Origin of the sequence: Peptoniphilus rachelemmaiella, assembly GCF_943169845.1 — a bacterium.
GTDB lineage: Bacteria > Bacillota > Clostridia > Tissierellales > Peptoniphilaceae > Aedoeadaptatus > Aedoeadaptatus rachelemmaiella.
Genome location: NZ_CALPBW010000011.1, coordinates 1 through 53,396 on the forward strand (window position 1 = coordinate 1; position 53,396 = coordinate 53,396).

Below are 53,396 nucleotides of genomic sequence, written 5' to 3' on the forward strand. Positions count from 1 at the left end.
TTTCGGAGCAAACACTACGTGATACTTACAATTCCATTTTGTGTGTGATAAACTATGGGTGTGATTTAGTGATGTCATTATTTCCTCCTGATTGTGATTGGTTGGCAGACCTCTCTCATCATATCACTCTGGAAATAACGGGCAATTATCGCTAAAGCTAAACGGAACCCCCGGTCTAACCGGGGGATGGTTATTGCATATCCTGTTATAGGCGCGGACTCGAAGCCCCATCGCGTCATTTTACGGCAGCCGCATACCTCAAGCGCACCGCGTTTTCCCATAAGGGTAAAACCCGTACGCTTCATGTATTTTATATTTTTTAAAATATCCCTTGACTCCTCATCTCGCTTTGCCTATAATTCCATTCATAACGTTGAAGAGGAGAGTACAAAAGGGAAGTGCTTACAGAGAGATTTCATTTGGTGAGAGAAATCGGCATGGAAGTTTTGGAACATGGCCTTGGAGTGTTCGCACCGAGACTTCGGTTTAGGCTGCGACAGGTACGCCTGTTATAGCGTCACGGGTATGATAGTACTCTGTAAGGTTATTTTAGCGATAAAATAATGAAAAAAGGTGGTAACACGAGCATTTTGCTTTCGTCCTTTTGGGGCGGAAGCTTTTTTTATTTTCTCGCAAATAACAGAAGAAAAAAGGAGAAAGACATGAAACAGAAAAAACGAGACACACTTTACATCGGCTTAGCGCTCTTTGCCTCTTATTTCGGGGCGGGCAATTTAATTTTCCCCGGCGCCCTGGGCCTCGTATCGGGAGATCAATGGAGCTTAGGCGCCGTAGGGCTTATGATTTCGGCCGTCTTAATGCCCATCGTCGCCCTGTACGTTATTTCGCGGGCCGGTTCGGTGGAGGCCCTTACGAAAAACATCCACCCGGAATTTTCTAAATACTTATTGCTCTTGATTATGCTCTTCGCCGGCCACATTTCCGTGCCGAGAACCGGCGCCGTGGCCTACGAGCTCGGCGTTCATGCGTTGTTCCCGAAGGTGCCCATGGCGGTATTCGCCCTCTTTTATTTCGGCATCGCCCTTTACTTCGCCCTGGACTTAAGCGCCATGATCGACAAAGTCGCCCGGTATCTCACGCCGGCCCTCGTGGCAATCTTATTTATTATCGTGATTAAAGGCGTGCTCTTTCCCATCGATGCCGTCCCGGCCGCGCCTCAAGCGGACAATGTCCTTTTAAATTCTTTCTTGGGCGGCTACCAAACGGGCGATTTACTGGTAAGCTTTTTAATCGGCACGGTCTTTATAGGCGACATTGTGCGAAGAGGCTACGCAAGGGATGCGGAGCGAAACACCATCGTCGCCAAGGCCGGCATCATTACCTTCGGCCTGTTCTTCGTCATTTACGTCGGTCTCCTCTATTTCGGCGCAAAATTAAGCGGACAGTATCCGGCGGACATCGATCACGCCGCCCTACTGCTCGCTATCGTCCGCGCCATTTTAGGCGAAAAAGGACTGGCCTTATTGAGCATCGCCGTCGTTCTCGCCTGCTTGACCACGGCCATCGGGCAAATTACATCCATCGCCAATTTCTTTCACGAATTTACGAAGGGGAAACTCTCCCATAAACAGGCGGCGATATTATTTTCCTGCATCGGCGCGGGCATTACCTTACTGGGCGTGGAAAAAATCGTCTTCTTGGCGACGCCCATTTACCTCATGGTTTACCCCAGCGTGATCATGCTCATGATCCTCGGCGTTTTCTACAAGCCCCTGGAAAATCACGCCCTCGCCTTCCGCGTCGCCATGGTCTTCACCCTGGTGGTCAGTTTACTGGAAGCAATCACCGCCTTTACGGGCCTTCCCCTATTAAAGGCCGCCGTCGATGCCATTCCCCTTTCGGGAGCGGGCTTCGCGTGGCTCTTACCGGCCGTTACGGGCTTCGTACTCGGCTTAATCTATGAACTTGCGAAAGGTACGACAAATGCCGCCGTCCCTTCCGCTGTGAAAAATGAAATTTAAGGAGGATATTATGACAAAACAAGGACTCGGAACTTTATGTGTACAAGCGGGATACGATCCCCAAAACGGCGAACCTCGCGTGGTGCCCATCGTACAATCGACAACATTTAAATATGATTCATCGAAACAAATGGGCGATCTCTTCGACTTGAAGGAATCGGGCTATTTCTATTCCCGACTGGCCAATCCCACCAACGACGCCGTGGCGGCGAAGATCACGGCCTTGGAAGGCGGCGCATGTGGCATCCTCACCTCTTCCGGTCAGGCGGCAAATTTCTATGCACTGATTAATATTTTAAAAGCCGGGGATCACGTGGTGGCATCCTCCGCCATTTACGGCGGCAGCTACAACCTCATCGCCCACACCATGAAGGACATGGGCATCGAATCCACCTTCGTGGATCCGGCAGCGACGCGAGAAGAATTAGACCGCGCCTTCCGCCCCAATACGAAGGCGGTCTACGGAGAGAGCCTGGCCAACCCCGCCCTGAAGATTTTGGATATCGAAACCTTCGCCGAAGCGGCTCACGCCCACGGCGTGCCCCTCATCGTAGACAACACCTTCCCCACGCCCATCTTCCTCCGCCCCTTCGAATACGGCGCCGATATCGTCACCCATTCCACGACGAAATACATGAACGGATTCGCCAACTCCGTCGGCGGCGCCGTCATCGACTCCGGAAACTTCGATTGGACAGCCCACAAAGAAAAATATCCCCAACTTACCGAACCGGACGAAACCTATCACGGCATTACCTTTGCGGAAACCTTCGGCAAGGCGGCCTATATTACAAAAATGACCACGACGATTATGCGCGATCTCGGAAGCATTCCCTCGCCGCAAAATTCTTTCTACTTGGGACTGGGCTTGGAAACCCTGCATTTGAGAATGCCACGCCATTTCGAAAACGCCCACGCCGTGGCCAAGTATTTAAAAGGCCACGACAAAATCGCCTGGGTTAATTTCTCCGCATTGGAAGACGACAGCCAACACGAGCTGGCGAAGAAATACCTTCCCGACGGTTCCTGCGGCGTCATCTCCTTCGGCATCAAAGGCGGGCGCGAAGCCGCTACGAAGTTTATGGATAGCTTAAAACTCGCCGCCGTCGTCACCCACGTGGCCGATTCCCGCACCTGTGTCCTCCACCCGGCGAGCACCACCCATCGCCAAATGAACGACGAGGAACTCCTCGCCGCCGGCGTCAGCGCCGACCTCATTCGCATGAGCGTAGGCATCGAAGACAAGGAAGACATTATCGCCGATATCGAGCAAGCTCTGGAAAATCTATAAAAAAAGATCGCCTACGTGGCGGAAAAGTGGATTCAAAAAGAACTGGTTAAAATGAATTAAACAACACGCAAAAAGGCGCCGACTCTCGGCGCCTTCTTTATTGCTTGTATTTCCTTTTATCCATTTACTTTCGCGATGCATTAAAAAGATCGACACCGTTTATAAGAATGGAAGCCGCAGTCAAAACCCACAAGGCGCGACTCAAGGTGGGGTGTCCATGAGCCCGACCCAATCACCGCCCGCCACTCGGGCGGCGCCGTCAGCGTAAAAGGCGCAGAGGGCAAGGGCCGTGAGGGACAAACTCGCCCAGCGAAAGACTTCCCGTTTTTCTCCGGGCTTCCGTAAATTTAAAAAGGCGAACGCTGCGGCACCCATGCCGAACACGAACCACATGGCCTCAGTCCTTCCCTTCCGTCATTTGTTTCTGCGACAATTCTTCCAGGGCCTTTACGTCTCCTTCCCGCACCATCGTTTGCGGTATCTCCATTGCGAAAAATTCATCCTTCGGCTTTTGTACCTCGCCCTTTTCGTTCACTCTCTTTTCCGAAGTGAGGTCGATGGCATAGGCGGTCACATTCAGGCCCTCGGCATCCATGATTCCCTGCGCCCGTTGCAACACGGCCATGGCCTCTTTCGCCGTGACCTCGTCGCCCACGCCCTCGATATCCACTTGCAGTTTAAAGGGCAGATGCTTCATGTCCACGGGCTGATCCACCGTCAAATACTCCGTGGGATCCACCTTGTCCCAATAAGACAATGTTATTACATAGGGAAAGTCGTAGACCTTCTCCAGATCGTGGCCGTGCTCGCGAAGGGCAGCGTCAAAGCGCATCATCGTGTTGTTGATGCGCCACTTGTAAGTATCCTCCCGAAGGCGACCGAGGGCATCGAAACACAATTCAAAGGCCGAATCCTCGCTGTTCTTGTCTTGCAAATGCACCACGTACTCGGGGATCTTAAAATTATAAACCGCCTTTTCGCGGGATAAATCCAAATCGCCGTACTTTTCAGCGATCACCTTGTCCGCTCCCCGCTCCGCCAGCGCCTTCGAAACAGGATTGCCGAAGATCGCGTTCACCACCGCAAGAACAAGGAAAACAAAAATGGTGAGGACAATCTTTTTAACGCTTAATTTCATCGCAAGCCTCCCAAAAAACTTCCCAAAAGGGCCAAGGCGCCGTAAATCGCCACGTAAATCAGGGCCGATTCATTGTAAAAAATCCAAACGGACGGCAAGAAACACAAACTCACCGCCACAGGATAAAGCAGGTGAAAGCCACGCATCCTGCCGTAAACAATCGAAATGGCGAGGCACAGGACGGGCATGGCGAAAAGCAAGACCATCATCGCCCCCACCGTGTTCCGCATGACAAGGGGCAAAAGATAAAATACCGCAACGATTCCCGCGAGATATGGAATCATGTTTTTAAAAACCTTCATAGCGCCTCCAAATACTTGCACAACCATACTCTCTTTCCTTCATTATACCCGCCGGAGAAAATAACGCAGCTCTCCCTCGCCATTCTTAGACGAAGCACCCACATTGTAAAGGTATTGTTCCCAAGGAAAAAGGCACCGCTATGCACTGACCCCCAAAGGTTGGATTTCTTGGTCCAACTTTTGGGGGGCAGTGCAATTTCTAGATGCTTTTAAACAAATTTGTATTATTCTTTTACTATAGGGATCCATAATTCCATTTGATAATCTTCTGAATTAGGGTCTCCATCTCCATATACTTCAAAATCGGGACTTTCATCATGTCTATATCCTTCTTTAGGGAAGAAATATGAAATAATATACTTCCAACCTTCGTGAATGCACTTTGGTATAGGTCCTTGTAAGCTTACAATAGCATACTCTTTTTCAGGAATACTGAGTATATCCAAACCTAACTTCTCAGCTTTTACCTCATCCGTCAAATCAAAACCAGCTAAGTATATAAATGAATCTTCTTCATCCATTATATAGTCATATCCTACGCCAAAGATTTGACCATTACCAAACTCTTCAAAATTTTCTCTTGGCACTTTTTCAACTAGTCTATCCCAAACTTTTGGGAAATTTGAACTCTTAGTTACATCTGATTTAATACCAGCTACTTTAAACGCTTTCTTTTTCTCAATTTTAATATCCATTTGATTTCCTCCTTGAACTGAAATAGAAAAGTAGATTCTTGGAAAATATTGATATTTTGCTCCTTTTTTTACTTGACCTGGAGTCAGCTTATGAAAACTTTTAAAAGCTAAAGCAAAAGAATCCTGAGAATTATAACCATATTTTATTGCGATATCTATAATTCTTTTATCTGATTTTTTTAAATCAATTGCAGCATTTGTCATCTTTCTTAACCTTATATACTCAGATAATGAATATCCTGATACGATTGAAAATATTCTTGAAAACATTGGAAATGAATATCCTGTTATCCGTGTTATTTCTTTTTCATCGAGTTCATCAGTTAAGTTATCTTCAATGTAGTCTATTGCTAAGTTAAAAGATCTCATTATATCCATATTCTCACCACCTTTCATTTAAATTGTACAAGGATTTATTAAATTATACCCGATAATGCTAATACAAATATTATAGCATCTAAAATTTATCAAAGTCTTCTTGCGTAGCTACTTCTTTGTATTTGTATTCATCGTTATTCTTTTCTGTGAACATATCATTTACAAGTCCAATTGTTAGTAGGGATAAATCAGAGACAAAAAGACCAAGTTCCACTGTCCTTAATAAAAACAAAGGTGTAGTAATTGGTCTTACTTTTTAAGGACTTTTCCGACTTTATGTTAAGCCCCCATAATTCAATTAGTTGCGGCGAAATTGGGTAAATAGCAAGTGTCTTAAGAAGGTTTTAGTAGTTGTTATTACCGCTCCTACATCTAACCGCTAATTAAAACTTTGTAGCAAATAATATGTTAAAAATATATGTCTGAACAGTGAGCATGATTACTAATGTGCCTATCCAAAAAAATAACAGTTCATAATAGCATTGAACACCATCAACTTGAGTCTGATTAATCCAAGATTTTGGAACAGCTTTGTTAAATGATTTATAAATGCCAAATCCCAAACACGTGCCAAGAGTATTTGCTATCAAGTCATTTATATCTGTTGTTCCCATATCAAACATCTGAACAAACTCAATAGATAAGGATATAAGAAATCCAGCTAAAACTATATTTGCTAATCTATTATATTTTTTATATAGAAATGGCATAAAAAAGCCCAATGGTATAAATAAAATTACATTTAAAAACGTTTCTATTGGCCCTGTAATCATTTCCACAAAAGGAATATAAACAATTCTTGGGAAAAATGAGCCTTTGATAGCAATACCCGTCGCCGCCAATATTCCTGTGAGATAAAAGCAGAAAACAAAGGATAAAATTATATGTCCTTTTGTTTGTTTTTTCCCACTAAATAATAAAATAGCAAAATAGATAGCTACTGCTAAAAATACAGGAATACATCCACTTAAAAAATGATACATAATAAATTCAAAGTCCATGAATTACCTCCACCAGAAAAACCATAATTTTTCTCTTTTACCTTTATTTACTTCTTCTTCGTGTTCTCCCAAACTAATCCATGTTTTTCTCAGTTAGGGATGTTTCAATCTTGCCATGTGCAATCCTACTTTCATCATCTGTATGAATTTCTTTTAGATGATTTAGGTATTCAAGCATTTCATCTCTTCTGATTTGTGATAGATTTCCCAATTTTATTCCACCTCATTTCTTCTCCTTTAGTTTTTTAATACCACTATCACCAATTTTTTCAAGTGATCTCAATTGTGTTATGGCAAGTTTTCTAAGTTCAACCATTCTTTCTTTTTGATTCATGCCTTTACCAATAAGGACTGCATTATAACTTTCCATATTTGCAAGCACTAATAACTCCTTCAGACTTGCATAATCTCTCATATTACCTTTTAAACCTGGATTTTCTTCACGCCACTGTTTGGCTCTTTTATTAAATAAAGCCACATTGAGCATATCTGCTTCGCTTGCGTATTTATAAGATAACTGTTCATTGGTAAGATCCTTTAAAATATACTCTTTAATTGCATCCGTATGAATTTTATAGTTTATTTTTGAAATTTCCCGATTAAGATTCCACCCCAGTGACAATCTTGAATTTTCATCTGATTTAAGTCTTTTATAATCTTGAATAATGTAAAGCTTAAATTCCGGTGAAATCCAGGAAGCAAATTCCATTGCTATATCGCTATGGGCAAACGTGCCTCCATATCGTCCTGACTTGGAAACTATACCTATTGCACTTGTCTTCTCAATCCATTTTTTTGGTGATAGTGTAAATGCATTACTACCGGCTTCATTTTTTAACCTATCGAATTCGATAGGTTTAAAATCAGGATTATGCATTGATTCCCATAAACCTAAAAATTGAATGTTATCCTTGCCCCTTAACCAGTTATTAATAACTATAAATGGTTCATCACTTTTATATCTTGCAATATCCGTTAGACTTATATAGTCGTTCTTAAAATCTTCAGTATAAATCTGAATAGCAAAGCCCTTTGCTTCAATCGTGTCTTTTTTCACCTTAGACATGTGAGTTCCTCCTTTATACTGATATATTATTTACAGCATTTATTTTCGTAATAACTCCTCTAAGCAGCACACCAACGATTCATTTTTTGATTTTATACTTTAAATGAGAAAGCGGGCATCTTTCATGTAACGGGAAAAGGCTGTGTCTCCTTCGTCGCCATGGAGTTTCTGAATAAAGGGGAAGATTTCTTCGCTGACGAGGCGAAACATTTCTTGTGCCGGCAAATTTTTGAACTTACTCCAACGGTAATGCTGTTTGTCGGCGGGAAAGATGCTCTCCACTTTCATGCCGAGGAGCTCCCCATCTTCTTCTTTTGCCAATTCGATTTCGTCCAGATTTTTCATAAAGAGCAAATAGGTGATTTGTTCGATATTGGTTAAGGGATTGGTGGAGCCTTCCGTCCAAAGGGTGGTCCAAATCCCATCGATTCTGTTGCGCGTTTCGCCTGTGAGCATGGTATTTCTCCTCTTTCCTTGATCTTTTATCATATCACAGGATGAATACGTTTTTCCACGATCGTACCCCACAAAAAAATCCACCGGGTTTTCCCGATGGATGTTTACTTCTCCCTTACCCGATAGATGAAATCGCCGCGGTAAAATAGATCCATGTAGATTTCCAAGTCTTCGTCGCCGCGGCTCAAGAAGCCGGTGATGAAGCAGTTTTTGTAGCCGTGGTAGGTGCTCATGATGTCCATGGCCTTGAATTTTGAATGGAAGGCGTCGAGGAAGGTCGCCAGGGTCATTTTTTCGCCGACGAAGCCGCCCACATTGCCCGTGAGGACGTTTTTGTATTCCATGATATAAATATAGGAATCTTCCGGGGACACGCCGGTGACGATGACCTCGCCATCCACCATGGCATCGGCCGCGGTGTCCACGAAGCCGTATTGGGGCACGAGGCGCAGCTTGCCGCTTTCGTAATCAAATGCCACGTCGACGATGTGGGCGTCGTGGAGGCTGAAGCGATCCCCTGCTTCTTTTTCTCTCTTGTAGTCGGTCATCTGTTTTCCTTTCTCGTCCTACGATCCATTATACATGGCCTTTTTCGACGACGAAGCTCTATTTGCGCCTGCAGACGCCGCCGGCCATGGTGTAACTCTTTTATTTTTCTTCCCCACGCAAAACAGCCACAGAGGCATTCTCCGTGGCTGTATTCCTTACAGATCTCGGATGCCCACCAGTTCCGATTTCACCAAGAGGCGTTTGTTGTTTTTCGGATAGGGATGGCAGCTCATGAGGTAGAGTTTGGTTTTGTCTTCTTCGCGAATGAAGCGGCTCCAGTCGTTGGGCTCCACCACTTCGTCGCCGGTCACTTGGTAGTAGAGGACCTGTTTTCTGGTGGTGATTTTTATTTCGTCGCCGGGCGCCAGTTTGCCGATGTGCAAAAAGTAATCCAGCCCTTTGCCCGAGCCGCGGTGGCCGGCCAAGACAGTGATGGTGTTTTTCGACCTGCTCGGGGGATCCGTGGTGTCCACGACGCCGGCGCCGAGGAGGAGATTTTTCTTGCTCGTGTTGTCGAAGATGGGCAGCACCACGCCGATTTTATCGATGCGGATGACGCCCAGGGCGTTTTCGTAGGTGATGGCATCTTCCTGAGGGGCCTTGGCAGGCTCTTGCCCGCCTTGCGCGCTTTTTGCCGCCTGCGCGGCTTTTGCGGCTTTTTCTTTTTCCGCCGCCTTTTGCATCGCTTCTTCCAGGGCCATGGCGGCCTTTTTTTGGCGCACATTTTTGAAATGGACCTTCACGGGAATTGCCGCCCCAATAAGGAGAAGGGAAATCCCCAGGATTATTAGGAATTTCCCTTGCCTGTTTTTGTTTTTACTTGGCTTCATCGACGGATTCTCTCTGTTTTTTCACGCCGATGGCGAGAACCACTGCACCGAGAACGGCCAGGCCTGCACCGTAAACCACGGGGCTGATGCCGTCGCCGGTCTTGGGTAATTTGCCTTTGTTTGCTTGGGTGCCTTGGGTCGTGCGCGCGGCGGTGACGGGAACGCCGTAAACGGTGATCTTGCCGTCTTTTGCGGCGACGGTATCGCCGGATTGGATCTTGCCCAGGGCGATGCTGCCGTCTCGATTCACTGTGAAGTTAAAGTCGCGGGCCAGTTGATAGCTTTGGGGCGCCGTCTTCGTGTGGAAGCGGTAGCTGCCCGGATGCAACATAATCTTGTAGCTTGCGGTGGAAGTCGTCCAGCTTGCGACGGATTTTCCGCTTTGGAGAATTTCCACGGTGGCGCCGGAGAGTTCGCTGCCGCTTTTATTGGCAACGCTGAATTCCACCCAGACGTTTTGTACCTGTGTGCTCGGTTTAGCCTTTCCTTGTCCCGGTTTTTCCGCCGGTTTCTTGTTTGGATTTGCCGCAGGTGCATTTGACGGTTCGCCGACGACGATGAGGTCGCCTTCTTTCAGCTTCACGTTTTCACCGGCTTGAACCTTGCTGAGTGCGACGGTGCCGTCTGCCTTTACTTCAAAGTCAAAGTCTTTGACGACTTTGTGGCCGATGGCGGCAGAGGCTTCGTGGTATTTATAGACGCCCGGTTCCAGTTCCTGCTTGTTGCTGTCGGATCCGCTCTTCCAGGAAGCGATTTTGATGCCGTCTTTGTAGATTTCGATTTCGGTTCCCAAAAGGGCCTTGCCCGAGGTATCCACTCGGCTGAATGTAACGACCTGCTTGGCGTTTTTGCTGAGAAGGGTCAGTTTTTGATGGCTATCTACGTCGGTAAGCCCGTAGGTGGCCTCGACAACTTTATCGCTTTCAACTTTAAAGCGAATGGGCTCCGCCTTTTCGTGACCGTAGGGCACGGTGGTTTGCGAAAATTCGTACACGCCATCTTTAAATTCCTTTATGGCGATCCCTTTCAGGGCGTCTTCGCTAAACCATTTCTTCACGACAGTGCCTTCGCTGTCTTTAATTTGCAGCTCCGACCCGGTTAAATTTTTGTCACTACTGTCTTTCAGGCTGAAGTAAATTTGCTTTTCAGTGGGCTTCGCTTTTAAGAACAGGGTTTCGTTGCCGTCTTTTTTATCTTTATCCAGATATTCTTTGTCGACTTCCAGTTTACCCTCATCTTTGATTTCAAACTTGATGGATTTATTCTCAAGAGTATAGCCCTCCGGCAAATCGGTTACGGTCAATTCATATATGCCCTTATCACGCGTCAATTCATAAGGCGTTTTCTTTGTTTCAAGCGTTTCTTTCAACTTCTCGCCGTCTTTTTTGATTTCGAATTTTGCACCGGCCAATTTCTCGTCGCCGACGCTACGAAGACTGAAGAAGAGTTTGCCTGTTTCTTTTTTCGTCTTTTCTGATGATGCGGTAGCAGGTTTAGCCGATCCATCCGACGGCTTGGCCGCCAAGGTCGGGGAGACTGTGGCTAAAACAAAAGTCATGGCTAACAGTAGGGCTGTTAATTGTCTCTTCATGTCGTCACTCCTTCTTCAATTAGGTACATCCTTCTATATTCATCAAAGTCTTTGCCGAATTGATTATTTCACATGTATATTATATCACGATTCATTCATCTTATGGAAAAAATTCCCGCAGTCCGTCGGTCCCATGGAGCACCCCTTTTTCTGTCTAAAGTTTTCGGGCATAAAAAAACGCACCCTTTCAGGTGCGTCATTTGGTGGACAGTACTGGACTTGAACCAGTGGAGATGACGCTTATAAACGGCTAGAAATAGCCATCTCTGGCGTTATCAGCTAAAAAAGCGGGGAGAAAAAGCGGGGACTGTGATATAATAAGTGCGAATTGAAAAACTCATTTGTTTTTGTGGCGGGTGCACTTGTGCGCCCGTGATTTTTTTTGCACTTAGAAAGGCGGGAAGGATAACCCGCCTTTTATTATTTATCTTTATCGTCGTCTTTGATCTCTACTTTATGGACTGCCTGTTTATTAAATTCTTCGATTACCGGATTAAAATACTTTTTTTCCGCTTCTTTCCTCGCTTGAGCGGCTTCTTCTAGCGTATCAAAAACGCCTAAATATTTCCTTTTTTTGCGCAATGATATTTCCGCAGTATACTTGTTGCGATGAAAATATACACCTTTCACGCCGGTTTTACCCCATGACTTTTTCTGAAGTCCGGTAACGCGCGTTCCATCAAAAAGATAAGAATTTACTGTTTCAACGCTCTTTTCTTTCTTATTGCACCCGCACGAAACCGTCGTTGCATGCGGGCCTACTACATCAGTTATAACTGGTCTTATCTCGTTACCGCAGTCGCATTTACATAAAAGTCTATAGTTATATACATTCTTTTTTGGGTCATCCTCATCTTTATAGACATCAAGTATCGTTAGCCTTCCAAACTTTTTGCCGACTAATTCTTTTTTAAGTTTTTCAATCTCTTTTTTTCTACGCTCATCTTTTCTATCTTTTTTGATCTTTTTGTATTTAGACTCTGCCTCGTCTCGCGCTTTTATTGCTTCTTCCAGTGTGTCATACGTTCCCACGTGCACAGCTCTGGATTTTTCATTGGTCGCCCTCACTCTATACCTGCCGTTAGGCTTGAGGTCAATCCCTCTATCAACAACAATCACTTTACGCTTGTCTGCCATAATCAATCATTCTCTTTAAAGTACTTTTCCAAGGCCATGATGATGACGTCGTTTTTAGCCACGCCTTGCTTCGATCGCTCAATCTCGATCTTGTCATTGAGCGCTGCGGGGATATAGGCGTATACTCTGACCACACTCTCATCTTCCACAACCGCGCCAAACTCATTTTCGTAGGTTTCGGCGGGGAGATATTCCTCCGCCCACTCTTTGGCCTCGTCGTAGGTCAAGGGCTTGATGATCGCCAAGCCTTCGCGGCTTGAGTCGCCATATTCCCGGCTGTATATGCTACCGGGGCCGCCGTCGCAGAATAAAAAGTATTCGCCGGTGCGCTTCCGGTACAAATCCTCATCGTAGCCGTATAACCGATCTTCGGGTTTGTAGCAGTACGAGCTTATATAAGTTGCGGTGTTGGTGTCGTAAACTTTATTTTTAATGATCTTTCTCATAATGTCCTCCTGTGGATTTTTTTTAGAAGGGGCCCGAAGGCCCCGCCAAGTTTATTTTGTGAATCTTGCGAATGCATCGTCTTTTTCTATTTTTGCAATTCCATTTTTTACAAGGTAATCGTATATTAATTCTGTGAAATCTTCCCAATATGTGGTATCCCAATCACTGACCCATGATTCTTTTATGATATCAACGTATCCTACTGTTACATGGTCATATCTACATTTAAATGATGTACTCAATGCTATAGTTTTTCCACCGTATAAATCTGTCGAGAGATAGACGCGTTCTTTTTCGCCTTTTTCTTCGTTTTCGTCCCAGTAGATTTTTCCGTAGTTGGTCAAGGTTCTTTTTGTCATATTGTGTCTCCTTTTTTTTAACTCTTGGGCGTTGCCCTTTCCTCATTTCTTGTCTTTATTATATACTAGAGTTGGCGGCAAGTCAAGTCTTTTTTAAAACTTTTTTTTGACTTTTTTGAAAAAATCGAGTATATTAAAAGCGTAGCGAGGCGGGTTTGTCATATTGTCTCGTCTCGTCAGGTCTAAGACCTGTGGATTTAAACACATTAGTTTAGGACAGTGATTCAGGGCGCGAGCCCTGCGGATTGAAACATATTTTTATACGATCGCGATCAGGGGCTATGCCCCTGTGGATTGAAAAGTGTCTGTATGCGATTGAGATCAGGGGCATGGCCCCTGCGGATTGAAATGAGTCAATATGCGACTGTTCTAACGCAAAAATGGGAGCTCCGGCTCCTCTTTTTGTTTGTAACAAAAAAAGAGGCTTACCGGGAATTACCCGATAAGCCCTTTTGAGAATTAAAGTACCTTTGCTTTTTGTGTAAACGCTTAAACTCTTCCTCCGAGAGCAACCGCTGCACAGCGATTTTATATTCCTTACAATAAGGATATTTCCCGGCATCCACGAGCCGGCGGACGTTTAGAGCGTCTTTTTTTGTGTGCATGTGGGCGTGTTGCTCGTAGCTCCCGCCCTCTCGCTTGATGAGCCACGGGCGATCACCGCAACCGGGCTTATACAAAATCGTCAGCTGCATAAGCTATTTATGCGCGTGATCTTTGTATGCCTCTTTTTCCTGCGGGCTTACGATGCCCTTATCGCCCACTCTCGACCCGCTCTCATAAAGTCCCACGGCGGAGAGCCCGATCACGATGCCTGTCACGACATGCTCGGGAGAGATGCCCGCAACGGCCACGTACATAATCGCGCCGACGAGGATCGCCACAATGGGAGAGTATTTAGCCGGGAGTCCAGCAATTTTACAGGCCTGTACGATACCCAACACTGCCGCCGTCATGACAATCGCATTTTGCATTTTTTGCCTCCTTCGCTTTATACGTTCTTACCAGCATCGCCGCAACTTCCGCCCGTGTCGCCATGGCACCGGGACGGGTTCCATCGGTGATGCCGAGTTCCTTCGCTTCTTCCCACTCTGCTTCCGCCCATTTAGGCAGATAATCCGGATCAACTTTTTGTGTCATTAAATACTCCTTCCGCGCTTTGTCCTGCGCCTTTAAATCCTCCACATCCGTGACCTCGGCCACCGGTGCCGCCGCTCTTGCCTGTGGCCCAAACTCCGAGGACTTGGAGAGGTCGATTTGCCACTCAATAGGGGCTTTAATCTCCTCTTTAAACTGCCACCACATGGCCCAATTATTGGCCCTAAAATTGTGGGGACAATCCTTGCGGCTCACGTCGTAGTGGCGACATACTCTTTCCGCCGGCACCTTAAACTTGGCCATGAGATTTTTGGTCAGCTCCAAGACGTTTTTATAGGTCTTTTTTTGGTCCGCATCGGCATTAACGCACATCTCGATACTGATCGAGTTGTTATTGGTGCATCCGTTGAGATACCTCCCATGGCCTTGGTTATCTCCCACGGCCCAAGCCACCCGACTGTCGCCGATAGTTTGTATGATCTGCCTGTCGTCTACAAAGTAGTGCGCGGACCCATACCGCGTCGCTCCCTGTAAATACTCGTAGTGCCCCTCCGCATCGGCTCCCGCGTTGTAATTGCCGGTGTAGTGGATCACGATAAATTTAATCTCACTGTGGGCCCGCTTGCGCCCGATCTGGCGGGCGTTGGTGATGGGCTTGTAAATGTATTGCACGGATCAATCCTCCCTTGTCTTTGCTGTGCAGTAGGTGTCGATCCTAATCACTTCGTCCTCAACCTTATTGATTCTATCGTCGTGGGTCTCCAGTAGTCTGTGGATCTCGTCCCGATCCTTTTGGCTGTCGAGGATGTCACGGCGTAGCTCCTGGATCGTATCTTCTAAACTTTTTAGCGTGGCTTTTGTCCCTGTCATCACTTTTGTAAATGGCGTGACGATTAGCCGCGCAAAGCTAAAAATCGCAATAAAGGCGGTTGCCCATTTTGCGATTAAGTCAATGTCAAGTTGCATAGATCACTCCTCTCTAATATCTAATGATGTTTACGTCCTCGTCAAAGGCGCCGTCTGCGACTGTGCAATTTTTAGGGACTTTTACTTCGGTTAATTTGTTGCTATCAAAAGCCCAGTCCCCAATGGTTGTAACGCTCGGCGGTATGGTTACCGCCGTGAGTTTGTTGCTAGAAAAAGCCGATTCCCCAATGGTTGTAACGCTCGGCGGTATGGTTACCGCCGTGAGTTGGTTTCTATCAAAAGCCGATTTCCCAATGGTTGTAACGCTCGGCGGTATGGTTACCGCCGTGAGTTGGTTTCTATCAAAAGCCGCTTCCCCAATGCTTGTAACGCTCGGCGGTATGGTTACCGCCGTGAGTTGGTTTCTATCAAAAGCCGATTTCCCAATGGTTGTAACGCTCGGCGGTATGGTTACCGCCGTGAGTTGGTTGCCTCTAAAAGCCCAGTCCCCAATGGTTGTAACGCTCGGCGGTATGGTTACCGCCGTGAGTTGGTTGTTAGAAAAAGCCCAGTCCTCAATGGTTGTGGGCTTGCCATGCACCTCGGGCCATTCGCCTGCTTTTTTTGTTACGAGGCTTTCCCCCATTAAGATGTCATATAAATATTGTTTATCTAAAAGGTTGGCTTTCTTGGCGTAGGCCGTGAGATCGACATGCACCATATCCGCCACTTCTTGCTTTTGCTCGGGTGTTAGGTCGTCATAGCGCATAGGCAACCCGCGCTTCCCTTCCACTCCGGGATCACCTTGTTCGCCCTTGGGCCCCATGGCGTGCTTCCCGGTATCCACACCTTCCACGACCCACGTACCCGCATCAGAGATGGTGAGCTTCGGCGGATCGCCTTTTTGTCCCGGCTCTCCACGATCCCCTTTCTCGCCTTTGATCCTTCCGACATTTGTCCACGTCGTCTCGCTCCACACGTACAGATCGCCGCCAACCATGTAAGCATCGCCCGCCATGCCTGTTACAGGGAGCTCCGAGGCGGTATTTTTAGTTCCTTTTACATTTAGGGCCGCACCGGTTTCGCCGCGGTCGCCCTTCTTTCCTCGCTTCCCTTCCGGGCCGCGGTTAAAGTACGGAAGTTCGGCATAAAGCCTTCTCCCGTCCCCTACCTTCATCAAGCCCGTGTCGCCCTCCACGGCTAGCTCCCCCGCGTATAAAATCAGTTGCGACGCCTCCCACTCCGCACGGGTGCGGTACTGGAAGGCAAATCGCCCAAGCGTTACCCGCTTCATGGTCTACGCCTCGGCTTTGTCGAGTTCAAGGCGTTTTTTCACGGCATCCCGCATTCCGAAGCAGGTCGGCACGTCCTCGATGGTTTTTTCTCCGCGTTTGATTGCATTGGCCCAAATTTTTACGATCATGCTATTTTCGTCGAGCTTAAACATTATTTAGCCTCCTTTAAACTTGCAACTTCCACCTGCAACATCCCGATCATCTCTGTCATTTCCATGGCCATGTTTTCCATGGCCTTTTTTTGATCCTCGATAATCTGCGCCTGCGTCCCGATCATCTCCGACATCTCCATGACGGTGGCCGTGGAAGCCTCGCCTTGCGCGTCCACTTTGTCGTCGATGGTCTTAATGGTCTTAATGACGTCGCCGTCCTTTACTTTCTCCTCGATGTAATCCTCGCGATCCCGCTCTTGATGGATCGCGATCAAGGATCTCTGATTGTGGATAATCATTCAAATGCACCTCCGATGCCGTATACATAGCTATCCATGGTCGCCGTCTTGCGCTCGACCACGATCTTTACCGATATCCCCCATTTATCCGCCGTGCGCTTGGCGTTTTTAAAGTTGTAGTTGAGATTGGACATCACCATGGACGTGATGTCCTCCCACGTGGGCGTCTCGTCAAAAAAGTTGTTGCAGGCGTAAATTCGCCCTTCCGCGCCTTTTGCCACGCGCCAGTTAGGGATGATGAGGATCTTCCGCGCCGCCGCGTCGGTTTCGATGGGGTCTTTTAATTGCATCACCAGCCGCGCCACTGTGCGGGTAAAAGAGATCGTCCGCCGGCTCGTATTACCTGTGCTATCCGTGGCTTCGATATGGATCGCGTGCCGTCCCGGTCTTACCTTTACAAAATCGCCAAGGCCGCTGTCCGAGCCGATGGTGTAAACGCCACCGCTCTCCGTGGGGGTTAGTGCCTTGATGCCGTCGTAGTCCACTTTGACTTCTACGGTGTCGCCCTCGATGTCCTCGACTTTAAACTTAATATCGCCCAGTGCGGATGTTTTCTCGCCGATATCCACGTCGGCGGCTACATAGGCCCCGCTACTATCTTGGATTAAAATCGTCGGCGCAAAGTTAGCCCGGCGGAATGTTTGTACCAGTGTCGCCCGGCCCTTCTTGTCGTCCTCCGCCTCGACCCTGATCTTGTAGGTCTTGCCTAATTCTAGGGATCGTAGCTTGGCATCGTCGATGGTGATCGTCAAATCCGTCCCGAGTTCCACGGTGCTGCGACTCCGGATAATTTCGTCGTCTAAATACTCGACGACGCTGACATTGTCGCCCTCGGCGTCCGCCACCTGGTACGTAAAGCTAAAAGGCGTGTTCTTGTCGCCCAAATCGCCGTTCGAGACATTAAACTTGGGCGGGGTGTTGATCTTGGTAAAGCGATAGATTCGCTTCGCCGTCGCCCCTTTGGCGTCTTTTGCCACGATCTCCACGCGATGGTCGCCGAGACTGTAATCCGCCAGCTTAATATCCAGCTGATTATTGACGTTGAGCGTGGTTTTGCGATCGTAAACCACCTTGCCCGATGCCGTGATGGTAACCGTCACCGCGTCATTGTCCGCGTCGCTTACTCTCCAAGTGATCGTAAAATCCTCTCTAACGGCACCATAATCATAATCGTTGCCGCTGATTACGGGGGCCTGGTTGTTGATGACACTTACGATGCTGCTCGTCGCATAGCCGCTGTAATCACTATTTTTCGAGCTCTGGACCTTGACGCGGTAGCGCAGGGTATTAGCACCTCGCGGGGCTGTGTCGTTATAACTCATTTCCCGCCCGCTATAAATCGATCGATAGTAGCCGTTGTCGATGCTGCGCTCCAGATAGTAAGTCACATTGTAGCCGCGGCCATCTACCCAACTCCACGACACTGCCACCGTCTCTCCCGCATTGACGCTGCTCGGCACATAAATATTGCTTGGCGTATAAGGCTCCCTATTACTGGAGCCTTCATGGCAGCTCTGATAACCTTCACACTCGCCGCGGTCCCCAAACTCCCAATTACTCTGACATCCGTATAAGCATGTCATATTACACCGTCCTTTCCCCTGCTAAATACGTCGCCTCGGTCCATCTACAATAGGCTTCGGGGATCGTATTTAAATCTTTGTTTGCAAAATAGTTATTTATCGTACATCCGCCGACGCAGATTCCCTTCGCCGCGCACTTCTCGCATCGGCCCTCCGCCGCGCTTTTGATCTGGTCCACGTGGAAGCGGGAGATAATCGCCATGCGCTTCTCGTCGTCCACGCCGGTGTAGATATTGCCGATTTTAAAATCGCCGCAATCGGGATTCTCCGTCATCTCCTGGCATGAGTAAATATCTCCGCTCGGGCCAACGGACCCCGAAGGCCCCGCACCGATGCCGCAAGTGCCGCACCCGAGGGCATCCCGCACGCAGTCGCGGGTCTTGTCCGTCCTGCGTTTCTCCACCTCGGTAAACTCCGCGTAGGGCTCGCCGCTCGCCTTGGCGCGGTCGATATGCTCCATAATCTGATCGAGCCCACGCTCCATGGCAGCATAATCCTCCGCGCTCCACGCCTCAAAAACGTTGGGGATCATGGTCACACTTGTATAGCCCTTTCCCACGGCAAAAATGTAATTGACGTACATGTCCCTCACATTTCGCGGATCCAAGGTGGCGCGGAAGGTCTCGTCGGGATAATACTTGCGGTACAGGTCGATGGGGATGTCGTCAAAAGAGCCGCTCCCGTCGTGCTTTACCCGCAACTTGTCCTGCGTCGCCTTGTCGCCGTCGATGGAGAGTAAGACGCTGACGCCGTTGTCGCTTAAAAACTTGAGCCGCTCCTCGTCTAAAAGCGTCCCGTTTGTGGTGATGGATAAATCATAATCGCCGTACCGCCCGCGGACATAATCCACCAAGGGCTTAATGATGTCGTCGTACCGCAGCATGGGCTCGCCGCCGAAGAAGGTCGCCGTCGGCGTAGTTAGGTTGTCCAGGGCATTTCGGGCATAAAAGTCCACGGCATCCTTCGCCGTTTTATAATCAATCTCCAGGGGTTGTTGTTTTACAAAGCAATACTTACACGCCAAGTTGCACCGCTGCGTGACGTTGATAAAGCCGCCGCTAATCTTCGGCAGCATCATACAACCCCGCGGCCGTTTTCTTCGTCATACCAGCCTTCGATGACGACGAGATCCCCGGCGATGGTCTCGGCCAAAAAGCTGTTATGCGGCATGTTGTTGCTGATCCCGCCGACCAGCGTGTTTAGTTGCAGATTGATTCTCCGCACCAGGTCCATCAAATACTTGATTTTTAGATGGTTGATCAAGTCGTTCCATTCCATGCGGCCCAAGTGCCACGAATCCACCGGCGTGCCCTCCTGAAAGATGTAGCCATCGAACCGTTCGTGTTGCACGATTTCATTCCCTTGGTCATCTTTCCCGCGGATAATTTCCGTCCGTACGTTCCCAAACTCGGAGATGTGATCGTCCCAATAGACCAGCTCGATATCGTCGTCCAGGAAGCTCTCGATCAGCTTATCCAGGTACTTGGGATCTTTCTTGACCTCCTCTTTTGTCCTGTAATATTCTCGCTGATTATACTTCATTCTCTACCCCCATTTTAAAAACACTGTTTGGATCGGTAATCTCGTGCTCGATCAGCTGGATATAAAAACTGCTCACCAATCCGTATCCTAAGATTTTTTCCGTTTCCTGCGGGCGGTTGATCACCAGGGCGCCCGTCTTATCGTAGACCCGCACATCTGTAATTTTTCCGTGGGGGCGGGGGGTGTTGATAAAAATCTTGAGCAGGTGGTTTTTTGTTATATCCACCCGCATAATCTCCCCGTCCGCCTCCTCGCCGTCTATGACGATGGTCGCCTTGGCGATATGGTCGCGGATGTACTCCACCACCCGGTGCATTAAGTAGTCGCTAATCATGATCGTCCTCCGTAAAAGTAAATGCCGCCTCACTCTTTAGATCTTGCATGTAGATAAATTCCTCCTCTTTATCCGCTCTCAGCTCGCCCGCTTTGTGGCCGCCGTTGGTGTAGCCGTAATAATCGCGATGCTGGCCGAGACCAATCTTGATGCCCAGTTCCGCCGTATGCCGCGTACCGAGAATCTTGTCCTCGCGAAGTGTTCCGCACTTTCGCTCGCCACAGACAGGGACCGGGAATTTTGTGTCGCCGTACTGTGTTTTCAGAGCGAGCGCTTTAGCCGCTATGATTGTGACGTCGTCTAGCCATGACCTGGTGTTTTTTATCGTCTGTAAAGCCTCATAAAAATTTTTATCGAGGACAATAGGGTTTTCCCCTTCCAAGATATGGATTTTAAAATAATAGGGCCGGCCATCATATTCGTACCATTCTGTAAGCCCGGCATTTCCAAACATCGTCGTCAGCATATTCTCCACCGCCCACGGGGTGCCTTTGTGCTTATGCCAAGCGATTGATTGCTTGACGACGGCTCTCTTCTTTTCCAAGCTAAAGTTTATATCGTAAAAATCCACGTGGAATTGATACGCTAAGTGATTAAGCGCCGTTTCGGGCAGCTCGTCAATCCGCTTATAAATTAAAAGTAAAAGGGCCATTTCCCAGTTTTCGTCGAGATAGGGCTGGAGGATCTCGCAAATAACTTCTAATGTTTTATCGTGTTGCAACGACGAGGGTAGCATCTTATGGAGCATGGGCTTGGCCTTTTCAAATTCGGTGGCTACCTTTTTGGGTGGGCTCCCGATAACAACGTCCCCGTCACGATTTCTATGCCGCGTCATTCTGCCTCAACCCCTTTATACGAGATAACTTTCGGGTTGACGTAGCAAACTTCGGTTTCTTTAAGGACTGTAAATTGTTGTTTTACGTCAACCCGCTTCGCACCTGCCGCCACCATAAGCGTGATCAATTGAGACGGGTTAAAGTCACGGCCAAGCCTGGACTTTTGCCAGGTCACAAAATCCCCCACAGACGCGTCGACGGCTTTTTTTATTTCCGCGACAAAGGGGATATTTGTCTCGCTGATCCAGTAGTCCACCTCAAGATCTACTTTGTGTACTGTCGGGGCGACCACCTCAACTTTGTCAGTCAAGGGCCGGATGGACCGGTCGTTCAGTCGCTCTTTTATATCGTCGAGCACCTCTTCGCCGGGGATGGACCCGTCAACGTAAAGCGGCACAACCTGTGCAACCCCCGGTTTTGGTGACCACACAGCCACATCGCCCACATTCGGATTGACGGTTCTGGCCCAGTAGCGATAAGCCCCGTCGGGCCCGGCGGTAGAAAATTTTTCTGGGGCCTCGTGGATCCGTATCCGATAGTGGTCGTCGTCTTCGCGATCCGTTCCTCCGCCAGTCGCCGTAACATTTTTTACAGATTGGTAGTGTGGGAAGGTGTCAATTACATTAATAATCTGCCCAGCGGGGATTGCGTTATATTTCGCGCCGGGCTCTGTGCTGGCGGCAGTTACTCTCCCGGTCACCTCACCGATTGCGATCATGAGCGGTTCCGTCGTCGAAAAAACGGCCCCATCCATCGACCGCACGCGCGTTCCCGAAGGGATCACGTGAACATAATCGAGGGGTTGGGAAATGGTAAATTCCAATGTCGTTTGCGCCGGGTAAGCGGGAAAGCGAACCTCTTCCATCAAAGCCCCCATGTGATCGAGGAACCCGTCCCGTGAGTAGGCTAAAAGATTCTGCTTGCCCGTGTCGTTTATAAGCTCCCTGTCCTGAATAATGTAGTCCAGAAGTGTCAAGAGCATGATTCGCTCCGGGGATGCGGGATAAATATCCTTGCCCAGCCGCTTCTCCAGCTCATCAACGGCATCCGATTTAATTTTTTCAACATCAATGTCTACAAATTCTACAGGTTGTAGATTAAAGTACTCGTTCATCTATATCTACCTCCACCGTCACATGGGCCTGTCCACTCAAGTGGTCTTGCTCCACTTTTACCTCCAGCACCTCTACGCGCGGCTCATACTCTTCGATCTGAAAGTAAATGGATTGATACAAGGAGCCCAAACTGTTAAGCGGCTCATCAATCACGTCCATTTCTACGCCTAAGCGGCGATCTAAAAAAACGGTTCCGCGAATGGTGGTGAGCAGAGTGTGGAGGCATTGAACGATGTCATCTACGCCCTTAACCCCGAGCCTAATTGGGGTGGGCTCTCTAGTTGATACCGTGGCCCTCATTTTTTGTTCGCCTCCTTAGTAACTTTCTTTTTTGCCACCATTTTTTTGTCGATTTTATCTTTCTTTTTCTCTTTTACTTTTGCCTTATTCGTTACATACTCTTTGGCCGTGACTTGATACTCCACAGCTAAAAGATTCCCCTTATTGTCAATCCGCTTGGCCGAATCATCTATTTGTGTGACAACATACTTCCCGCTTCCGACCGGTCGAGAGCCTAGAAAAAAAGCAAGAACTTTTCCTTCTTGCATGGCATCCTTCAATGGCTTGATTTCTTTTTCGGGGTATACATTGTCTTCGATTCGCCAAAACAACGTGAAAGAAATTTCATCGATCCCTTTGCCGACAAATTCCATAACCGGCTTGCGTTGGAGGGAACTATGTTCGCCCCAGCGCGTAGCGTTCTTGCGGCTTAAATCTTTAAAAGTTTTTACTTTGTTTGTAGAGGACTCAAAATGTATAGGCCCAAAATATCCAATCATTTCACACCTCCTAGCAATTTAAGCAGCTTGTAGCTACGCCGTTAAAAATGGGAGAGGTAACGGATTCGGCAACTGAAAGGCTTTTTGTAATCTGCACATCGCCGTCTAATGTAATCCGCGGCGCGATCAACGTTATCTCTTCTGCTTTCGCCGTCATATGGCCCTCTTCGTAAAGCACATAGTCCTTGTTGTTAAAGAGGATCAATTTCTTTTTTGGGTTTTTCTCCGGGGGCGGGTTGGCATCGTCATAATAGGACCCCATAATAAAACCCTCCTCCAATCCGTTAGCCAAAAAGCAGCAAATCACTTGCTCCCCAATGTCTGGCATGGCGTAAACTTTCATGTTTTCGTACGTATGCAGATACTGGATTGGGATTTCTTTCGTTTGCATATCGTCCCGATCCCGAAAAATAACGCGCGCACGTGCTTTCTCGGGATTAATAGAGAGTACCTCTCCGATCATAAGTAGCCGATTGTTTTCTACGTCCACAGGCACCTCCTTATTTACCTACATAGCGGAAACAGTTTTTAAACCGCGTCTTATTAAGCGTCGTGTAGGCGACACCGGAATAGCCCAAAGTACGTTTGCTATTCCCGCCGCACTCAAGCACGCGCCCGTTTCCGGCGTAAATTCCAACGTGTCCGGGGTTGCCGAAAAACTGGAGCACATCCCCGCGTTGCATGGATTCCCACGGCACCTTTTGGAAGCCGTGAGCTCGAGGGTTATTTCCGAGGCTTGACGATGTAATTCGTCCGCCAACATCCATCCCCGCCTGCTTGTAGCACCAAGTAACAAATCCGGAGCAGTCGGCGCCGCCATGAAGAGGGTCAGTCCCGCCCCAAGTATACTTTTTACCGAGGGCTTGTTCCCCGGCAGCGAAAACAGCTTCAATTGATCCGCTACCACGTACGGCATCCGCCCCACTTTCTTCTTTTTTGTCAAAATCGCCGAGTTTATCGCCTTTATTGATTCTGGTGCAATCCAAGTCCACCGTATAGCCGGATTCACTAATCTTATGAGATACACCCATGACAAGGTATTTGCCATCGAATTCCCCCCAACCGATAACTTCCATTACCTGTTTCGCTGCAATGGCTCGAAAGGGCGCAACCGTAAACTTCGCGGTCTGGATTTTTTTATTCTCTTTATCCAGCGCTTCCTGGCACTTCTTTTTGGCTTCGGCCTCTGACTTTGCTTTTTTGTTTAGCCGGAGGACTTTTCCGGATTTACTTTTTTCGCCCGCGTTCTCCACTTTTGTTTTAAAGACTTTCCCTGATTCGGGGTCTTTATACTGATTTTCCGCCGCGGCGTAGGCGTGGAGCCCGGATTGCGTAAACTCCCAACTCAAAAGCTCATATAAGTCGTCCTCGTAGGGTGTATCCGCTTTTCCGGGCGGGGTATACCGTATTTTGAACTTCGGTTTTTGCTTTATATAAAATTTTTCTTGGGTTATGACAACTTTCTTGTTTTCGAGTTTGACTTCGTACCCTTGTTCCTCAGATATTTTTTTAATAAACTCCATATCCGATAGCTGGTTTTGGTCTATTTTGTCGTATATCCGGGAGCCCTCTATTTCGAAAGTGACCGCCATTTTATTTCTGGCGGCCACTTCCTTAACTAAATCTTTGTATTCAATCCATTCCCACGACTTGTTCTTTTTTGTATCCTTGGAGTCCCCTTTGGCGGGGTGGGATATGGCCTTTAAACTCACAACATTTGGCGAACCTTTCGCCGTGATCTCATCTACTTCAAACTTTCCACAGGGGATGACAATTTTTTCTCCCGGAAAGTTGTAGTGCTCCATGACTATTTTCGCTTGGATTTCGTCACCCCGCTTGGGAAACCAGGAATTTAGCCATAAACGATCCCGATTTTCGAGGTTAAGCTGGATGTCTTCCGCTTCCTTGTCATTGTCGGTGTAACTAAAGTCAAGTAAAAAGGCCTGGATTTCTTTTGTGATGTCTTTCCCGTCATAAACTAAGTGGACGCTCGTTCTTCTTGCGTACTGGTCCATCATTCACCCCGTTTCCACGGCGGAAGTGACTTGTCTACAGGTAGTGGGATATCCGGGCATATGATCCGTACGCCGGAGCCGAAGAATATGGTCTTGATGTGATCGGGATTGCTGGTCATTAGTTCGTGCAAATAAATCTCATTTCCATAAACCTTAAAGGCGATCTTATCCCACGTATCACCCAAAACCGTCGTGTAAACATCGATAAATTCTGGAATCGTAGGGACCGACGACATTTGACTAAAGCGTGGATCCCGAGACTCCTCTCGTCTTTGCATGTCGCTCCTCCTTAACTAAAAGCCAATCGCGCGCGGTCGTGGTCGTATTTATTCAGCGCTTGCACGACCATACGTTCAAAACGCGGGCTTAAGTGATCCATAGCCGCTTGGATGGCCCCCGCAGTTCCGGGATCAGCGCCGCTCGCATCGATGTTAAATTGGATCACGACGGAACCGGACCGGGATTGCGCAGAAGTGGTGGCTGGCCCACCACCGGCAGATACCCGTTGCAGCGCCCCAAGGCGTTCTCCGGCGTACTGCCACAAGCGCATGGAGTTTAAGCGGTTGTTTAAAGGGATGACCGCTTCGTCGTCGCCACCCTCGCCGATATAGGCAAGCTCGGGCTTACGAACGATGCCGCCTGTCGCTCTCGGAGTCGCCCCGGTGGGGGCTCTTCCGCCGCCGCCAAAGTTGCTGATCCCACCTTTGATTTTGTCCCACGTGCCTTTAATTGCATCAATTTTGCCGGTTATCCAGCCCAAAGCATTATGCCAGGCGTTGGATATAGCGGATGCAGCCCGACTGCCGGCGCTTTTAATGGCGTTCCATTTACTTTGGAGTCCGGCGGCAATGCCACCAAAAAAGCTTGCGATAGCTTGCATGGCACTATTAAAGCCGGCTTTTATAGCTGTGTAGCTGGCGATCGCAAAGGCCTTGATTTTATCCCAATTTCGGATGATCAGGGCCGCAACAATTGCCACGACAACGCCGATAGCCAGAACGATCGGGTTTAATCCCATGATAAAAGAGGCCACGATTCTGACGATTTTATACACATCATGGAATTTTTCGATCATTTTTAACACTCCGGAGGCGGCTCCGAAAACGCCCGTCGTAATGCCGGAAATTACCAGTTTTATTGCGGTGGCGGCAAGACTTGCTGCGGCAATTGCTGCGGCAATTTTTACAATGGTAGAAACCAATTGCGGATTTTTGGCAGCCCAGTCGCTAAACTTGTTAGCCGCCGCACTGGCTTTTTGTGCCAGCTGCACAATGGTTGGCAGAAGGGCGGAGCCCAGTTGTGCGCCAACATTGCTCATGCTTTCTTTCAACAGCTTAAGCTGGTTTTCTGTCGTCTGTGACCGGATATCAAATTCTTCTTGCATGGATCCCTTGAATTTGCCTGCCTCTTCATTGACGTTGGCAAAGGATTGCTTTAAGGTGTCCAGGTTGTTGAGCATAGGTGCGATAGCCTGTACAGACTCTTCCCCAAAAAGGTTAGTTAGCACAGATGTCTGCGCCTCTTTCGGCAGGGCCCTAATTTTTTCCAGGATGCCGACAAAAGTACCCTCAGCATCTGTCATCATGCTGGAGGCTACGTTTTTGGCCGTCAATCCTAATTGGGCATACGCATCTTGTTGTCTTTTCGTTGCTCCCGCCCCTTTAGTTAGGACAGTGGCAACTTTTTTCATGCCGGTGGCGCCGACGTCGGCATCGACACCCATTGAAACCATAGCCGTACCAATAGCGGCAACTTGTCCCGCATTAAAACCGGACAACTCGCCCAACGCACCGACTTTAGATACGATATTTGCAATTTCCGGAGCCGTTGCCGCCGAATTGTTAGATAAGTAATTGATCTTATCTGCTAAACCGACAACATCTTCTTGGGACATTTGGAATGCCGAACGCCACTTGGCCATCATCTCGCCTGCAGCCCCGGCTTCAATATCCATGGCCACAGACATTTTGGCCGCGTCTTCGGAAAACGGCAAAAGCTCAGCTTTCTTTATGCCTGCGCCCGCCGCCGAAGAAATTAAATCGCCGTAATCTTTAAAGGCCATTGGAATTTCTGTGGATAGCTTTTTGCGCATGGCCGCTTCAAAATCAGCTTTTTCCACCGCATCTTTGAAGTCGATCATTTTTCCGATGTCCGCCATAGTGTTTTCTGCGTCGATGGCGAGTTTCACGGGGACACCAATGGTTCCGCCGACAAGTAGTGCTTTACGCGTGAGGGAGCCAGCCAACGCCGACGTTTGCGCTTTTGATTTCTCATACGCGGCGGATGCGGCTTGTTGCGCACCATATAAAGCCGCCATCCTGCCGGCTTTTTTCTGGATCGTTCCAAAAGCGGAAGTGGCCACGCCGGCGGCGGTAAGTTTCGACTTCAAACCCGCCAAAGTGGCTTGTTCCCTTTTTAATTCTGAGTTTAGACGAATGGTGCCTGATTTTGCTTTTTCGTAGCTGGCGCCAAGTGTTTTCGTTTTGTCAGCAGATGCCTTGAGCGCTTGCCCCGCCTGTTTTGCCTCCAGCTTGGCTACCGCCAAAGCGGACTTAAGTTCCCTCGTTGGCTTAACAGACTTGGCGACTTCCATTTCGAGGTTGCTTACTTTTGCTTTTGCTTTGGCGGCGGCCTCGCCTAATTTTCTTGTCTCTGCAGCCGATGCGTTGTAAGCGGCTTTTGCCGCTTTCGTCGTCGCGGCAGACTTAGATAACGCCTCTTTTAAGCCGGCAATGGAGCTTTTCGCCTTTTCCACACCCTGGATATTCAGGCGGGCTTTTTCAAGCTTTTTGAGTTCCTTCGCCGTCCGCGAAGTGTCCGAAGCGAGGTTCTTTAGCGCACTTGAGGCAGACCCGTCCAGTTTTCCGTTGATTTTAAAGATTAACTCATGGACCCTTCCCAAGTCCTCACCCCCTCTTCGCCATTTCATTCACATCGGCGACCATCTCAAACAACTCCTCTATCGGCAAGCCCTCAAAATAATAAATCGGCGTGTATGTGGCTTGACTTAGGCCAATGCAAACTTTGCGCAAGTCGCGCTTAAGCTGATGGAGCCTATATCCCCGGCCAAAATTTATAATAAAAAATCCATCACCTTTAGCGTGATGGCGCTATAGTCTTTGATACTGGCCGCTTCGATCAACTCGATCGGTACGTCCGCAGCATATGCGGCGAGAGCGGCCTGGAACGTCTTATTGAGCTCGATAACCGGCGCAGCTTGATCTTCCGGCGGCAAGGATTGGATGACCCGCTTTACATCGCGCCCGGTCAAGCTGTCGAGGTCCATGTAAATTGACTTTACGTCTCTCCCCTCAAAAACAAAGGGGCGGGAAAAGGTAAATTCTTCTCTCGCCACTGTTTTCGTTGCACGTTCATTTTCAGCGGGGCGGTCCATCCGCTCCATGGTTTCTTGCAGATACCCCGGTTCACTTACTGCATATTTTTGTTCTTCCATTTTGTCCTCCTTACATGCCTAAATGCGTACGGACTTCTTCCAAGTAGTCTTTTCCGTGGATATTACAGATAAAGTTTGCCTTATCAATTTCCACGAGTTCCTCATTGTCCACGACCAGGCGCATGTAAGCCACTTCGCCTTCGATGGAGGTGTCCGTGGTGGCGCCAACCTCAAACTTGCCCAATTCCGTCGTCTTAGGCAGTACCACGACGGTTAGTAAACAAGGATAGGCCGAGATTTTAGCCGTGGCCTTATCCAGTTGTTGGAGTGATCCGCGGACCTCCCACATCGTGCCCGTGGGAAGTAATCCAACGTAAGCATTCGTGGGAAGCGTACGAAGATTAAACTTAATGGACATGGAACTAAAGTGGCCGATCGTGGGCGTCTCCATTTCCCCGGCAAAACCGGATCCGGATAGCGTCTCGGTCATGTATTCAAGGGACGGCAATTCCACGTCTGCATTAAAAAGGGGTGCGTTGTCTTGATAAACACGGAAGTTAACTAATTTATCAGGAATGTTTTTCATTTTTATTCACCTGCCATTTCTTCAATAAATGCGGTTACATAGTTCACGTCGTATTCCATGACGAAATCAATCTCACGCGCGGGAGACGGCGGCGTCAAGTATACGTGGAAACGAACGATCCCGTCCATCATATCGACGGTGGAGTTTTCTTCTTTCAAAAAGACGACGCGCCCGCCTACAATCATTTCTCGGCTTTGCAAAGAGTTTAGCCAAATATTCGCCGACGCCATGACAGTTTCTAAGAGTCGTTTGTTTAACGGATCGTCAATTTTTTGCCAGTAGGTCAAAATTAGTGTATTCGCGATCCAGTCAAACATGCGGCGGATCGGAATAAAGGCGTCTTTAACATCAGTTACGCCCGGATAGCACGCGGTGCGGTTCCCCCACGATTTCCATCCGCCGATCCAGTTAAGCGCAGTAATAATGCCGTTGCCGTTTAAATAGTTGGCCTCGTCTAAACCAAGCATGACTTCCGTTCCGTCCTCTAACACCGGTGCGTTAGTCTTGAGCAACTCGTTGGAGGGGGATTTGTAAGGTACATCTTGATGGGCTTTATCTGTCTTGTTAATTAAGCCAAGCATTTGCGTGGAAAAGCGATAAACTTTGTCGCCTAATTTGAGCTTCGGCCAGCAAAGGAATTGGCCCGTTCCCATAATGTTGTTTTTGTTTTTCCATTCAGGAGCTTCTGTGGATTTTATTCCCGCAGGGATATCTACCAGGCTTTCCGCCTTGAAAATTCCGTTGATATTGCGGGCCTTGGTATCCATGATGGCAGCCACTTCCGGGTCGTGGCTAAAACCGGGAGCGGCGATAAGGCCGGGGACCAGTCGGAAACGGGGATAGATCTCATTGACGAGCTCTAAGCCCATTTTTTTCTTCGTGTTGACGTCGATCCCGCCGATAATGTCTTTTTTCGTGATGCTTGAAGTATCCACCCGATTGTAAGAAGCCTTTACTTTTCCGTCCGGAATGGAGGAGCCAACGGAAGCTACTTTCAGCCGTCCTTCTTGATCATAAGAAAGAACATAATCCTGTTCGATGGCATAGGTCTTGTCCCCCGCTTCGTTCGTCAGCTTCACGGATTCGGCGATAACATCCAATCCCAAATCCGCGCGGCCATCTTTTACAGAGACAGTTTCACTGGCAGGTTTTTTGTTGGTGTCAATGTCCAGCACATTGATTAAGACAATGGGGGCCATCTGATATAACGCAAATTGCGAATAAATGACCTCAGACAAAGTGTATTTTTCCCAATCGTCCGAAATACCGAAATGCTCAATCGCTTGCTCGTAGCTAAAGATCAGCTTAGGCTCGTTGGCCTTGGCGGGATCTAAGGCAGTATGGACAGGTGCGGTCCCGACGACGACCGGTAAGCCCACGTCAGCTAATGCCGGGGGCACCAACTTTGTCGGGATTTCGTACGTATAAATACCATGTTTGTATGCCATTATTTACGTCTCCCTTCTCGCAAATAGGTTTTGACTGCGTTATTAGCTACGTAAAGCAAAGAGCCTTCGGTAGCTAATTCCGCGCGCGCTTTCACAATGTCTTCCACCGGCACAAATAAATGTTCTAAAAGAGGCACAGCCTCCATATGTTTTTCCATGGTTTTCGGGATCCCGCCAATAAAAACGGTCCCTGTCGCACATTCGACGCCAAAATTGTCGCCGATGTAAACGACTTGATCGGTGCTTCTATATTTTTTCAATTTCTTCCTCCTCACCGTCATAGGTATAGGTAAATCCGGTAAAATCAGCTCTTACGTAGCCCCACCACTGCGGCCACGGCTGTTCATCGGGATAGTAAGTTTCAAACTTTTCCCGGTCAAAAACGAAAGACCCGTCGCCGACCGTGTAGTGGCTATATAGGTGACTGCGGATGGAATCGATGATAGACACCACATCTCGCCAGCCCTCATCATTCTGCGTATAGACACCAACGACAAAATATACAGACAAAGTCGTCTTCTCCCCTGCCACATTTTCTCCAACCGGAGAAATAAGCACACGGGGGAAGTCTTCTTTGGTTAGCTTCCTTGTCGTCCACCCGGCTGACACTTTGACCGGAATCTTAGCTTCTTGGTTTTTTGACTCATAGGGGTATAAGAGGATGCCCTCAAGCTCCTGCTTTAAAATATCGACTAGATTGCGTATATGCATACTCCGTCACCCCAACTTCCTTTCAATTTCGTGTGCGATCCGCGTCCTATAAGCTTCAATTGCCTTTTTTTCTGTGACTTCCAGAACTTCCTCCTCTCCCATCATCTGGGGGGCGGAGACAGAATATAATTGTTTAATCGGATAACGCGGCTGACCTACTCGCATAAAGACGCCGACGTGCCCGGATCCCATCTGTTGGACAAAGGCCGGGGGTATGCTACCGCCCTGGCCTTTTTTTACAACAGCTTGTACCATTCGTTTGATGGGTATCTTGGGCTTTACGTCAAAATCGATCAGTGGATTCGGCCCGCCGCGAACAATCATCTGCCCGGATCCCGCCAAAATCGTAATGCCCGCCCGAAGTTGGGCTTGCGTCGTCTTATAAGTTTTAGCCGCCTCGCGAACACCTGCCGTCCTCGCTTGCTCTAAAGCTCTTTTAGTCGCCAGATACACCGCATCCTCGAGACGAGCCTCGAGCCCATTTAAAAAATGCCCGAATTGATCAAAACTGTCAGTGTTAATTTGCACTTGCATTAGTAATCAAGCCTTTCCAGGACAATTTCATAGAGTCGGGATTCGTCGATCACATCAACGACTTTATAAGCGTCGTCGTCGATATTTAAAACCTCGTCAATTTCAGGCCTATGGATGCTTTCCGCCAAAACAAAAAGGGCTATGCGTTTCTTGTACACACCCTCAAAACGATTCGGGAAGTCCTCACCGGAATAGGCGTCCTCGTCAATAACGCAAGGTACGTCTTCGAGGTCGTTAAGTTTGTGAACCTCCCCGAATTCCGAAAGGTTTAAAAAAAGCGGTCGTTCCTGTTCGGCGGCATCTTTAAAGGTGAGCACTTTAAAGCACTTTTGCAGAGACCCAAGCATCCAAATCGAAGGAATAAGGCAGCGGTCTGGAGCTTAGTCGGAGCATTTTTCTATCGTTGGCTTCATCGGCCCACGCTTTAGGTACTCGCACGCCTTCATAGCTTCGGAAGTCTTTGTCTTCCATTTGCGTAATGACGCCATAGCCGAAGGCGCCAATATCACGACGGCCGAATAGTACGTAACCATCAGGGATCAAGGGCACGTCGTCTCCCGCCTCAGCGTCATAATAGAATTCTTCGTATGCGTAAACGTCTACACCCAAGGCGTTAAAGCGGCCAATGTAAGTGGTTGCGTCGTCCAAAACTTGAGGCGCCAAGTCGCCGATATTAATGTGTTGCTTATCGAGAAGATCCGCGATCTTTGCGTCTGTAAAGAATTTTTCCGCCACAGTTGTAGATACGATCAGGATGTTCGGAGCAACGCCAGACTTCTTAATGCACTCAGTTCTCCAGGTTCTGAGGTCTTTGAGGATGTCGGCGCCACCGGCGTCCCATTTTGTAGCGGGAGTTTTGGGCTTTTTCGCTTCCGCTCCGTATTCAATAGTGGCTTCCATCATGTTTTTGTTTTCGTAGTCAATGTAACCCTTTACCGAGATTTTCCCGTCGAACAGAAGCTCTTTCACCATGATTTCTTCTCGGCGGGTGATCATGTCGTCCAGTTCCTTTAAGTCGCGTCCTAAGATTTCTGCGGCTCGTTCGTCCGGTGTTTTTGTCGAGATAATGGATTCTCCAAGAGCGCGGCTCTTTAAGTCGTCAACAGTTAGCACGCGTTGGGGCGCTACTTTCGGCGCGGTGATTTGCATGGTCCGGAATCCCTCTCTGTCCATCGTGGATCCGCCGACCTTGGGAGCAACGAAGGGTGCTACGGTTCTACGGCCCTTTTTTACGTCTACTAAGATGGATTCGGTAAGGAATGTGCGGTCGTTGGCTCTGGGGAAAAAGGTATCGCGCAAAAAGCTATTTGCTTTGGGCATTTTTTCCACCGCTTGAAGCATGGTCGTTGTTTCATATAAGTTCATTTTGTGCCTCCTTATTTCACGTTGTCTTTGAGGAAAATTCCGAGCTCTCTCAATTTGTTTTCGTGTTTGTCTGCGGTATCAGACCCGCCGAAAATCAGGGCTTGTCTGTTAAACTGGCCGCTCGAGTAAGCCGGAACGAACACGTCGGTTTCGGGTGTAATGTCAATGGCCAAAATGCAATCGGCAACTTCGGATCCATCCGTCTTCGAAGAATCCACGGGGACGGCCAGCCCGGTTGCCTTAACAATGCCAAGGACGGTTCCGCGTTTGAGCTCCGTCGCAGATTTTTTGATCTTTACGGATTTTTCGCTTAGCGGGATATTGATGTCATTGATTAAGTTATCTACTTGATTTTCAAAGTGCTCTACCATTTTCATTTTGTGCCTCCTTTAGCGATACGATCGATCAAGTCTTGTTTTTGATCGAGGACGTCGGTTGCGTCTATTTCGGGGATGTCGTCTTTATCGTCTGTCAAATTATCGATGTAGGCTTCTCCGAGTTTTTTTTGGTTTTTAAGGATCTCCACGGCGAGATCGCGCGCATCCATAGGTGCTTCAAACTTTGCCCGGTTTACTAAGTCGGGCAGGCCCGCATCGGAAAGTTCTTCAATCTCTTTTATCCGATTTCTTTCTTCCACAACGCCCAAGTTTTTGATTTCTGCGTACAGCTCCGGTTGTTCCTTTTCCAAATTCTCGATTGTTGGTTTGCTATCTTTGATAAGTTTTTGTAGCACCTCCCTATCCGGCCGTAATCCATTCAGGACCACATCCGGATTGACGTCTTCCATAAATAAAATGCTGTCAACTAAACCGCTCTTTTTCGCCTCGTCTGCATTGAACCAAGTCTCTGCATTCATCAGCGTTTCCAGTTCGTCGTCAGACAAACCGGCTTTTAATTTATAAGCGGATCGGATAGCATCGTCCACGGACTTGAGCATATTTGAGCTCGCATCCATCTCCCGATGATCGCCAATAGCGAAAGATTGGGAATTGTGTACCATCATCAAGCCAAGCGGACTGATGGAGACCTCGTCGGCGGCCATGGCGATCCATGAGGCCGCCGAAGCCGCCAATCCGACAATTTTTGCCGCGACCTTCCCGTCATATTCTTTGATTGCAGTATAGATTTCCGCTGCATCAAATACCGATCCGCCGGGGCTGTTAATGACAAGCTCCACGTCATCGGAGCCGTCCAGGTCGTTGAGAATGTCGCTCGGGCATGTACAACTGTAGCCGTAGCCTTTGTACGCCTTGGCTAAATTGTCTGAAAGGATCTCACCTTTGATTTGTATCTGCTTCATTCGTTCGCACCTCCTGTAGTAGTTTCTCTTCTTTCTTGATCTGTCGCATGTTATTTTCGTAATCGCCGCCGGTCAACTCTACGGTCTCTTTTTGTCGCGTGGAGAATCCTTCTTCCACCCGACGGGCGGCTGCGTTAACTTCCTTCAATGGGTCAATTTGCCCTTGTGTCGGTCCGGACCATTCGCAGGTCATGTAAGCTTTCCGGATCATAGGATCGGCAAAGAAGCCCGGAGCCTGTATCCTACCCTTAGCCACGGCTTCGAAAAACCATTGCTCGTATACCGGCTGGCAAAAATCACTTACCAGCCAGGATCTTCGCATTTTAAACATTTTCCACGCCTCAAGTAACGAAGCGCGAGAGGCCGAATACGAAGAATTAAACTCTTTGAGCAAGAGCTCTTTTGGTATTTCCAATGCCGCGCCAATTTGCCGGCACATAGCCTGGACGAAACCATCAAAAGCTGTGTTCGGGCGACCGGGATTGGCTTCTTGGACTTTCTCGCCGGGGGCCAACGCCATAATAGACCCGTTCCCAAGCTCATAGGAGTAGTCGTCTTCCTGGTCAACTTGCATGGCGTCCGGAATCGACTCCCCAAAGCTTGTTGCCGGCCCGGCCTCTACATCCGACGTAATGAACAAGGAATACATGGCGGACACCACCGCGGCCATCAATTCGGCGTCTTGGTAGCGGCCAAGTTGCTTCACCGACTCGATGACCGGGGAAAGAATCGGGACGCCTCGGACTTGCCCCGGACGCTCCGATTCCATGATGTGTAAAATATTCGGCTGGCCCGTTTTGCGCCCATAAGCTCGAATCCGTTTTGCTTTTCCGCCCCCACCTAAGTAATTCTGACCGGTGGTGTGAACATGGTAATACGTAGGCTCACCGAACCCCCCGCGTTCGATTCCGCCTTTAATCCGACTGTCGTTGGACCAGACCAAATCAGATTCAATAATTTGGACCTTGAGACCATAGGGCCCTCCGCGCGTGACGTAAGGAAGAAGGACGAACACTTCGCCGGACATAAGTTGGGAAAGAAATACGAGCTGCTGCAGCTCGTAGAAGTCATTCATGCGAGAGGCGTCGCAATCTTTGCTTTCGCCCCACAAATTGAATTCCTGTTCAATTTGCCGCTCCAAATTGGCGGCGGTTTCATCATCTAAACCCAAAATATCTCTGGCGAGGTGCGGTTTTGGCCTAAGCCCCGCACCTACAACGTTGGTCCGTAAAGTCTTTAAGGCCCCCGTCGCAATAGGAGATCCCCCCATATACAGGTCGCGGGATCGCTTGCGTAGAAGTGGAAGATTGTCTGTGATGTCTTCGTCCGGTGATCCGGAATCAGCGAGCCAACCAATCATTGATTTTTTTATTCGGCTGGCACCGTGGTTGGAATAGCCTTTATTTTTCGGTGGCGTTCTTAATAGCTTGTCAAGTATTTTCATTTTCACCTCCTATTCAATATAAAAAGTGCCTAAGAATGTGTAACAGCATCCGACGCGCATCAAAAAAGCACACGCCGAAACACTGATCAGCCTGTGCATTATAAATCTCGGGGAACCATGCGAGTAATTGACCGCGACTTTACCCCTATTCTGCCGTTTTCCTCTTCGTCCACGGCCATATTATAGCGGTCTTGCCAATAGTCAATCATTTTACGGATCTCGGACGCGTGGGCTCGCGTCAATTCCCGCTTGCCTATTTTATAGGACTGCCCTGTTGCGACCGCCGCGTCAGCTTGAATCCACAACTCGAGGTGTTCTTTGCAATAATTCGGCGTTATGATTTGCTCTCTACGTCTGTACAATCTTACACCCCCTTAGAAATGATCTTTCGTCTTTTTGGAATCGGCTTTTGTGCCATTCCTAATGACGCCTTGTAATTTTTTTCCAGGTAACTAAAATCCGGATTAAAAATCTCCATTGCCGCCGTGGCATAGTTCCGGCAGTCTAAGGGTTCGTTGCGCACACCCGAACGTTTAACCCATGTTACCTTGCGAACCCCCTTTTTTGTGACGATTCGCATGGACTCGGATGTGATCCCTTCGAAAAAGTCCTCATTGTATCCGGTCTCTTTTTTCATGGGAAAGTGGCAATACCCGTCGCCTTCAAAATTTATTTTCAAGCGCGAAATGATCGTGGCTTTCCCTTGATCAACGCCAAGAACAAACAAGGCGGCATTTTCTCTGTTGTTTCGAGAGGGCTTTCCTATAAAGGGGATGCCTTCCCCGCCGCGGCCTTTCACGGCAAATATTCTGCGGTGTTCTCGAGCCCGGCAAAATTTATAGACTTCGGAGGTTCTGTGTCCCCCGGAGTCTATACAAGTGGATGTAATGTGGATCCCGGCCCCGTCCGCGTAAGTAAATTCCTTCTGAAGGTACCGGTCTAGTTGTTTCCAAACAGGCTCTTGTGAGGTGTCCCCGATAAAAACTTGATACTCGATCCCCCACGATTCTTTCCCGTGTGACCACCCGACGACTTCCAGCTCCAGCCGATCGTCCTGCACGTCCACACCGCAAGTTAAGAGGAGAACTTCGTCCGGCACCTGTGCCATGTACTGTTCTCGACGTTTCATAACCAGGGACGCATCTGTGTCGGATTTTTCCTCCCAAGATTCGCCCAACGAAGTGTTTACCCACGTTTTTAATAGCTCGGGAGAGTCCTTCGCCTTTTTAAAGTCGGCGATAACTTCTTCCCACCGTCGCCACGGGGATGCAAGTTCGTTGAGGTGGAACCCTCGAGAGCCTTGATTTTCTTCCCGCGCCACCCATTTGCCGGGCTGCCTCTTCCACACGAATTCGTCAAAGCGGCTCCTACAGTTCGGGCATTCCATGGTTCCGTCGTCAAAGCGTATCTGCGACCATCTAAACGCCTGATACTCTCCGCAATGGGGGCAAGCCACTTTCCATTCTTCGCGCGTTGAATTTTCATATTCCTGTTCAATCCTGGAATAGCCTTTTATCGTCGGCGTGGATACGAAAACCATCTTTCTGTTCCAAAAAGTCGTTGTCCGCTTGATTGCAAGGCTTAGTGGATCCCCTTCTTCTCCGGCCGATGGGGGGTAGCGATCCACCTCATCAGCTAACAGGATCCGAACGGGCCGCGAAGCAAGGGATGACGGGCTGTTCGCCCCGACGATGGTGACATGGCCGCCGGTAAACTTTTTATGCAAAACGGTATTATCCGAATCCCTGGAACGCGGATCCCCCACCTTGTCTTTTAACGCCGGCGAGTCTCGCAGCATAGGGGCCAGACGGTCTTTGGAAAAGGTCTTGGCCATGTCTAAAGTTGGTTGTAGGACCATGATCGGCGATGGATCGTAGTCCATATAATAGCCAATCGCATTAAGCAGTATCTCTGTCTTACCGACCTGTGCCGACGTCATAAGGACAACCCGCTCTGTGCTCGGGTCGTTGAGGGCATCCATAATTCCGCGTTGATATTCTGCCCGCGATGTATTCCACTGCCCCGGCTCCGCCGAAGATTCGGAAGACAGCCGGCGATATCGATCCGCCCAATCAGATACTTTTAATCGAGGAGGCGGCGCCAATACTTTGGCGATGGACTTGAAAAGATTTTGTGTTTTATTCATGGGAATCCACCAATTCCTCCAGCTCGTCTTCGTCCAGGTCTACGTACGTATCGTCGACGAAAAGGGAAGGATCGTAATCGGAGAGTTCTTCCAACGATTCGATGATGGCGTCTTCCAAAATTCCTTCAAGTTCAGATATCCCGGATCGACCAATTAAAAGCGGCGCGGTTTTCGTGGGGATGGATAGGAGTTTAGCCCGGAGGTTCGACAACATGTCGGTCATGACCTTTTCCACGATGGGACCCCTGTGTAGCTCTCCACGCATTTGGCCAAGTTGCAGCTCTGCTTTTTTCCGCTTGGCCCGTTCGTGAAGAAGTTTTTCGTCGTTTAGATCGCCGCTCTTCCTAATATCTGCTTTTTCCTGATTTTCAGCAGCCCTTAAACCGGAAATATAGGTCGTCATGGCATAGGGCAGTTCGTACGAGCCGTTGGCAAGTTTTGGAATTTTGCCTTCGTCGGCAAGATAGCGTACTTGTCGATCTGTCACGCCAAGCAGTTGGCCCATAGCCTTAGCCGTTAGCTGGATTCCCTGCACATCTGATAATCTTTTTCCGGCCATAGGCGGTCACCCCCTTTCCTGTTGATAGGCCCCTTTCGGTCGATCAGTCCCTTTTCGGTTGATAGGCCCCCGGTTGATAAGCCCTCCGGTTGATAGGCCCTCCGGTTGATAGGCCCTCCGGTTGATAGGCCCTCCGGTTGATCGGCCTTCTGGTTAATCGGCACCCCCGTTAAAGGGAAAATTTCCTTATGAAAAACTCTGTCGCTAGATAGATTTCGGGCACTCGCTGACCCGCAAACCCTCTAGATCCCCAGAAGAACCTATTTTTTAAATTTTTCTTTCGCATCATTAAGCCGAGCCGTGGGAGTCGAACCCACCATACCACTACTCGGACAAACGCACGGGCTTGTGGTGTCCATAGGTCGAATGAAAGGAGTAAAACATTGTATGTTGTCAAGGTGGGTGTTGCCCGTGCGAAGTAGTTTAAGGACATACTCAGGTCCTATGTAACACAGTAAGAAGCCCACCCCGCGCGACATAAAGCACTGTGTACCGCGCCCCTCGGTCGATCGGTAAGAAAAGCCCCACGTTTTTACAACCGCCTGTTACACAAAAGATCGACCGCCACCAAAAAAGAAAATAACAAACAAAATACTATTGACTTTGTACGTGTATACGTGTATAATAATCATAGGAGGTAAGGATGAAAGACAAAGAGTTGTTAAAGTTGTTTTTGAAAAATGGCTGGGAACTACGGCGAATCAAAGGAAGTCACCATCACCTGTTTAAAGATGGCAAGCGTGAAACCTTGGCCGTCCATGGAAGAGAAATCAATCCGAACCTAGCAAGAAAAATTATTGAACGGTGCGGGCTAAAATAGCCCCACCGCCTCAAAGGAGGTATGTCTATGTTGTTTTATTATCCGATGATCGTCCACGAAGAAGATGGCTATTGGGCAGAATTCCCGGATCTTGAAGGCTGCAACGCTTGGGGCAAAACCCTGGAAGAACTTTACGAAGATGCCGAAGGCGCCATGTCTTGCCACATCTACAGCATCCTTGCCGATGGCGAAACACTCCCGGCGGCTTCCCGTCCTCACGAAATGCCCACAGACGGAAATAGCTTTGTCGTGATTATGTCCAGCGATGTCAATCTTAACCAAGAAAACCAATCCGTAAAAAAGACCCTAACAATCCCGGCGTGGATGAACAAAAAAGCGGAAGAAGAAGGAATCAACTTTTCCAAAACTCTACAAGATGCTCTTGTGAACAAACTCTCCCTTGCCAAATAATCAACAGAGAAAAGCGCGGCTTACAACAGTCGCGCTTTTTAAATGCCCGTCATTACCAAAAAAGGCCGCCCTCTCGGACGACCTAATATCACTGATACTATAATATCACGTGCGCGACTGCCATTTTATGCCATCTTTAAAAAGCAACGCCAAAGCTTGTCCATGCAATTTATAAACGTGTCGCGGATTATATCCGGCCCGCTTGGCTACGCTCCCCCAGTCGAGACACTCCAAATATCGCAACTCCATAATCAACTTTAACTGCAAGTTACCATCAAGTTGTTTAAACAACTCCCGCGCCCGCTCTTTTAAATCCACCAGCCGGTCGATGTCCTCCACAATGGATTGATCCAGCGTAGCAATCTTAACCGCCGTCGATGCCGTCGGATCCGATAACCCCGATTGCACCGGGCCTGTATCGCTCGCCCCGGTCGGAAGTCGCGCCCGATACGTCTTAAGTTGATCCAGCTGACGCAACTTAGAGTTGATTAGTTGATCCAAAAATAATATTGATTTTAAGTCATCCTTTGTCATCGTCGCCCCCATAAAAGCAAGTTACCAGCAAGTTACCAGCAAGTTACTAGCAACTTACTAGAAACATACTAGCAACTACTACGAACTACTACGAACTACTACGAACTACTACGAACTACTCTTAACTGCCCTACGCCACAACAGCGTTTCTTTCCCATCCTCGATTGCCTTCACCTCGACAATCCTTCCCGAGTCCACGCAAAAGTCTCCATCCTTACCTGCGAAAGACAACACCTTCCCTGTACTTAATGCTCCGATCAGTTCCTTTTGATCGTGGCACGAATTCATCTCCATGACGTTGTTGGATATGTCATAATGCATTAACTCTCCGATCCAGTCGCCTTCGCCAATCTCAATAGTGCTTCCGTCGTCAAGAATAAACTTAATCCGCATCTTTGCCTCCTCCATATAGCGTCTTAGTAAATGCCTCTTTAAATTTTTCAAACATGTTAATCACTCCACCTTCGCGCACCTCGCCCATCGGCTCTTCTTCCAAGCTCGCCAGCCGCTCGATGTAATCCATCGCTTTAAACAGATCCTCCACACCGCCTTTTAATTCGTACCGGATCAAATACTTCAAGGCATTGCCCCGCAAAAAGCCCTTGAATTGTTCCTTGCCTAAGATCTTTGCGATCAGATCCATGCTGTCAGATCCATCCTCCAAAATATAATGTGCAGGCGTGTTAAATTCTGTCATTGCTTATCACCGACGCTAATTTGTTTCATCATTTCTTGCATAAAAATCTTCTTCATGTCTTCACGACTAAAAAGTTCTCTAAATTGTTCGGTAATAAAGTCATTTAATTTGCTCGCTAGCATATCCTCGATCTTGTCGCAATCCCATACATAATATTGCGTCCACATCTCTTCAAACTGATTTATCATACACTCTTTGATTCCATCTTTTACATCTTGCCAATCTTCTTCCGTGAAGTCAGCTAATATTGTGCTAAATAATTTCATTCCTCTACCTCTAGATTCTCCACTTCATTCTCGACCTCATATATCGCTCTTTCTAAGTCGTTATATATGTTGTCAATTTCACCAATCACATCGCTTAAATGTGTATATTGCAAAACTAACAATTTATCCGTTATGTCTCTTAATTCTTTAAAAAGAGTTTCCAATTCTAACTTCATTCTTCCACCTCAATCATTGCCCAATTGCTAGGTCTTATTGTTATTGGGGTCCCTGTTGTCGCATCAGTAAAAATAATAAACTCGACTTTATTGTCGTATATTTCTTGTAATTCATTTCCGTAATAACTTTTATCTTCTTTTACCATTATTTCTTTTTCAACATATGGGTTGTGTAATTTTAATTTCATTTTTCTACCTCAATTCCCCACATAAACGACAATGCAGTCTTTCCATTTGTCGTCATACTTGGACTTTTCTTCTTCAAAAATTTCTTCAAACTCATCATCGGTAAAGTTGGAATATGCGTATTTTTCGCACAACATTTCTCTTAATTCTTCTTCAAAGTATCTTTTATCATCAAAGACAATTTCATTATCAACTTCGTTTTGGCAATCAAGGATTTTACCCTTATGCGCTCTAATCATGCTACACGACATATAGTCAAAAGTACCGTCATTCCCTGTATCATCAGCAAAAAACATAAGTGGCAAGTCAGGATATTCTGCAATCAACCTTTTTAATTCTTTGCATTCGTTAAGAAAATAGTAATTATTCATCATCACTGCACCCCCGTGCTTCCAAATCCACCTGTGCCGCGCCTCGTATCTCCAAGCCCGGCGGATCGCTCCAAGTCCACTTGTAAATACGGCACGATAATCATTTGAGCCACCCTTACTCCCGGCTCAATCGTAATCACATCGTGGCCGTGATTAACCAACTTAATCCCGATTTCTCCGCGATAATCGCAATCGATTATCCCCACGGAATTTAACATCGATAACCCGCGCCAGCCGTAACCCGATCTGACTACGAGCATCCCAAAGCATTCGCTCGGGATCTCTACAGCGAGATGTGTTTCCAACTCCGCCAGCGCACCGGGCCCGATGGTGATCTCTTTGTCGCCGTTATAATAAACATCAATTCCGGCAGCGCCTTCGCTTCCGTAGCGCGGCTCCTTTGCGCCGGGTTTCGTCATTACATAGTTCATTTTTCTAAACTCCTCACAACAATAATCGGATTTCCAAATCCTAAAACCTTACAAACCTCGTAATCGCTATTCACCGCGTTGCCCTCATTGGCGGCTGTGACCTCTTCTTCCGGATCGTATTTGCTCAGGATGTATATCAAGTCCTTAACTTTCATCACATCCTCCAATCTCCGCTTTTAACTTCTTAAGCAACTCTTCCTGCCGGATGCCCTTTCCTTCAAGCGCTTTCGCCACACGGCCGTCCACCGTGCCTTCCGTCAGCAAGCGATAAATCCGCACCGCGTTCTTCTGCCCTTGCCTGTGCAGCCGTGCGTTGGCCTGCTGGTAGAGCTCCAAGCTCCACGTCAGTCCATACCAAATAATAATGCTCCCGCCATCCTGTAAGTTCAGCCCGTGGCCGGCGCTCGCGGGATGCGCCAAAAGCATTTTTATCTTCCCGGCGTTCCAGTCCCTGATCGACTCCGCCCCGTCCAGCTTCACCGCATCGGGGAAGCGCTCTTTGATCCGCTCGTAGTCGCTCTTAAAGCTGTAAAACACCAGAATATTTTCGCCCTGCGCCTCTTCCCTGAGCTCCTCCAAAGCATCCAACTTTCGCCCGTGAACGATGTGGGTCTTTCCATCCTCGTCGTAAACCGCACCATTAGCCAGCTGCAGAAGTTTATTGCTTACCACAGCAGCGGATAAAGCGGCGATGGTATCGTCACCAAGTTCCAACACGGCATCTCGCTCCATGGTCTTGTAAAGCTTCTTCTCCTTGGCGTCCATGGCCACCTTCACATCGATCAGCATAGGCTCTTTCAAATCCAGATGATCCTTGGCGCTCATGCTGATACAAATGTCGCTGATGGCATCGTCGATCGCTTCCTTTGCACCGGGCTTCAACTTATATTCCGTATACATTCCCCGACTGATCCCGTCGAAGTACGTCCGGCGAAAGGCGGTGATGTTCTTCCCCAATCGCTTCCCGCGATCCAAGAGATAAACCTGCGCCCATAGATCCAGATAGGAGTTCGGCGCCGGCGTACCGGTAAGACCGATCACCCGCTTGAAGTATGGCGTCACGGTTTTCAGCTTCTTAAAGCGCTTCGACGCGTGATTCTTAAAGCTGGAAAGCTCGTCGATGACCAGCGTATCGAAGTCCCAATCCCCTTTCATCTCGTCCACCAGCCACGCCACATTATCCCGCGACACGATGTAAACATCGGCATCCGCCTGAATCGCTCGTCGCCTTTCCGCCGGCGTGCCTAAGATCTTCGAAACCGTCAGCGATTGAAGGTGGCGCCACTTTTTAATCTCCGAAGGCCACGTATCCTCCGCCACACGCTTCGGTGCAATGACCAGCACCTTTCCGATGTCCAGATAATCATCACGAAGAAGCTCCACGGCCGTCAGGGAAGATACCGTCTTTCCCATGCCCATGTCGAGGAAGAGACCACAGGCGGGATGGGACAGAATCCAATCTGTCGCCGCCTGCTGGTAGTCATGGGGCCTATAGTCCATGTTCCACCTCTCGGATAAAGGAATCCACCGATAGATTATTCGACAGTACCCGCACATCGAAACCCAAAGAGGCGAGTCTATTTTGTTGGGCCGCCTGCACCGGCGAAAGCTTTCCGTATTTCGGGCGTTTCAGTTCTACGAAGACACATCGCCCACCGGGCAGAAGCACCAAGCGATCCGGCACGCCGTTATTTCCTTGGCTCACCAATTTCATACACCGGCCGCCCAAAGCTTCGACACCTTTTCTCAGACGCCGTTCCACATCCTTTTCAAGTGCCATCTCATCACTCCTTTCTCTAACAAGACAGATAAGACAGAATTTAGGCGACAAACTTATATTTTCGTATAGGGGCATTAGGCCCTATACGTGTGTGCCTATTAATACATTTTATTTTTCTCATATATTCTGTCTTGTTTGTCTTATACTTGCATAAACGTTGATAAATCAATGGGTTGAGTACAAGACAGAATTTTACACTCTGTCTTGTTTGTCTTATAAAAATAAGACAGAATCCGTTCTACATAAGACAGAATTAAAAAGTCTGTCTTGCCCGTGCATAGGATCTTTGTTGGCCATAAATCTTAAAATAAGGTCTTCCATCTTCCTTCTCCCATCCACGAAGACTTCCCAAAATATCGTTGATCTCCCGTGAATTGATCGGCTTCAAATCGCCGGGCCGTTTGCCCAAGACCTCGCACCATACTTCCATCACACAGACCCGATCCTTTCGATAGGTGCGGGCCGCTTCCGTGAAGGTGTCGGCGTCTCCTCGTAAGAACGAAAGCCGTTCCTGCAGGTCCAACTCGTCCCAATCGGCTGGGAAGTCCATGTCCAGGTACGCTTCGATTAGACCGGAAAGAGGCGTGTCTTCCTTGTGGGCGTGCTGCATCTCGATTGCCAGCACCTTGGCCTCGTCGCTTAAAAGTAAGCTCGTGCCCTGCTTATAAAGCACATAGGCCTCCGCCCACAGTTGATCCACTTCCCCGGCTAAATCGTCAAAAACACTTTTCGTCGGAAGCACCTCATAGCAGTCAATGGGCCATGCCCGCCTTTCTCCCGTCGGATCTCGTAAATACCGCTCGTCGTTCGTCGTCCCCCAAAAGACACATTGCCGGGGAAAGCGCGAGGTGTTCTTCGCGTAGGCCACGCGGTAAATATCTTCCTGCTTGGATAAAAACGCCTTTACCGCTTCCCTGTCCGCCTTCCGTGTGGCGTTCAGCTCGCCGACCTCCACGTGCCAGACGCCCTGGATCAGCTCCGCCGCTTCCTTCCCCTTCACCGTGTCGAGAGAGTCGGAATACCAGCCCTTCGCCAGCTTGGAAATGAACGTGGATTTCCCGATCCCCTGAGCGCCTACTAGGGTCACCATCTGGTCGTACTTCGTGCCGGGGCGCATCACCCGCGCCACCGCCGCCACCATGTGGCAGATGGCCACCTCTCGGGTATAGACATTGTCCTCCGCGCCCAAGTAGTCCATAAACATGGTTTCGATGCGCTTCGCACCGTCCCATATCAGCCCCTGCAGGTATTCCCGCACAGGGTGATAGCGATGCCGCTCAAAGGTCAGATTCTTCGCATCGTCGATCTTATAAGCCACCGTCAGCCCGTAGTTCGATTCCATAAAAAGCCGAAGCCCGCTGTCGTCATTGTCCCGCCAATCGTGTTCCCCGTCCTTCGTCCAGGGCACGCCGCCGGCCACGTACGCCCGATTGGCGAAGGCGTCGTATTTCAGTTTCCCCGCCAAACGGGGATCGTGTTCTAAAATCAAAATGGAATTTTTAATGGCATTTTCCACATTGCCCTTTTTATCGATGGAAAGCTCTTTCAGCCACGCATCGTCGTCGCCCTCGTCAAATTCGAAGTCATCCTCCGCCGATGCAAGACGTTCCTTCCCGAGCTGTATCTTGACGCCGTCGTCTTCTCGCGCCATAGCCACCATCTTCGTAAAAGAGGGCAGGCGATTTGTCGGCGTGTCTGCCTTCGCTTCATCGTCCAAACCGCCGAAGAGGTGGATGCGCACCAGGTCAAACGCATTGCACAGCTGGCCGCTGGAAGGGTCTGTCCCGTGATGTGAATAGGCGAACTTGTCGTCATAGACCACCAGCCCGCCCACGGTTGAGCCGGCCTTATAGGTGTAGCGCCCTTCCGTGCCCGTCGGGCCATAGACGTCGCTTAGGAAAGTATCGATGGCATCGTGAATGGAGTACGTGCGGCAAAAGGCGCCGACGATGCCGTCTTTCGTAAGCGGGTCTTCCTGCCGCTTCGCCTGATCCGTAATGCGGCCGTCCAGCCTTTCCGAGCTCGGCCATTGGCTCACGTCCCGCCAGTCCTCGTAGCGATCCAGCACCGTATTCGGATCCAAAAAGGCGCCGGGCACGTGCTTATAGATATACTCCCCGTCCGAGGGCGAGCTCGGCCAGTACATGAGCCGCGACGGCTCGAAGGTCGTCGGGTCGAAATAGGCGAGGCCAATGTCCTCCGCCACCTTCCGAGCCACGGCCTGATACTCGTCGGGCACCACTTGGCGAGAGAGCGGGATAATCAGCCGAAGCCGCGGCGCCTCCGGACGATGGGAGTGGGTGGAGTAAAGCACCATCTCCTGATTAAAGAACATGGTGATGCTGTCCCACACGTCATCCACCGTCGTATCGATAGCGTCCATGTCCAAGGTAAGCATGGAGCGGTTCGCCACGTTCTCCGCCTTCCGTCTGCCTTGTTTTAAAAGGCCGCCGACGAAACCGCCTACGTCCTTAATGGCGTCGCGGTTGGTCTTCGCCATGGCCCTATACTCCGCCGTCGTCTCCCGTGTGCGGGTGGTGCGGCTTAGCTTCTTCCTAAAATCCGACCAGCTGATCTCTTCGTTTTTCCAATGCTTTGACCGGCGGCCGGCTCCCGTGGCGATCCATAAGAGCCTGTCCGCGCCGGTATTTAGTTCTTTTTTCACATCCATAATCTAGTCCTTTTGATAGTACCGGCAAGTAAAGCCGTCGGCTCTAAGAGGCAAATCGGCGCACCATGCGGGCGGCTTGCCCATCATGGCGCAAATCGCATCCAGATCCTCCGCAGCCTTCGCCTCGATCACCACCTCGTCGTGGATGTGCATGACGATCTTATAGCCGGCGCGATCCAAAGCGAGCATGGCGTGACCTAAAATGTCTCGGGCCGTCGCCTGCACGATGTTCTCCACCAAAGAGCCGCCGTAGGTCTCGCGCTTGAGCCAATCCGTTCCGGCGCTGTTGCGCTCGTAGTAGACGATGCTGTCGCCGCCGAACCTGTTCTCGCCGATGGCCGGCTTGGCGTAAAAGAGGCGGCGCCCCGACGGTAAGACAATCTGTAGCATCCCCGAGGACACATAGGCCGCGAGCTTGCCGTCAGCGAAGCGCTGCGGCTTTCTCTCGCGAATGGCGCGGGTGACGGCGGACTGAGTCTCATACCACAGCTGCACAATCCCCGGATTCGCCTCTCGCCACATGTCCACAATGGGCTGCAGGTCTTCTTCGGGGATCCCCATCTTGAGGGCTCCCATGGCGGTGAGTGCACCCTTTCCCCCTTGATAGCCGAGGGCGAGGGTAGCCACCTTTCCACGTTGGCGCATGTCAGATCCTTTCTTAATCGACTCCACCGGCACGTGGAACATCTTCGCCGCCGTGGCCTCATAGATCTTTCCGGTGGTGCGGAACACGTCCAGCACCCAATCCTCCCCGGCGATCCAAGCGATGACGCGGGCTTCGATGGCGGAGTAGTCCGCCACGGCGAAGACGCGCCCTTCGGAAGGCACGATGGCCGTCCTCAGACATTGGCTCATAATATCCGGGCCGTCGTCATAGGTCATGTCCAGGGCCTCCAAGTCCCCCGTCTTAATCACGGCCCGCGCCGTGTCCAAATCGGAGATATAATTCCTCGGGAGATTCTGCGCTTGGATCAAGCGGCCCGCCCATCGGCCCGTGCGCCGTGCGCCGTAAAACTGAAAGAGCCCTCGGGCCCTTCCGTCGCCCATAACGATTTCCTCCATCTTGTAATACTTCGCCGTGGAGGTCTTCGAGAGCTGCTTCCTAATTTCCAGCACTTCCACCACATCCGGGTAGGCGGCATAGGTCGATATAAGCTCGTCTATATTTCCCTTCGTCACCGACTTCACCTTGTCGCCGGTCGCCGAGTGAATAAAGGCCTTAATGTCAGTTAAACTGTTGGGATTGTCTTTTCCCGTGATCTCCTTATAGCGGGCGGTTAGGTGCTTCACCATCTCCCCATCGATGGCCATGGCGCCGTGGACTAAGTCCATATCCAGAGCGATGCCTCGGCTGTTGATGGCCTGATCCAGCCTGTAAAGCGCCCACTCCGAATCGGGAAGCTCGAAGCGATCCAGCTTCTCGCGGATGCGCATCTCCACCTCCACGTCCCGGCGGCAGTACTCGATGAACCTTTCCCAGTCCTCATCTTCGTCCATGGCAAGCTGCTGCGCCCCTTTTTGCGGAGAGCAGAATTTCTTAATCAGCCGCTTGCCGTCTTTAATCTTTCCCTCGTCCTCACCGAGACCGATCGCATCGCCCACTGACGCCAAACCGCCGCCGATGCCGCAGGCCCACGCCTTAATCATGGTGCACTCCCACGGCCCCGAGGTGATCTCGAAGGCGCGATCCAAACACGTCCGCTCAAAGGACGCATTGAACGCCGTCTTAATCACCGATGGATCCGTAAGGGCGGCCAGAATAGGAGCGGGAAGCGGATCCTTTGTCAGGTCCACCACCTCCACGTCTCCGCCGTCGATGGCGTAGGCAAAGAGCAAGATGCGAAAAGCGGGCGTGTCCACATAACGATACACGCCCACCTTTCCAATCTCCTGATCGCTGAACGTCTCGATGTCGATTGCCAGCGTGCGCATGGCTACGCCAGGAAGTCGTCGTCGAACTCGGCGTCTTCGAAGTCGAAGTCATCCGTTGCGCTGGATGCGCCGGAGAGTCTTTCGCCGTCGGCTACCTTTTGCACATTATTGAGCCCCGCCGCGACACCCTTATTCCCGCTTACATTGTAGGGGTAAAAGTTCACACTTACATTGGCATAGCAGCCGCTATACACGTCTTCGGGTCCGAGAGGAAGCGGCTTACCCGTGTTCGGGTCTCTCAGCTTGCCCACTACCTGCGGCGCGTTCTTGCTGTTGGCGTTGATAAAATAATGCCCTTGATAGTTCTCGTCATCCGGGCGATCCACGTCGCCGTCACGCAACGGCGTGCGCAAACCCGTTCCGAACTTCTTCCCGTATTTTTCTGAGCCCGTTTCCTTTGCATTTTCCACGGCTTTTTGAATTAAAGCGACGGTGGCCTCGTCTTCCTTGTCGATTAAAATCGAAACTGAATACTTCGGCTCTTGCCCTTCAAAGGCGCGGGGCTCAAACAGATTGGCGTAGCTCAAACGTGCGCCTGCAATAATCACTTTCGTATCGCTCTTCATAACAGATTTTCCCATGGTATTCCTCCTAATTTTCAAATTCAAAATCGTCTTCTACGGTGTTCATGGCCGGCCGCTTATCGCTTTCAGCCACCAGCGTCGGCTTTCCGGGCGGCTTCACCACCACCCCTTCGCCTAATTCGGCGAAAGCCTTTTTCCCTACTAAACTCTCAAGCTTCGTCAGCGTTTCCAGCTGCTTCGGCTTGTAGATACTTTCTTCGTCAAATCCTCCGGCGATGAGCCTTTCCGCTAAAGCCTCGGGATCGTCGATCCTGCGATTGCTTCGTCCTTCCACCAGCTTCAAACCGGGGAAGGATGCACCGGCAAGCGCCTCGTCCAGCGCATAGGCATCGATGTCCTTCAGCCATCCCTCGATTTCCTTCTTCGCGAGGATGATACGGGCAATCTCTCCCGCATCGAGGGAGGCTTTCCGCTTTAAATCCAGATACGCCTGCATCTGCTCCGCCCGTGCCCGGCAGGTGGTACGCACCTTGCAAAAGCCACACCAGTCGCCGGCGCAGAACTCGCCTTTTCCCTTGTAAGCGAGAGCGGCGGCGGGTCTTACCGTTTTTTCCAACCACTCTTCCAGCTCGCCCACCGTCATGGTGTAGGAAGAGATGCCGTCGAGCCGCACCTGCGCCACCGTCATGGTTATGTCGCGAATCGTGTAGTAAAAGGGGTGCATTTCGCGATAGGCACCCCATGCGTAAAGCATAAGCTGAGGATTCCTCTCCGGATCCACCACCACGCCCTTTCCGAACTTCAAGTCGATGATCTCCAGATGGCCGTTTTGCACGATGACGCAGTCTCCGGTGCCGAAGCCCTCCGGCACTACGTCGCTAAAGTCCAGCCGCTCTTCCACCAGCATTACCGCGCCGGCATCATCGGCGGCCTTTGCCTCATTAAGTCGCTCCAAGCAATAGCCCGTGTAGTCTTCCACCTCGTCGATCATGCCGGGGTAAAAGAGCTCATGATCCTTTAAATCCTCGTAGTCCTCCCCCTTCAAGATCCTTTCGGCGATGGCGTGGGCCAACGTGCCCTCTCGTGCATAGACACTTCCCGTGTCTGCCCTTTCCGCTTCCAGCCTTGCCGACGGCGTACAGTTCAGCCACCGATGAGCGCCGGAAGGGGATAGTAAGGCATGGCCCATCAGATCGCCCCCAAGTCCTTCATCACGGCTGCGAAGTCCTCCTCTTTCAAAGAGGAGATGTTCTTCGCCCCGTACTTGTCCAGGATCCCTTTTAGCTGCGTTCGCTTGTCCTTCGTGTTCTTCGCGGCGAAAAGGGCACGCACTTCGTCGCGGGAGACGGAGGACTTGGCGGCGGCTTCCTCTTTCGCGCTATTTTCTTCTGCTTTCGTCGTCACCGCTTCCACGGCATCCGCTGCCACCTCAGCCGAAGCGCCCTTAAAATACGCCATGGCCCCGCCGAGCATAGCAATGGCTTCGGTTAGTTGATCCAATCCTTCAATCTTAATCGTGACTTCCATCGAGACCCTCCTCACAGCGTAAAGATCTAATAATATTCCTGTATTGACGAACTGCATTATTGGCCAATGCATTAGGATTAGCTAAGAAATCACTTTCACTAATTGTTATAGGTCCACCGGTTAAAAAACAATCGATATAAAATTCATCCGGTTCATCGGCATACCATCTCAGATTATGCTGAAATCTATCGGATCCTTTATAAAGTTTAAACAGAAGACAAAATTCCCCATTATGAAAATGCCTCTTGAAACCCATTCGTTCTAATTTTTCTTTTGCTGCTTCCATCGAAATCCTCCAAATGTGCTATAATCATGGTGTGTTACTTCTTCTTGATCCCGTGACGGTTGCAGCCGTTGCGGGATTTTTTTATATGCTGCTTTAATCTTGTCGTAAGCCGGCCAAGAGACGATGATCCCCGTTCGGGAATAAATCCCCCTGATCGTTGCATCCGGTACACCCGTCACTTCGGCAACTGCTTCGGTAGGCCCGTAGGCCTGCAAAAGCGCGATCACTTTTGGCCGTACGTCGTCAAGTTGCACAGATGGTCTATATGGTCTATACATTCTCTCACCTCCTAAAACGGGTACTCACCGCGGGCTTTGCTATACGCCACAGCCCATTGAGACTTGGTGTCCAATTGAGTGACGCATGCGCCCTCGGCGATGGAGTCAAAAACCGGGTAAAGCAGCATCGTAATAAACACAATTAAGGCGACAATCGCCGCAGCCGCCCACCGGCGCCTCCGCACATACTTCGGCGCCATGGACATTCTCACAGCCCTATGTTTCATCTCGTGCCTCCCTTCTCAAGCCACTCGTCGAGCCACTCTTTTTTAAAAAGCCTTGCGCTTCCATTTAACGCAAACCTGATCTCGCCGATCCGCGCCAGCTGTTGGAGCGTGTCATACCCGATGCACAGATACGCCGCCGCTTCCTTCGGCCGAAACACTTCTTTAGGTACTTTTACAAGATCAATAATTTGGTCCAACTTCTCATCGATCCTTAAATCTTCCATATCACGCCTCCCAAAAAGCTACTTCGTCTTTCTTTCTTCCGCATCCACCACTTCCACATTGGCGAGACCTTCCGAAATAAACAGCTCCGCTAAATTCCCCATCGTCCAACCCGTGGTTTCACTTAACGCCCTAAGATCCTCAATCACATCCCGATCGATCCAAATCGCCGAAATACCACTGCGCCCACGTTCCTTACGCTTCTTAATTTCAATCTTGCAATCCATAAAAACCCCCATTTCGAAACAACTACATATAGATTGAGTTGTAAGTTTTATTGATTATTCATACTACATATAGTAGAATTAAATAAATTCGATTTACAAATTCATAAAAATTTTGCAAGCATCGTCAAAATCCAAGTGCAAAACATCGCAGATAGCCTTAACATCGCCGAGCCTTAAATTCTGCCCCTCATTTGAAATACGTCGATACAACGTGTCCTTGTTCATGCCGATAGCCTTTGCAAGACCCGTCATATTCATTCCGTTTTCGGCTATCTTTCCCTTTAACTTCAAAACATTCAGCACATACACACCCCCCTAAGAACCAACCGGTTACATAACCATGTGGAAAGGACATAATGAAATGCACAACAACCTACCGCAATCAACCATTGGGCAACTTCAAATCGCGACCGAAACCCTCGAAAAAATGAAACCGATGCTACTGCAGTTAAACGCTAATGTTCAACAGTTTCAACCGCTAATCGATAACCTTCAATCGGCTCTGCAGCTTGCATCATTAGGGCAACAGCACAAAAAAACATTAATGGCGCTTCAAAGTTCACTAAATGTACCGCTCAATTGCCTATTACCGGATCAATCATTCCTCGACCGGCTCAAAGCAGCACAAACCATTGCCGCCCAAGTAACCACACCGCCAATCGAGATACGCCGGAAGATAGAACTACCGCCGGTTTCCTATCCGGAAGGGGCTGTATATTCTTGGATAGAGCGTGAAACATACTCCTCGCCGAACCTGAACACTTCCGGAGATGTTTTTCTATATAGAGATGTCTCTGAAGTTTTAGATTCATGCAACGAAGAAGCAACCACCTCGGCAGAACGCGAATTCATAAGCGATGTAAAATCCTGGATCAAAGACCCCCAAAATTTAACGATCGTACTAATGACCGTGAACATTGCCGTAGACATAGCCATCCATTTCTTTTCAAGATACGATCTGGAACAAGCAAACTTTTACCTCACTCTTGCTGTGGACATACTCGAGGTGTTAACGAATTTTATTAAACGCATCGACTAACCACTTTAAACGCTTAGAAAGTGCAGCTTGCAATGAATCGATTGATTCAGTCTTAGCATTAGAATCTGAAATGCTGTGAAAACTTGAATTCTCACTGTTACTAACTTCAGAGGATCTCGAACATAGAT

Annotated in this window: 73 protein-coding genes, 1 pseudogene and 1 other annotated feature (1 of these 75 running past the window's edge); of the genes and pseudogenes, 5 read left to right on the forward strand and 69 right to left on the reverse strand. The window is 49.1% G+C overall.

Features of this window, described 5'->3' with window-relative positions:
- Window positions 1-78: pseudogene (locus KO087_RS09635) on the reverse strand (IS200/IS605 family transposase); the annotation flags it as partial.
- A 286-nt stretch (window positions 79-364) separates the two neighbouring features.
- Window positions 365-607 (forward strand) — a binding site (T-box leader).
- Between the two features lie 55 nt (window positions 608-662).
- On the opposite strand from KO087_RS09635, the gene brnQ reads away from it, so the two are divergent.
- Both brnQ and KO087_RS05755 read left to right on the forward strand, forming a co-directional pair.
- The gene (gene brnQ, locus KO087_RS05750; RefSeq protein WP_215508347.1) at window positions 663-1,982 is read left to right on the forward strand and encodes a branched-chain amino acid transport system II carrier protein; all 1,320 of its coding nucleotides are present in this window, start codon (window positions 663-665) and stop codon (window positions 1,980-1,982) included.
- Window positions 1,983-1,992: 10 nt separating this feature from the next.
- Window positions 1,993-3,273, forward strand: a complete 1,281-nt coding sequence (locus KO087_RS05755; RefSeq protein WP_215508348.1) for an O-acetylhomoserine aminocarboxypropyltransferase/cysteine synthase family protein — start codon at window positions 1,993-1,995, stop codon at window positions 3,271-3,273.
- A 201-nt stretch (window positions 3,274-3,474) separates the two neighbouring features.
- Here KO087_RS05755 and KO087_RS05760 read toward each other — a convergent pair whose 3' ends face one another.
- From KO087_RS05760 to KO087_RS05980, 46 genes are all read right to left on the reverse strand, one after another.
- Complete coding sequence (locus tag KO087_RS05760) at window positions 3,475-3,666, reverse strand: hypothetical protein (RefSeq protein WP_251374934.1); 192 nt, start codon at window positions 3,664-3,666, stop codon at window positions 3,475-3,477.
- Window positions 3,667-3,670: 4 nt separating this feature from the next.
- Entirely contained in the window at window positions 3,671-4,411 is a 741-nt protein-coding gene (locus tag KO087_RS05765; protein WP_215508349.1) for a YfjL-like protein, read from the reverse strand.
- Window positions 4,408-4,713 (reverse strand): DUF2651 family protein, encoded by a 306-nt coding sequence (locus KO087_RS05770; RefSeq protein ID WP_215508350.1) that lies wholly within the window; start codon window positions 4,711-4,713, stop codon window positions 4,408-4,410. The genes KO087_RS05765 and KO087_RS05770 overlap by 4 nt, the downstream gene beginning before the upstream one ends.
- A 224-nt stretch (window positions 4,714-4,937) precedes the next feature.
- A complete protein-coding gene (locus KO087_RS05775) occupies window positions 4,938-5,786 on the reverse strand; it encodes an AraC family transcriptional regulator (RefSeq protein ID WP_215508351.1) in 849 nt (282 codons plus the stop codon).
- 383 nt (window positions 5,787-6,169) lie between these two features.
- A complete protein-coding gene (locus KO087_RS05780; RefSeq protein ID WP_215508352.1) occupies window positions 6,170-6,787 on the reverse strand; it encodes a VanZ family protein in 618 nt (205 codons plus the stop codon).
- Window positions 6,788-7,010: 223 nt separating this feature from the next.
- Window positions 7,011-7,853, reverse strand: coding sequence for a KilA-N domain-containing protein (locus KO087_RS05785; protein WP_215508353.1), 843 nt, complete (start codon window positions 7,851-7,853; stop codon window positions 7,011-7,013).
- Window positions 7,854-7,952: 99 nt separating this feature from the next.
- Window positions 7,953-8,342, reverse strand: coding sequence for a type I restriction-modification system subunit M N-terminal domain-containing protein (locus KO087_RS05790; protein ID WP_215508354.1), 390 nt, complete (start codon window positions 8,340-8,342; stop codon window positions 7,953-7,955).
- A 71-nt stretch (window positions 8,343-8,413) separates the two neighbouring features.
- Window positions 8,414-8,857: a hypothetical protein gene (locus KO087_RS05795; RefSeq protein WP_215508355.1), complete on the reverse strand. Its 444-nt coding sequence runs from the start codon at window positions 8,855-8,857 to the stop codon at window positions 8,414-8,416.
- A 156-nt stretch (window positions 8,858-9,013) separates the two neighbouring features.
- Window positions 9,014-9,688, reverse strand: coding sequence for a class C sortase (locus KO087_RS05800; RefSeq protein ID WP_251374936.1), 675 nt, complete (start codon window positions 9,686-9,688; stop codon window positions 9,014-9,016).
- Window positions 9,675-11,279: an MSCRAMM family protein gene (locus KO087_RS05805; protein ID WP_215508356.1), complete on the reverse strand. Its 1,605-nt coding sequence runs from the start codon at window positions 11,277-11,279 to the stop codon at window positions 9,675-9,677. The genes KO087_RS05800 and KO087_RS05805 overlap by 14 nt, the downstream gene beginning before the upstream one ends.
- A gap of 420 nt (window positions 11,280-11,699) precedes the next feature.
- Complete coding sequence (locus KO087_RS05810) at window positions 11,700-12,416, reverse strand: AP2/ERF family transcription factor (RefSeq protein WP_215508357.1); 717 nt, start codon at window positions 12,414-12,416, stop codon at window positions 11,700-11,702.
- A gap of 2 nt (window positions 12,417-12,418) precedes the next feature.
- Complete coding sequence (locus KO087_RS05815) at window positions 12,419-12,862, reverse strand: hypothetical protein (protein WP_215508358.1); 444 nt, start codon at window positions 12,860-12,862, stop codon at window positions 12,419-12,421.
- Between the two features lie 51 nt (window positions 12,863-12,913).
- On the reverse strand, window positions 12,914-13,222 hold the full coding sequence (locus tag KO087_RS05820; protein WP_215508359.1) for a hypothetical protein: 309 nt from the start codon (window positions 13,220-13,222) through the stop codon (window positions 12,914-12,916).
- 425 nt (window positions 13,223-13,647) lie between these two features.
- Window positions 13,648-13,917, reverse strand: a complete 270-nt coding sequence (locus tag KO087_RS05825) for a hypothetical protein (protein ID WP_215508360.1) — start codon at window positions 13,915-13,917, stop codon at window positions 13,648-13,650.
- Window positions 13,918-13,920: 3 nt separating this feature from the next.
- Complete coding sequence (locus tag KO087_RS05830) at window positions 13,921-14,196, reverse strand: phage holin family protein (protein WP_215508361.1); 276 nt, start codon at window positions 14,194-14,196, stop codon at window positions 13,921-13,923.
- Complete coding sequence (locus KO087_RS05835) at window positions 14,141-14,992, reverse strand: peptidoglycan recognition protein family protein (protein ID WP_251374938.1); 852 nt, start codon at window positions 14,990-14,992, stop codon at window positions 14,141-14,143. The genes KO087_RS05830 and KO087_RS05835 overlap by 56 nt, the downstream gene beginning before the upstream one ends.
- Window positions 14,993-14,995: 3 nt before the next feature.
- The gene (locus tag KO087_RS05840) at window positions 14,996-15,286 is read right to left on the reverse strand and encodes a hypothetical protein (RefSeq protein WP_215508362.1); all 291 of its coding nucleotides are present in this window, start codon (window positions 15,284-15,286) and stop codon (window positions 14,996-14,998) included.
- A 13-nt stretch (window positions 15,287-15,299) separates the two neighbouring features.
- A complete protein-coding gene (locus KO087_RS05845; protein WP_215508363.1) occupies window positions 15,300-16,520 on the reverse strand; it encodes a leucine-rich repeat domain-containing protein in 1,221 nt (406 codons plus the stop codon).
- 3 nt (window positions 16,521-16,523) lie between these two features.
- Window positions 16,524-16,673: a hypothetical protein gene (locus KO087_RS05850; protein WP_215508364.1), complete on the reverse strand. Its 150-nt coding sequence runs from the start codon at window positions 16,671-16,673 to the stop codon at window positions 16,524-16,526.
- Window positions 16,673-16,972 (reverse strand): hypothetical protein, encoded by a 300-nt coding sequence (locus KO087_RS05855; protein WP_215508365.1) that lies wholly within the window; start codon window positions 16,970-16,972, stop codon window positions 16,673-16,675. The genes KO087_RS05850 and KO087_RS05855 overlap by 1 nt, the downstream gene beginning before the upstream one ends.
- Window positions 16,969-18,402, reverse strand: coding sequence for a hypothetical protein (locus tag KO087_RS05860; RefSeq protein ID WP_215508366.1), 1,434 nt, complete (start codon window positions 18,400-18,402; stop codon window positions 16,969-16,971). Before KO087_RS05860 ends, KO087_RS05855 begins: the two co-directional genes overlap by 4 nt.
- A 154-nt stretch (window positions 18,403-18,556) precedes the next feature.
- Window positions 18,557-19,633, reverse strand: a complete 1,077-nt coding sequence (locus tag KO087_RS05865; RefSeq protein WP_215508367.1) for a radical SAM/SPASM domain-containing protein — start codon at window positions 19,631-19,633, stop codon at window positions 18,557-18,559.
- On the reverse strand, window positions 19,630-20,097 hold the full coding sequence (locus KO087_RS05870; protein WP_215508368.1) for a hypothetical protein: 468 nt from the start codon (window positions 20,095-20,097) through the stop codon (window positions 19,630-19,632). Before KO087_RS05870 ends, KO087_RS05865 begins: the two co-directional genes overlap by 4 nt.
- Window positions 20,087-20,431 (reverse strand): hypothetical protein, encoded by a 345-nt coding sequence (locus tag KO087_RS05875; protein ID WP_215508369.1) that lies wholly within the window; start codon window positions 20,429-20,431, stop codon window positions 20,087-20,089. The genes KO087_RS05870 and KO087_RS05875 overlap by 11 nt, the downstream gene beginning before the upstream one ends.
- A complete protein-coding gene (locus KO087_RS05880) occupies window positions 20,424-21,266 on the reverse strand; it encodes a phage tail protein I (RefSeq protein WP_215508370.1) in 843 nt (280 codons plus the stop codon). The genes KO087_RS05875 and KO087_RS05880 overlap by 8 nt, the downstream gene beginning before the upstream one ends.
- Window positions 21,263-22,381, reverse strand: a complete 1,119-nt coding sequence (locus tag KO087_RS05885; RefSeq protein ID WP_215508371.1) for a baseplate assembly protein — start codon at window positions 22,379-22,381, stop codon at window positions 21,263-21,265. The genes KO087_RS05880 and KO087_RS05885 overlap by 4 nt, the downstream gene beginning before the upstream one ends.
- Window positions 22,365-22,682 carry a GPW/gp25 family protein gene (locus tag KO087_RS05890; protein WP_215508372.1) on the reverse strand — a complete coding sequence of 106 codons (318 nt, stop codon included), beginning with the start codon at window positions 22,680-22,682 and terminating at the stop codon, window positions 22,365-22,367. Before KO087_RS05890 ends, KO087_RS05885 begins: the two co-directional genes overlap by 17 nt.
- Complete coding sequence (locus KO087_RS05895; RefSeq protein ID WP_215508373.1) at window positions 22,679-23,161, reverse strand: phage tail protein; 483 nt, start codon at window positions 23,159-23,161, stop codon at window positions 22,679-22,681. The genes KO087_RS05890 and KO087_RS05895 overlap by 4 nt, the downstream gene beginning before the upstream one ends.
- A gap of 10 nt (window positions 23,162-23,171) precedes the next feature.
- Entirely contained in the window at window positions 23,172-23,651 is a 480-nt protein-coding gene (locus KO087_RS05900; protein ID WP_215508374.1) for a phage baseplate assembly protein V, read from the reverse strand.
- A gap of 10 nt (window positions 23,652-23,661) precedes the next feature.
- Window positions 23,662-25,179, reverse strand: coding sequence for an NlpC/P60 family protein (locus KO087_RS05905; protein WP_215508375.1), 1,518 nt, complete (start codon window positions 25,177-25,179; stop codon window positions 23,662-23,664).
- Window positions 25,176-25,454, reverse strand: a complete 279-nt coding sequence (locus tag KO087_RS05910) for a tail protein X (protein ID WP_215508376.1) — start codon at window positions 25,452-25,454, stop codon at window positions 25,176-25,178. The genes KO087_RS05905 and KO087_RS05910 overlap by 4 nt, the downstream gene beginning before the upstream one ends.
- Before the next feature lie 11 nt (window positions 25,455-25,465).
- Entirely contained in the window at window positions 25,466-28,078 is a 2,613-nt protein-coding gene (locus KO087_RS05915; protein WP_215508377.1) for a phage tail tape measure protein, read from the reverse strand.
- A 171-nt stretch (window positions 28,079-28,249) separates the two neighbouring features.
- Entirely contained in the window at window positions 28,250-28,630 is a 381-nt protein-coding gene (locus KO087_RS05920) for a hypothetical protein (protein ID WP_215508378.1), read from the reverse strand.
- A gap of 10 nt (window positions 28,631-28,640) precedes the next feature.
- Complete coding sequence (locus tag KO087_RS05925) at window positions 28,641-29,156, reverse strand: phage major tail tube protein (RefSeq protein ID WP_215508379.1); 516 nt, start codon at window positions 29,154-29,156, stop codon at window positions 28,641-28,643.
- 2 nt (window positions 29,157-29,158) lie between these two features.
- Window positions 29,159-30,604, reverse strand: coding sequence for a phage tail sheath family protein (locus tag KO087_RS05930; protein ID WP_215508380.1), 1,446 nt, complete (start codon window positions 30,602-30,604; stop codon window positions 29,159-29,161).
- A complete protein-coding gene (locus KO087_RS05935) occupies window positions 30,604-30,864 on the reverse strand; it encodes a hypothetical protein (protein WP_215508381.1) in 261 nt (86 codons plus the stop codon). Before KO087_RS05935 ends, KO087_RS05930 begins: the two co-directional genes overlap by 1 nt.
- Window positions 30,851-31,315 (reverse strand): hypothetical protein, encoded by a 465-nt coding sequence (locus KO087_RS05940; RefSeq protein WP_215508382.1) that lies wholly within the window; start codon window positions 31,313-31,315, stop codon window positions 30,851-30,853. The genes KO087_RS05935 and KO087_RS05940 overlap by 14 nt, the downstream gene beginning before the upstream one ends.
- A gap of 6 nt (window positions 31,316-31,321) precedes the next feature.
- A complete protein-coding gene (locus tag KO087_RS05945) occupies window positions 31,322-31,849 on the reverse strand; it encodes a hypothetical protein (protein ID WP_215508383.1) in 528 nt (175 codons plus the stop codon).
- Window positions 31,849-32,196, reverse strand: coding sequence for a hypothetical protein (locus KO087_RS05950; protein ID WP_215508384.1), 348 nt, complete (start codon window positions 32,194-32,196; stop codon window positions 31,849-31,851). The genes KO087_RS05945 and KO087_RS05950 overlap by 1 nt, the downstream gene beginning before the upstream one ends.
- Window positions 32,168-33,214 (reverse strand): major capsid protein, encoded by a 1,047-nt coding sequence (locus KO087_RS05955; RefSeq protein WP_215508385.1) that lies wholly within the window; start codon window positions 33,212-33,214, stop codon window positions 32,168-32,170. Before KO087_RS05955 ends, KO087_RS05950 begins: the two co-directional genes overlap by 29 nt.
- A gap of 11 nt (window positions 33,215-33,225) precedes the next feature.
- Complete coding sequence (locus KO087_RS05960) at window positions 33,226-33,591, reverse strand: head decoration protein (protein ID WP_215508386.1); 366 nt, start codon at window positions 33,589-33,591, stop codon at window positions 33,226-33,228.
- Window positions 33,588-34,514, reverse strand: a complete 927-nt coding sequence (locus KO087_RS05965) for a head maturation protease, ClpP-related (RefSeq protein WP_215508387.1) — start codon at window positions 34,512-34,514, stop codon at window positions 33,588-33,590. The genes KO087_RS05960 and KO087_RS05965 overlap by 4 nt, the downstream gene beginning before the upstream one ends.
- The gene (locus KO087_RS05970) at window positions 34,489-35,958 is read right to left on the reverse strand and encodes a phage portal protein (protein ID WP_215508388.1); all 1,470 of its coding nucleotides are present in this window, start codon (window positions 35,956-35,958) and stop codon (window positions 34,489-34,491) included. The genes KO087_RS05965 and KO087_RS05970 overlap by 26 nt, the downstream gene beginning before the upstream one ends.
- 98 nt (window positions 35,959-36,056) lie before the next feature.
- A complete protein-coding gene (locus tag KO087_RS09640) occupies window positions 36,057-36,320 on the reverse strand; it encodes a DUF6148 family protein (RefSeq protein WP_421949891.1) in 264 nt (87 codons plus the stop codon).
- 2 nt (window positions 36,321-36,322) lie between these two features.
- Window positions 36,323-38,104: a phage terminase large subunit family protein gene (locus tag KO087_RS05975; RefSeq protein ID WP_215508389.1), complete on the reverse strand. Its 1,782-nt coding sequence runs from the start codon at window positions 38,102-38,104 to the stop codon at window positions 36,323-36,325.
- A complete protein-coding gene (locus KO087_RS05980) occupies window positions 38,097-38,663 on the reverse strand; it encodes a hypothetical protein (protein WP_215508390.1) in 567 nt (188 codons plus the stop codon). Before KO087_RS05980 ends, KO087_RS05975 begins: the two co-directional genes overlap by 8 nt.
- A 643-nt stretch (window positions 38,664-39,306) precedes the next feature.
- Between KO087_RS05980 and KO087_RS05985 the strand changes: the two genes are divergently transcribed.
- Window positions 39,307-39,483, forward strand: coding sequence for a type II toxin-antitoxin system HicA family toxin (locus KO087_RS05985; RefSeq protein WP_215508391.1), 177 nt, complete (start codon window positions 39,307-39,309; stop codon window positions 39,481-39,483).
- A gap of 27 nt (window positions 39,484-39,510) precedes the next feature.
- Window positions 39,511-39,894, forward strand: a complete 384-nt coding sequence (locus tag KO087_RS05990; RefSeq protein WP_215508392.1) for a type II toxin-antitoxin system HicB family antitoxin — start codon at window positions 39,511-39,513, stop codon at window positions 39,892-39,894.
- Window positions 39,895-39,999: 105 nt separating this feature from the next.
- Here the strand turns inward: KO087_RS05990 and KO087_RS05995 are convergent, their stop codons facing one another.
- From KO087_RS05995 to KO087_RS06095, 21 genes are all read right to left on the reverse strand, one after another.
- Window positions 40,000-40,428: a hypothetical protein gene (locus KO087_RS05995; RefSeq protein ID WP_215508393.1), complete on the reverse strand. Its 429-nt coding sequence runs from the start codon at window positions 40,426-40,428 to the stop codon at window positions 40,000-40,002.
- A 108-nt stretch (window positions 40,429-40,536) separates the two neighbouring features.
- Window positions 40,537-40,821: a hypothetical protein gene (locus tag KO087_RS06000; protein WP_215508394.1), complete on the reverse strand. Its 285-nt coding sequence runs from the start codon at window positions 40,819-40,821 to the stop codon at window positions 40,537-40,539.
- On the reverse strand, window positions 40,811-41,125 hold the full coding sequence (locus KO087_RS06005) for a DUF3310 domain-containing protein (RefSeq protein WP_215508395.1): 315 nt from the start codon (window positions 41,123-41,125) through the stop codon (window positions 40,811-40,813). The genes KO087_RS06000 and KO087_RS06005 overlap by 11 nt, the downstream gene beginning before the upstream one ends.
- Entirely contained in the window at window positions 41,122-41,391 is a 270-nt protein-coding gene (locus KO087_RS06010) for a hypothetical protein (RefSeq protein ID WP_215508396.1), read from the reverse strand. The genes KO087_RS06005 and KO087_RS06010 overlap by 4 nt, the downstream gene beginning before the upstream one ends.
- On the reverse strand, window positions 41,388-41,567 hold the full coding sequence (locus KO087_RS06015; protein ID WP_215508397.1) for a hypothetical protein: 180 nt from the start codon (window positions 41,565-41,567) through the stop codon (window positions 41,388-41,390). Before KO087_RS06015 ends, KO087_RS06010 begins: the two co-directional genes overlap by 4 nt.
- Complete coding sequence (locus KO087_RS06020; protein WP_215508398.1) at window positions 41,564-41,755, reverse strand: hypothetical protein; 192 nt, start codon at window positions 41,753-41,755, stop codon at window positions 41,564-41,566. The genes KO087_RS06015 and KO087_RS06020 overlap by 4 nt, the downstream gene beginning before the upstream one ends.
- A gap of 9 nt (window positions 41,756-41,764) precedes the next feature.
- On the reverse strand, window positions 41,765-42,127 hold the full coding sequence (locus tag KO087_RS06025; protein ID WP_215508399.1) for a hypothetical protein: 363 nt from the start codon (window positions 42,125-42,127) through the stop codon (window positions 41,765-41,767).
- Window positions 42,127-42,555: a dUTP diphosphatase gene (gene dut / locus KO087_RS06030; protein ID WP_215508400.1), complete on the reverse strand. Its 429-nt coding sequence runs from the start codon at window positions 42,553-42,555 to the stop codon at window positions 42,127-42,129. The genes KO087_RS06025 and dut overlap by 1 nt, the downstream gene beginning before the upstream one ends.
- The gene (locus tag KO087_RS06035; protein WP_215508401.1) at window positions 42,552-42,710 is read right to left on the reverse strand and encodes a hypothetical protein; all 159 of its coding nucleotides are present in this window, start codon (window positions 42,708-42,710) and stop codon (window positions 42,552-42,554) included. The genes dut and KO087_RS06035 overlap by 4 nt, the downstream gene beginning before the upstream one ends.
- Window positions 42,700-44,055, reverse strand: coding sequence for a DEAD/DEAH box helicase (locus tag KO087_RS06040; RefSeq protein ID WP_215508402.1), 1,356 nt, complete (start codon window positions 44,053-44,055; stop codon window positions 42,700-42,702). The genes KO087_RS06035 and KO087_RS06040 overlap by 11 nt, the downstream gene beginning before the upstream one ends.
- Window positions 44,045-44,335 (reverse strand): PDDEXK family nuclease, encoded by a 291-nt coding sequence (locus tag KO087_RS06045; protein WP_215508403.1) that lies wholly within the window; start codon window positions 44,333-44,335, stop codon window positions 44,045-44,047. Before KO087_RS06045 ends, KO087_RS06040 begins: the two co-directional genes overlap by 11 nt.
- 253 nt (window positions 44,336-44,588) lie before the next feature.
- Complete coding sequence (locus tag KO087_RS06050; protein WP_215508404.1) at window positions 44,589-47,006, reverse strand: virulence-associated E family protein; 2,418 nt, start codon at window positions 47,004-47,006, stop codon at window positions 44,589-44,591.
- A 3-nt stretch (window positions 47,007-47,009) separates the two neighbouring features.
- Window positions 47,010-48,938: a DNA polymerase gene (locus KO087_RS06055; protein WP_215508405.1), complete on the reverse strand. Its 1,929-nt coding sequence runs from the start codon at window positions 48,936-48,938 to the stop codon at window positions 47,010-47,012.
- A gap of 2 nt (window positions 48,939-48,940) precedes the next feature.
- A complete protein-coding gene (locus KO087_RS06060; RefSeq protein WP_251374939.1) occupies window positions 48,941-49,519 on the reverse strand; it encodes a DUF2815 family protein in 579 nt (192 codons plus the stop codon).
- 10 nt (window positions 49,520-49,529) lie between these two features.
- Window positions 49,530-50,651 (reverse strand): DUF2800 domain-containing protein, encoded by a 1,122-nt coding sequence (locus KO087_RS06065; protein ID WP_215508406.1) that lies wholly within the window; start codon window positions 50,649-50,651, stop codon window positions 49,530-49,532.
- The gene (locus tag KO087_RS06070) at window positions 50,651-50,989 is read right to left on the reverse strand and encodes a hypothetical protein (RefSeq protein WP_215508407.1); all 339 of its coding nucleotides are present in this window, start codon (window positions 50,987-50,989) and stop codon (window positions 50,651-50,653) included. The genes KO087_RS06065 and KO087_RS06070 overlap by 1 nt, the downstream gene beginning before the upstream one ends.
- Window positions 50,973-51,275: a hypothetical protein gene (locus KO087_RS06075; protein ID WP_215508408.1), complete on the reverse strand. Its 303-nt coding sequence runs from the start codon at window positions 51,273-51,275 to the stop codon at window positions 50,973-50,975. Before KO087_RS06075 ends, KO087_RS06070 begins: the two co-directional genes overlap by 17 nt.
- Complete coding sequence (locus tag KO087_RS06080) at window positions 51,251-51,553, reverse strand: hypothetical protein (protein ID WP_215508409.1); 303 nt, start codon at window positions 51,551-51,553, stop codon at window positions 51,251-51,253. The genes KO087_RS06075 and KO087_RS06080 overlap by 25 nt, the downstream gene beginning before the upstream one ends.
- Window positions 51,554-51,776: 223 nt before the next feature.
- On the reverse strand, window positions 51,777-52,004 hold the full coding sequence (locus KO087_RS06085; RefSeq protein WP_215508410.1) for an excisionase family DNA-binding protein: 228 nt from the start codon (window positions 52,002-52,004) through the stop codon (window positions 51,777-51,779).
- 18 nt (window positions 52,005-52,022) lie between these two features.
- A complete protein-coding gene (locus KO087_RS06090; protein ID WP_215508411.1) occupies window positions 52,023-52,229 on the reverse strand; it encodes a hypothetical protein in 207 nt (68 codons plus the stop codon).
- 93 nt (window positions 52,230-52,322) lie between these two features.
- Entirely contained in the window at window positions 52,323-52,532 is a 210-nt protein-coding gene (locus KO087_RS06095; RefSeq protein ID WP_215508412.1) for a helix-turn-helix domain-containing protein, read from the reverse strand.
- Between the two features lie 37 nt (window positions 52,533-52,569).
- Between KO087_RS06095 and KO087_RS06100 the strand changes: the two genes are divergently transcribed.
- Entirely contained in the window at window positions 52,570-53,268 is a 699-nt protein-coding gene (locus KO087_RS06100; protein WP_215508413.1) for a hypothetical protein, read from the forward strand.
- Here KO087_RS06100 and KO087_RS06105 read toward each other — a convergent pair.
- Window positions 53,239-53,396 carry the final stretch of a hypothetical protein gene (locus KO087_RS06105; protein ID WP_215508414.1) on the reverse strand. The gene runs 199 nt beyond the window's last position, so only the last 158 of its 357 coding nucleotides appear in the window; the start codon falls outside the window, past its right edge; its stop codon occupies window positions 53,239-53,241. The genes KO087_RS06100 and KO087_RS06105 overlap by 30 nt on opposite strands.

Excerpts from the sequence above, each read along its gene's own strand:
- KO087_RS05770 (WP_215508350.1), bottom strand. The coding sequence starts at position 4,713 with ATGAAGGTTTTTAAAAACATGATTCCATATCTCGCGGGAATCGTTGCG.
- KO087_RS05920 (WP_215508378.1), bottom strand. The coding sequence starts at position 28,630 with ATGGAAGAACAAAAATATGCAGTAAGTGAACCGGGGTATCTGCAAGAA.
- brnQ (WP_215508347.1), top strand. The coding sequence starts at position 663 with ATGAAACAGAAAAAACGAGACACACTTTACATCGGCTTAGCGCTCTTT.
- KO087_RS05850 (WP_215508364.1), bottom strand. The coding sequence starts at position 16,673 with ATGTTTAAGCTCGACGAAAATAGCATGATCGTAAAAATTTGGGCCAAT.
- KO087_RS06100 (WP_215508413.1), top strand. The coding sequence starts at position 52,570 with ATGTGGAAAGGACATAATGAAATGCACAACAACCTACCGCAATCAACC.
- KO087_RS06000 (WP_215508394.1), bottom strand. The coding sequence starts at position 40,821 with ATGCGGATTAAGTTTATTCTTGACGACGGAAGCACTATTGAGATTGGC.
- KO087_RS05970 (WP_215508388.1), bottom strand. The coding sequence starts at position 35,958 with ATGAAAATACTTGACAAGCTATTAAGAACGCCACCGAAAAATAAAGGC.
- KO087_RS05865 (WP_215508367.1), bottom strand. The coding sequence starts at position 19,633 with ATGATGCTGCCGAAGATTAGCGGCGGCTTTATCAACGTCACGCAGCGG.
- KO087_RS05810 (WP_215508357.1), bottom strand. The coding sequence starts at position 12,416 with ATGGCAGACAAGCGTAAAGTGATTGTTGTTGATAGAGGGATTGACCTC.
- KO087_RS05870 (WP_215508368.1), bottom strand. The coding sequence starts at position 20,097 with ATGAAGTATAATCAGCGAGAATATTACAGGACAAAAGAGGAGGTCAAG.
- KO087_RS05845 (WP_215508363.1), bottom strand. The coding sequence starts at position 16,520 with ATGAAGCGGGTAACGCTTGGGCGATTTGCCTTCCAGTACCGCACCCGT.
- KO087_RS06065 (WP_215508406.1), bottom strand. The coding sequence starts at position 50,651 with ATGGGCCATGCCTTACTATCCCCTTCCGGCGCTCATCGGTGGCTGAAC.
- dut (WP_215508400.1), bottom strand. The coding sequence starts at position 42,555 with ATGAACTATGTAATGACGAAACCCGGCGCAAAGGAGCCGCGCTACGGA.
- KO087_RS06045 (WP_215508403.1), bottom strand. The coding sequence starts at position 44,335 with ATGGCACTTGAAAAGGATGTGGAACGGCGTCTGAGAAAAGGTGTCGAA.
- KO087_RS05975 (WP_215508389.1), bottom strand. The coding sequence starts at position 38,104 with ATGAATAAAACACAAAATCTTTTCAAGTCCATCGCCAAAGTATTGGCG.
- KO087_RS06055 (WP_215508405.1), bottom strand. The coding sequence starts at position 48,938 with ATGCGCACGCTGGCAATCGACATCGAGACGTTCAGCGATCAGGAGATT.
- KO087_RS05945 (WP_215508383.1), bottom strand. The coding sequence starts at position 31,849 with ATGCAAGTGCAAATTAACACTGACAGTTTTGATCAATTCGGGCATTTT.
- KO087_RS06010 (WP_215508396.1), bottom strand. The coding sequence starts at position 41,391 with ATGAAATTATTTAGCACAATATTAGCTGACTTCACGGAAGAAGATTGG.
- KO087_RS06040 (WP_215508402.1), bottom strand. The coding sequence starts at position 44,055 with ATGGACTATAGGCCCCATGACTACCAGCAGGCGGCGACAGATTGGATT.
- KO087_RS06080 (WP_215508409.1), bottom strand. The coding sequence starts at position 51,553 with ATGTATAGACCATATAGACCATCTGTGCAACTTGACGACGTACGGCCA.
- KO087_RS05965 (WP_215508387.1), bottom strand. The coding sequence starts at position 34,514 with ATGAAGCAGATACAAATCAAAGGTGAGATCCTTTCAGACAATTTAGCC.
- KO087_RS05990 (WP_215508392.1), top strand. The coding sequence starts at position 39,511 with ATGTTGTTTTATTATCCGATGATCGTCCACGAAGAAGATGGCTATTGG.
- KO087_RS06020 (WP_215508398.1), bottom strand. The coding sequence starts at position 41,755 with ATGAAATTAAAATTACACAACCCATATGTTGAAAAAGAAATAATGGTA.
- KO087_RS05875 (WP_215508369.1), bottom strand. The coding sequence starts at position 20,431 with ATGATTAGCGACTACTTAATGCACCGGGTGGTGGAGTACATCCGCGAC.
- KO087_RS05755 (WP_215508348.1), top strand. The coding sequence starts at position 1,993 with ATGACAAAACAAGGACTCGGAACTTTATGTGTACAAGCGGGATACGAT.
- KO087_RS06070 (WP_215508407.1), bottom strand. The coding sequence starts at position 50,989 with ATGGAAGTCACGATTAAGATTGAAGGATTGGATCAACTAACCGAAGCC.
- KO087_RS05980 (WP_215508390.1), bottom strand. The coding sequence starts at position 38,663 with ATGGCCGGAAAAAGATTATCAGATGTGCAGGGAATCCAGCTAACGGCT.
- KO087_RS05925 (WP_215508379.1), bottom strand. The coding sequence starts at position 29,156 with ATGAAAAACATTCCTGATAAATTAGTTAACTTCCGTGTTTATCAAGAC.
- KO087_RS06025 (WP_215508399.1), bottom strand. The coding sequence starts at position 42,127 with ATGATGAATAATTACTATTTTCTTAACGAATGCAAAGAATTAAAAAGG.
- KO087_RS05780 (WP_215508352.1), bottom strand. The coding sequence starts at position 6,787 with ATGGACTTTGAATTTATTATGTATCATTTTTTAAGTGGATGTATTCCT.
- KO087_RS05905 (WP_215508375.1), bottom strand. The coding sequence starts at position 25,179 with ATGATGGACCAGTACGCAAGAAGAACGAGCGTCCACTTAGTTTATGAC.
- KO087_RS05775 (WP_215508351.1), bottom strand. The coding sequence starts at position 5,786 with ATGGATATAATGAGATCTTTTAACTTAGCAATAGACTACATTGAAGAT.
- KO087_RS05895 (WP_215508373.1), bottom strand. The coding sequence starts at position 23,161 with ATGATTGGATATTTTGGGCCTATACATTTTGAGTCCTCTACAAACAAA.
- KO087_RS05795 (WP_215508355.1), bottom strand. The coding sequence starts at position 8,857 with ATGACCGACTACAAGAGAGAAAAAGAAGCAGGGGATCGCTTCAGCCTC.
- KO087_RS05890 (WP_215508372.1), bottom strand. The coding sequence starts at position 22,682 with ATGAGGGCCACGGTATCAACTAGAGAGCCCACCCCAATTAGGCTCGGG.
- KO087_RS05830 (WP_215508361.1), bottom strand. The coding sequence starts at position 14,196 with ATGCAAAATGCGATTGTCATGACGGCGGCAGTGTTGGGTATCGTACAG.
- KO087_RS05790 (WP_215508354.1), bottom strand. The coding sequence starts at position 8,342 with ATGATAAAAGATCAAGGAAAGAGGAGAAATACCATGCTCACAGGCGAA.
- KO087_RS05940 (WP_215508382.1), bottom strand. The coding sequence starts at position 31,315 with ATGCATATACGCAATCTAGTCGATATTTTAAAGCAGGAGCTTGAGGGC.
- KO087_RS05785 (WP_215508353.1), bottom strand. The coding sequence starts at position 7,853 with ATGTCTAAGGTGAAAAAAGACACGATTGAAGCAAAGGGCTTTGCTATT.
- KO087_RS05840 (WP_215508362.1), bottom strand. The coding sequence starts at position 15,286 with ATGCAACTTGACATTGACTTAATCGCAAAATGGGCAACCGCCTTTATT.
- KO087_RS06085 (WP_215508410.1), bottom strand. The coding sequence starts at position 52,004 with ATGGAAGATTTAAGGATCGATGAGAAGTTGGACCAAATTATTGATCTT.
- KO087_RS06090 (WP_215508411.1), bottom strand. The coding sequence starts at position 52,229 with ATGGATTGCAAGATTGAAATTAAGAAGCGTAAGGAACGTGGGCGCAGT.
- KO087_RS06060 (WP_251374939.1), bottom strand. The coding sequence starts at position 49,519 with ATGGGAAAATCTGTTATGAAGAGCGATACGAAAGTGATTATTGCAGGC.
- KO087_RS05955 (WP_215508385.1), bottom strand. The coding sequence starts at position 33,214 with ATGAACTTATATGAAACAACGACCATGCTTCAAGCGGTGGAAAAAATG.
- KO087_RS05765 (WP_215508349.1), bottom strand. The coding sequence starts at position 4,411 with ATGAAATTAAGCGTTAAAAAGATTGTCCTCACCATTTTTGTTTTCCTT.
- KO087_RS05760 (WP_251374934.1), bottom strand. The coding sequence starts at position 3,666 with ATGTGGTTCGTGTTCGGCATGGGTGCCGCAGCGTTCGCCTTTTTAAAT.
- KO087_RS06015 (WP_215508397.1), bottom strand. The coding sequence starts at position 41,567 with ATGAAGTTAGAATTGGAAACTCTTTTTAAAGAATTAAGAGACATAACG.
- KO087_RS05985 (WP_215508391.1), top strand. The coding sequence starts at position 39,307 with ATGAAAGACAAAGAGTTGTTAAAGTTGTTTTTGAAAAATGGCTGGGAA.
- KO087_RS05815 (WP_215508358.1), bottom strand. The coding sequence starts at position 12,862 with ATGAGAAAGATCATTAAAAATAAAGTTTACGACACCAACACCGCAACT.
- KO087_RS05825 (WP_215508360.1), bottom strand. The coding sequence starts at position 13,917 with ATGCAGCTGACGATTTTGTATAAGCCCGGTTGCGGTGATCGCCCGTGG.
- KO087_RS06075 (WP_215508408.1), bottom strand. The coding sequence starts at position 51,275 with ATGGAAGCAGCAAAAGAAAAATTAGAACGAATGGGTTTCAAGAGGCAT.
- KO087_RS05805 (WP_215508356.1), bottom strand. The coding sequence starts at position 11,279 with ATGAAGAGACAATTAACAGCCCTACTGTTAGCCATGACTTTTGTTTTA.
- KO087_RS05960 (WP_215508386.1), bottom strand. The coding sequence starts at position 33,591 with ATGAAAATGGTAGAGCACTTTGAAAATCAAGTAGATAACTTAATCAAT.
- KO087_RS05855 (WP_215508365.1), bottom strand. The coding sequence starts at position 16,972 with ATGATTATCCACAATCAGAGATCCTTGATCGCGATCCATCAAGAGCGG.
- KO087_RS05885 (WP_215508371.1), bottom strand. The coding sequence starts at position 22,381 with ATGAACGAGTACTTTAATCTACAACCTGTAGAATTTGTAGACATTGAT.
- KO087_RS05910 (WP_215508376.1), bottom strand. The coding sequence starts at position 25,454 with ATGCAAAGACGAGAGGAGTCTCGGGATCCACGCTTTAGTCAAATGTCG.
- KO087_RS06035 (WP_215508401.1), bottom strand. The coding sequence starts at position 42,710 with ATGAAAGTTAAGGACTTGATATACATCCTGAGCAAATACGATCCGGAA.
- KO087_RS05950 (WP_215508384.1), bottom strand. The coding sequence starts at position 32,196 with ATGCTTGGGTCTCTGCAAAAGTGCTTTAAAGTGCTCACCTTTAAAGAT.
- KO087_RS06050 (WP_215508404.1), bottom strand. The coding sequence starts at position 47,006 with ATGGATGTGAAAAAAGAACTAAATACCGGCGCGGACAGGCTCTTATGG.
- KO087_RS05880 (WP_215508370.1), bottom strand. The coding sequence starts at position 21,266 with ATGACGCGGCATAGAAATCGTGACGGGGACGTTGTTATCGGGAGCCCA.
- KO087_RS05820 (WP_215508359.1), bottom strand. The coding sequence starts at position 13,222 with ATGACAAAAAGAACCTTGACCAACTACGGAAAAATCTACTGGGACGAA.
- KO087_RS05800 (WP_251374936.1), bottom strand. The coding sequence starts at position 9,688 with ATGAAGCCAAGTAAAAACAAAAACAGGCAAGGGAAATTCCTAATAATC.
- KO087_RS05995 (WP_215508393.1), bottom strand. The coding sequence starts at position 40,428 with ATGACAAAGGATGACTTAAAATCAATATTATTTTTGGATCAACTAATC.
- KO087_RS05930 (WP_215508380.1), bottom strand. The coding sequence starts at position 30,604 with ATGGCATACAAACATGGTATTTATACGTACGAAATCCCGACAAAGTTG.
- KO087_RS06005 (WP_215508395.1), bottom strand. The coding sequence starts at position 41,125 with ATGACAGAATTTAACACGCCTGCACATTATATTTTGGAGGATGGATCT.